Here is a 56,751-nt window from a genome sequence, read left to right as displayed (position 1 = left end):
ATTCTAAAACATCTCCTTTATAATTGGTTCATTTTCCAGTATATCGATTTTTGGGTTGGCTGTATAATCATTTGGCACATTATAGAGCTTTTAATGAACCGCCTTCTACGACAAGCGATTGGCCGGTCATGTAAGAGTTGGCTGCCGAAGCTAGAAAAACAATGATTTTCGCAAATTCTTCCGGTTCTCCGTAGCGGCCAGCGGGAATAGACGATTGACTTTTCTTAGAGATTTCTTCTGCAGATACGCCTTGTTTGTCTGCTGCGATCTGATCCAATTCCGCCACCCGGTCTGTTGCAAAGCGGCCAGGTCCAACTGTGTTGACGAGAATGTTGTCACCTGCGACTTCGCGCGCAAGGGTTTTCGCAAAACCGATCATTCCTGCACGAAGTGTGTTGGATAGGATCAAGCCATCAATCACTTCTTTCGTTGAAGAAGAAGAAATGTTGATGATGCGTCCAAACTGCTGTTCCTTCATATAAGGAAGAACGGCGCGGGAGGTGCGGATATAGCTCAATAAATTCTGGTCGAATGCCTTATACCAATCAGCATCTTCCACTGCGTCGAACCCGCCGGCTTTTGGCCCGCCTGTGTTATTGATCAACACATCAATCCGGCCGAATTGATCAGCTGCGAATTGGACCAGTTTCTGGATGTCTTCTTCTTTGGAGATATCGCAAACGTGCGGAAATACTTGCTGGTTTCCAGAAGCCTCTTTAATTTCAGCGGCTGTTTCGTCTAGGGATTGCTGATTGCGGCTTGAGATGATCACTGTCGCGCCTTCTTTTGCAAATTCCAGCGCTGTTGCTTTGCCGAGCCCTTTGCTTGAAGCCATCACGATTACAATTTTTTCTTTGATTCCTAAATCCACTGCACTCATCCTTTCTTATGTATCCATCCTTCAGTTTACGAATAAAATACAGATAATTCAAACTTTTATTTTTTGAATTTCCGTCATAAGTCCAATGGCGTGAATCTGGGGTAAATATGATAGGATATAGTTATTGAGTAGATTAGGAGTGTTATAAATGGAAGAACGCGAAGTTTTTGATATAACGATTATCGGCGGCGGGCCAACTGGCTTGTTTGCTTCCTTTTACGGCGGTATGCGCAAAATGAAAGTAAAAATCTTGGATAGTTTGCCGCAGCTTGGCGGACAGCTTACTGAATTGTACCCGGATAAATTCATTTACGATGTAGGTGGATTTTCAAAAGTGTTGGCAAAAGATTTGGTGGACAATCTAGTCCAGCAAGCAAAATACGGCGATCCGGAAATTTGTCTGGAAGAAACCGTAACAGCCGCAGAACGCCACGGAGATCATTTTGTCATTCAGACGGACAAAGGTCTGCATTACACAAAAGCTATTTTGTTGACTGCGGGAGTTGGGGCATTCCAGCCGCGTAAATTGGCAGTCGAAGGCTGTGAAGCTTTTGAAGGCAAAACGCTTCATTATGGAGTTAAGGACCTGACTGTTTTCAGCGATAAAAAAGTGGTCGTTTTAGGCGGCGGCGATTCAGCTGTCGACTGGTCGATGATGCTTGAAAATGTAGCATCCCATGTAACGTTGAGCCATCGCCGAGACAAAATGACAGCGCATGAGGCAAACATCGATGTCTTGATGGCATCGACAGTGGAAGTGAAAAAACCTTACGGCGTGAAAGAATTGGTTGGAGAAAATGGCCAAATCAGCGAGCTTGTGCTGGTCGATAAAGAAGGCAATGAAGAACGTCTTGACGTAGACCACGTTATTGTCAACTACGGCAACATCACCTCATTAGGTGCCATCAAGGAATGGGGACTCGAGATGGATAAAAACTCGGTCATCGTCAACTCTAAGATGGAAACCAGTATCCCAGGCATCTATGCTGCAGGCGACATTGCCACATACGAAGGCAAAGTCAAACTGATCGCTGTAGGTTTCGGCGAAGCACCGACAGCCATCAACAACGCGAAGTCTTATCTGGATCCAAAATCGAAAGTTCAACCATTACACAGTACAAGCGTTTTTAAATAAAACCCAAAAAGATCCGGCGCATTAAAATGCGCCGGATCTTTTTGTGTTTTTTTAATGTCTTCTATTCTTTTTCGCCAATGGATCTAATGAGGCGGCTTTAAGGAAAGAAACACCCATTAAAATGATAACCACCGAGAAGGGCAGGGCTGCAATGATCAATGAGTTTTGCAGGCCTTGTGTGCCGCCTGTATAAATAACGATGGCTGCTACGGCTGATTGAATAAGGCCCCATGTGATTTTCACCAAATTCGGCGGGTTCAGCATACCGCCCGTTGTCTGCATGCCCAGGACAAATGTCGCTGAATCGGCAGAAGTGATGAAAAAGATGGCAATAACGAATAAGGTGATGATCGACAGCAAAGTGCCAAGCGGATAGTACTGCAAAACACCGAAAGTAGCAGTCTCGAGACTGTAATCGGAAATTTTAGCGATGTTGTTCTGCTCCAGGTTTAATGCAGAAACACCGAACACCGCGAAAAAGATGAAGCATACCAGTGAGGGCACCAGCAGCACCCCAAGCATAAACTCTTTAACTGTGCGTCCCCGGGAAATACGGGCAATGAAGATGCCGACGAATGGTGCCCAAGAAATCCACCATGCCCAGTAAAAGACAGTCCAACCGTCAACCCAAGCACGGCGTTCTTCATTGATTGGCTCCAGATTAAAGCTCATGGAGAAGAAGTTGGACAGATAGCCGCCAATCGCATCTGCAAATGAATTGAAGATGTAGAGCGTCGGTCCGACGATCAATAAGAGCAAAAGAAGAATGAAGGCCAAAATCATGTTTATATTACTTAAATATTTGATGCCGCGCCCGATGCCTGATGAAGCAGAGGCGATAAAGAGAGCCGTTGCAATCGCAAGGATCAGCATTTGAAAGGCAAAATTATTGGGTGTGTCGAAAAGGAAGGAAATCCCTTCATTCATTTGGGCAGATCCGAATCCAAGCGTGGATGCGACGCCGATGACTGTAGCGAAGACAGCCAGCGTATCGATCAATTTCCCCAGTGGCCCAGCCATCAGCTTTTTCCCGAATAAGGGAATAAGAGTAGCGCTGATCAATCCTGGGGCATCGTTATGAAATTTAAAGTACGCCAGAACCAATGCAACGATTCCGTAAACGGCCCAAGCATGCAGACCCCAATGGAAAAAAGAAAATTGCATCGCTTCCTGGATTGCTTGATTGGACCCCAATTCAGAGCGTGGAGCGCTTATAAATGCGTGGGAGATCGGTTCAGCTGTTGTCCAGAAAACCAAGCCCATTCCCATGCCGGCACTGAACAGCATTGCAAACCAGGATGGCAGGGAGAATTCCGGTTTATCATCAGGCTTTCCCAACTTTAAATTGGAAAACCTGGAGAAAATCAAATACACACAGAAAATGAGTATCAGGAAAACGGTCAGAAGATAGTACCAACCGAATGTGCTGGAAATTGCGGCTGTCAATTCCCCTGTTTGTGATTTGAATCCTTCAGGCGAGGACAATCCCCAAACAACCAAGCCCATACATACTGATAATGCAATCCAAAAAACCGATGTTACATTCTTCAAACGAATTCCCCCTATAAACTGTTCTTTAATTAACATTTACATATTCCCTGATTTTCATATGCTAAACTGCTTTTTCGTGCTTGAACCCTGTATGCAGGATACGGCATTGGAATTATTAGTTTTATTACAAAATGTAACAAAGCGCAATTCCCTGTCATGAAATTGTTATGTTCCATCTGCCGTTCTGTCATGTTCCTGCAATGTGGAGGTGTTATGATCGTTCAAGTTAGTGAAAAGGAGGAATTTCAATTTATGAAAAAGCAAATCGTTACACTAACTGCTATCGCAGCTTTAAGTGTGGGAGCAGCAACGTCAGCAAGTGCATCATCTTATACAGTACAATCAGGTGACACTCTGTGGGGAATTTCACAAGACAAGAATGTATCAATAGAAAGCTTAAAAGGGTGGAATAACCTTTCATCTGATTTGATCTTGCCAAGCCAGGAACTAAAAGTCGATGGACAAGCAACATCAGAAAAGAAAGCCGACAGCTCAACATATACAGTTAAATCAGGAGATACTTTGGCGGAAATCGCCAGCGCTCATGGAATTCCATTGGACAGCTTAATGAGCTGGAATGGCATTTCTGGATACATGATCTATCCAGGCGAAAATTTGACAGTTAAAGGCGGCACAGCAGCAGCAGAAAAAGCACCTGCTAAAACTGCAGCAGCGCCAGCTAAAGAAAAAGCACCAGCACCAAAAACAGCAAGCGCTCCTGCACAAAAAGCACCAGCAGCAGCTTCAGCTCAATCCGGTAAAACGATGACTGTTTCTGCGACAGCTTACACAGCTTATTGCGCAGGATGTTCAGGTACGACAGCAACTGGAATTGATTTACGTTCAAATCCAAACCAAAAAGTAATCGCAGTAGATCCTTCAGTAATTCCGCTTGGCTCTAAAGTCTGGGTCGAAGGTTACGGAGAAGCAATCGCTGGAGACACTGGCGGAGCAATCAAAGGCAATAAAATCGATGTATTCATTCCAACACAAGGCGCAGCTTTAGAATTTGGCCGCAAAAATATTACAATTAAAGTTCTTAACTAATATTCGTATTGCTACACAGCCGAGGTGACCAATCCCTTGGCTTTTTTATGTTCAAAATCCTAAAAGAAACGATTCCTGAAATTACCCGGGAATCGTTTCTTTTTTTTGAAGTCCAATGCAACTGCTTCCTTATATTTGAAATAAATTTATTTTAAATTAATGAATAAGAAATTTTTGATAGGGTATAGTATTTAATATTCCGAATATTCTTTAAAAATAAAGGGGGACAGAAAAATGGCGAAAAAAGACAAGAATTTTTCACGGCGTGATTTTTTGAAGACCTCAGGAATCGCGACAGGAGCTTTAATCGGCGGCGGCATTATTGGAGGTCTGATAGGGGCCAACACCAACCAGCAGGACTCAGCATCCACTGCACCCGGAACTCCGCAAGGATCAACAGGATCCCCAGGTGGGGTCAGGGGGCTGACATTCTTCAAAAACAATGCGGAGTTTGAAATATTGAACCAAGCTACTGAACGAATTTTCCCGGAGGACGATTTAGGTCCCGGCGCAATTGGTTTAGGCGTAGCTTACTTTATTGACCAGCAGTTAGCGGGCAGCTATGGTGAAAATTCGAAGGAATACATGCAAGGTCCTTTTTATGAAGGGGAAACAACGCAAGGCTACCAAAGCCGGTTAAAGCGAAATGAAATGTTCCGACAAGGAATCCAGATTATGCAACAGGAAGCTCAAAGCCGTTTTAATGCCAACTTTGTAGACTTGGAAGGTGGGCAGATGGATGAAATTCTGACAGCTTTCCAGGAAGATGATGTACCGATGAGAGGCACAAGCTCGCTTTTCTTTTTCCGTTTATTGAGGCAGGCAACATTGGAAGGTGCTTATGCAGATCCGATATACGGCGGCAATCATAATATGGAAGGTTGGAAGATGAAAGGATTCCCAGGCCACCAAGCAGCTTATATCAATGAAATTGAAAATGAGGATTATGTGGAAATTGAACCTAAATCATTAGGGATGGAGCATTAATTGAAAAGGGGGAACTTGCATGGTAACGACTTTAGACAGCGTGGATGTAGTTACGGTAGGAGTGGGTTGGACAGGGGGAATCATTGCCGCTGAGTGTGCCAAAGAAGGACTCAAAGTAGTAGGGCTGGAACGTGGACGCGAACGGGGGACAGCGGATTTCAGCATTGTTCACGATGAATACCGCTACGCAGTTCGTTATGAATTGATGCAGGATTTATCACGGGAAACCGTCACTTTCCGCAATAATCGGCAGCAGCGTGCATTGCCGATGCGTCAGATGGGTTCTTTTTTATTGGGAGAAGGATTAGGTGGTTCAGGCACTCACTGGAACGGCCAAAATTGGCGTTTTCTTCCCTATGATTTTCAAATCAAAACGATGACCGATGAAAAGTATGGGGCTAATAAACTTCCAGCTGAATACACCCTGCAGGATTGGGGAATCACTTATGATGAATTGGAACCGTATTTTGACCGTTTTGAAAAGACCGCGGGCATTTCTGGCGAGGATAACAATCCGTTTTGGGGCAAACGGTCTAGCCCCTATCCGACACCACCGATGAAAAAAACGCCGATTCTGCAGCGTTTTGAAACAGCCACCACCAACTTGGGGCTGTCGCCTTTCATGATGCCATCAGCCAATCTGTCAGAAGCTTATGAAAATCCCGACGGACAGCAAATCAACGCATGCCAATACTGCGGATTCTGTGAACGTTTCGGTTGCGAGTACGGCGCCAAAACCTCTCCGGAAATTACCGTTGTGCCAGCTGCGAAAGAAACAGGCAACTACGAAATCAAGTTTAATGCCAATGTTGTCGAAATCATGAAGGAAGGCGACCGAGTTACAGGGGTACGCTATTTTGATACAGAGACTTTTGAGGAATTCATTCAACCGGCGAATGTGGTTGTTCTGACAAGTTATATGATGAATAATGCGAAGTTGCTGATGGTGTCTCAAATTGGCGAACAATACGATCCGGAAACAGGCCGGGGGACGCTGGGCAAAAACTATGCCTATCAGATCTTGCCGGGAGCATCTGGATTCTTTGATGAACAGATGAATACCTTTATGGGGGCAGGCGCTCTGGGAATGACTGTAGATGACTTTAATGGGGACTCTTTTGATCATTCTGACCTTGACTTCATACATGGTGCCAGCTTATCTATCACGCAAACCGGTTCCCGTCCGATTCTGCACAATCCAATCCCGCCGGATACGCCTTCTTGGGGTGCAGATTTCAAACGTGCATCGATTGAAAACTATACCAGGTCGTTGAGCGTCGGCGGCCAGGGGGCTTCCATGCCACATAAAGAAAACTATATGGCGCTGGACGGAACTTATAAAGATATCTACGGAGTGCCATTGCTGCAGCTCACCTATAATTTCACGGATCAGGATCGTGCGCTCCACAGCTATTTGACGGAAAGAGCGGGCGAAATCATGCAGGAAATGGGTGCGAAAACAGTAGTCGGCGGCAATCCAATATCAGATTATGACATTGTTCCTTATCAGACTACCCATAATACCGGAGGGACCATCATGGGTGCGGATCCAGGCACCAGTGTCGTCAATAATTTCCTGCAGCATTGGGATGCGGAAAATTTATTTGTCGTAGGAGCCGGGAATTTTGCACACAATGGAGGCTATAACCCCACCGGAACCGTTGGGGCATTGGCTTACCGCTGTGCAGAAGGCGTTATCCGCTATAGTCGTGAAGGTGGATCACTTGTTTAGTAATAGAAAAGAATTTCACTCAGTGGGGAGTTATTATCTTCCGTCGAGTGTTAGTTGAACCAATCGGACTTTTACGGACAGTGGTTTCCTGGTTCAGAGAAGCGGTAACCCTACTGTCCGTTAAAGCGGGATAAAGAGAAACTTCACTCAGTGGAGAGTTATTTTTCTCCGCTGATTGTTAGTTGAACCAATCGGACTTTTACGGACAGTGGTTTTCTGGTTCAGAGAAGCGGTAACCCTACTGTCCGTTAAAGCGGGATAAAGGAGGAAAAACAACATGGGTGGATTAGCATCAATTGGTGTACCAGGACTGATTATTATACTGGTCATTGTGTTAATTATATTTGGGCCTAAAAAGTTGCCTGAAATCGGTGGGGCAGTCGGCAAAACCTTTTCTGAGTTCAAGCGCTCGACCAAAGGGCTGATGGATGATGATGACGAGGAAATTGTGAGAAAAGAAACGGTTGAAGACAAGGAGTTAAAAAAATCTGACAAGCTATGAAGGTGGTTAAATGGATCCGTATGGAGACAGAAACTTAACGAGTCCGTTGCGTAAAAAAAAGGTGCAGCCGGAAAAGCCTGCAGAAAAGAATGAGAAAAAAATGCCGGAGCCTCCCATCAAAAAGCCGGAACCTCCAGTGGAAGAGCCGGAAATGCAAGTGGAAACCTTAGTCGACCATCTGGGAGAACTGAGGAAACAATTGATTAAAAGCGCGATTGTGTTCCTGTTTTTTTTACTGGTCGTTTTCTCCACGTTAAACTTCTGGTTTCCTTACATTGTGAAAGGTTATGATTTGGTCATTTTAGGGCCGCTGGAAGTTATTAAATTCTATACTTCTATTTCTGCAACATTGGCTCTCGGGCTGTCCTTGCCATTTCTGATTCATTTCATTTGGCAATTTGTAAAACCTGGCCTTGAAGAAAAAGAGGCGCGCTTTCTCGGCCTGTATTCTCCGGTCATGCTATTGCTTTTTGTGCTAGGAATTGCATTTGGCTATTTCATCGTCAACCCATTGAGTTTTCAATTTTTGATCGGTATGGGGATGGCCAATTTCGACGTCATGATTTCTGCAAACGAGTATATCCATTTTTTGATTATGACGACCGTTCCTTTAGGGCTGCTTTTTGAAATGCCGATTATTGCCTTGTTTCTATCTTCTATCGGCGTACTGACTTCGGGTTCAATGAAAAATGTCAGAAAATGGTCCTATCTTGTTCTAGCGATTGTTTCAGCATTGATTACACCACCGGATTTTTTAAGTCAGTTGTTGGTCTTGATTCCGATGGCCGGTTTATATGAAGCAAGTATCTTTATCATCAAGAAAACAGAAGACAAAAAAGCTGCAATTGAAGATACGGTTCTCTAAACAAAAAAGGCTGCAGCTATGTAGCCTTTTTTGTTATAATTAAAAGAAAATTCTGATATTTATTGGTAATCCTTTCTTAACTGCTATACACTGAAAGAGCAAGTGAATGTCAGAAAATCCGTAAGTGGAAAGTAGTTATCCATAATGAGGAGGATGAGACATGGCAGTGAAAATTACAGAAATTGAAGACTTAAAAAAAGTGGATGTTTCAAAGCTGGTAGAAGAAAGCGAAGCAGAAGGCTACCGTTTTCTGAGACGGCTTGTGGATCAGTATGAAGATGGCAGCAATACTTTCAATAAAACAGGCGAAGTGTTGTATGGGGTGTGGGACCATCATGACCAATTGGTCGCAATCGGAGGCTTGAACCGTGATCCTTACTCCGATAAAGAAGGGGTTGGCAGGCTTCGGAGGTTCTACATTTCCGCAAATGCCCGCCGACAAGGCATCGGGACAAAGTTACTGCAACAGATTTTAAAAGATGCGCAAGGCCATTTTAGGGAATTGGTTGTCCGCACAGATTCTTCTGCAGCGGATGCCTTCTACCGGGCAAACGGATTTTCAGGAGATCTGGGATTGCCGGAAGCCACCCACGGCATTGTTTTAGAACGGGAACATCGGAAAAAGGCAGAGTAACACCCCAAGTAAACGGCTTGCCTGCGCAAGCCGTTTTGTCTTGTCCTGAATTCTTGTGGAAAACGCCCAGCGCAGCACGATATATGGTAACGTAAATAGAAACGGCAGCCTATCTTTTGGGAGAATGCAAAAGGGCTGCCACAAACGAAAACAGGCTAGGAGAGATTGGATGGAAATGTCGAACTGGAAAGGCGCAGCAGGCGTCTGTGTCAATGAGAAGAACGAAGTCTTGCTGGTATTGCAAGGTGTGCCGGGAGAAGAAAAGAAATGGACGGTGCCGGCGGGAGGAGTGGAAGGGAATGAAACGCTGGAGCAATGCTGTGTGCGTGAATTTTTCGAAGAAACCGGTTTGACTGTTCAGGTTATCGAAAAGCTGAACGTGAGAGCAGGAGAATATGAAGATTCGGCTGTGTCTTTTGAAGTCACTTACTTCAAAGTGGAAGTGACAGGGGGCAAAATCATTTTACAAGAAGGCGACGAATGGATTGCCGATGTAGCTTGGAAACCGATTTCTGAATTGGAAGAGCTGGAATTGGCATACCCCGACGATGCCACGCTGATTGGGTCATTGGCGATTCAGTAAGCGGTTAGGTGTTTATTTGGATTATAAAAAAAGTAAAACGGGTAATTACGGTAATAACAACAATCCAAGGAGGGATTCTGGATGAAGAAAGACCGTGAAAACAAGGAAGGCGAAGAACTGCTTCCGGAAGTCGAACCGCGCCGCAATATGCCACCTGAAAAAGAGATGGATCCCATGCCGGATCGGGACTTGGAGTATGAAGAAAATTCGAATGAAAAGTACAGGGACAACACTCACCAAAAAGAGTAAGCAAGCCAGTCCTGGCTTGCTTTTTATATAGCAGAGCGGTCGAAAGGGGTCATGATAATGCCGCACCATACATTCAAACATGCGGTTTGGCATGAAGAGGAAAGTGCTGAAGAATACAACTTCCGTAAATTCCTTCCGAAAAATGAAAAGATGCAGAATTGGATTGATAAATCAAAAAATCCATCCGTTAATATTCTTCATACCCATACGGTTGAGCGGGGTAAAGAGTCTATATGGGGTTCGTTGATTTACAGGCAAAGTGCGAAATCTGAAGATTCCCGTGAAGTCTTCCATTTTTACTTGTCCCGGGATGTCTTTGTAACCAGCGCAATTGACTTTGAAAAAGATGCGGATTTGGAGAAAGAAGAAATTCTACGCCAAATGGAAGAGGCCAATTCTTCGGTAGAAGTGATGATGATCATTCTCGGTGAAATGGTAGCTTCCATCCTACATAAAATCGACAGTTTTGAAGAGCGTCTCCATGATCTTCTGTGGGCAATCAAAGAAAAGAACAATAAGAAGACTTTGGAAAAGATTGAGAACGTCCGCCATGAAATTCTTTTATGGAAGCATTTGATTATGGGCTTTCAGGAAATTGAAATGGCCATTGAAGAGACATTTGGAAAAAATGTCACAGAAGAAGTGGAATACCAGAGGACTGCCGTTCGTATCGGCCGCTGTGTCATGCTCGTCAATTCATACGAAGACGAAGTCAATAATATGGTCGATATTGAAAATGTAGTGGCCAATTACCGAGGGAATGAAATAATGAAAACCTTAACGGTCCTAACGACTTTGTTTACACCGATTATGGCGTGGGGAGCTCTTTGGGGCATGAATTTCGAAAACATGCCAGAACTGAAATGGCAGTTTGGTTATGTCGGCGCTTTGCTGGTAATTTTGGCGTCCACCTTCTTCCTCTACCTCTATTTAAAGCGAAAAGGATGGATGGGGGACATCTTGCAGTCCATAGGCAAAAATGTTTCTAGAAAAGACTAGAAAAAGCAGGAGCCTCATCTAAGGCTCCTGCTTTTGTTATTTCGCTTTGTCGCTTTCAAGTTCCTGTAGGAGTTCGGTGTAACGGTGGAGGTCCTGGTCTCCGTACTTTTCAACATAATTAGTGATCATTTCTTGTAAATCCTTCCGCTGTCGCTCTACAGTAACCAGCTTTTCCTTCATCGACTGGCGTCTCCACAGTTCCGCATCCTGGACATCCTCCATTTTTTCGAGCATATCGATTTCAGCAAGCAAACGCAAAGCTTCGTTTTTCTTGGCCTCGTATTTTTTCAAGGCCTTCTCTATCTTTCGGGTATCATTATCAAAAGCCAACTTGGAATACATGGACATTTTCTGATTCCCCTTTCTGCTAGAGTGCTGTTATTGTATTGTTTCCCCGATTTCAAGGAATTTATACCTACATTTTAAATGGCTGGCATACAAATAAGAATATTCCGTCAAAATATTGACTGGACTTACAAGCAGTTGTATGATGGAAGAAGTAAAACAAGGAGGTGGGTAAGATGAATCAAACTGGTAAGCGCATGACGGAGTGTCAGGAATATCTATACATTCTTCATGGCGTTACTTTCACTGGGGTAGCTGGACGGGAGAAGTCTGTCCTTTTTCAGCTAACTGAATGGAGTGGAATTTACCAGTAAGAGACATCTGCCTGCAAACGGATTTTAAGCAAAGGCATGCCTCTTGGCGTGCCTTTTTTGCTGTGCATGCGTCTCTTCATCAGAAAGGAAGAGAACGATGATTATTAGCCAATTTCAACAAATACTGTGCCACTTTGCGACACAGAAATTATTCAACCATATAAAAGGAGAAGTGATGGAAGGCCAACGGATTGGCCTTGTCGGCAGAAACGGGGAAGGTAAATCAACATTATTGAATATATTGGCGGGGACTTTGCAGCCGACAGAAGGAAGTGTCACGTGGAAAAAAGGCAGCCGGATTGGGTTGCTGGAGCAATCACCCGACGAACCGGATGAATTGACAGTGGAGCAGCTGATGCTGGCTGTTTTCTCAGAGCTGACCGCGATGCAAGAGCACTTGGCGAAAATGGAGAAGTTGATGGAGGATGCTTCTCCAGAAGAAATGGACCGTTTATTGGCGCGCTATGGCACGTTGCAGGATGAATTTATTCAGCGCGGCGGGTATGAGCTGGACATGAAAATCGATCAAGTCTTGAATGGATTGAAGATCAAACAGCTGAAATATGAACGCTGGGGCCATTTAAGCGGCGGTGAAAAAACCAAAATCGGCTTAGCGAAACTTTTGCTGCAACAACCAGACCTCTTGCTTTTGGATGAGCCGACGAATCATTTAGATTTGGATGCCATTGAATGGTTGGGTGCATTCATCAGCTATTATAAAGGCACGATTGTCCTCGTATCCCATGACCGTTATTTTCTGGATGAAACGGTGACGCATATATGGGAATTGGATCAAGGCGACTTGATTCAATACAGTGGAAATTATTCAGGCTATATCAAAGAGCGGGAAGCCCGGCTGTTAGTTGAGTTTCAGCAGTATCAGGATCAGCAAAAGAAAATTCAAAAGATGAAGGAAACCATCAAGCGTTTGAAAGAATGGGCGAACCGGGCCAATCCGCCGAACGCTGGCATGCACAGACAGGCTAAAAGTATGGAGAAAGCTTTAGCGCGCATTGAAATCCTAGATCTGCCTGTACTGGAGAAAAAACAGATGGCGCTGGACTTCCGTATGGACAAACGAAGCGGAAAAGATGTTGTCTTGTTGGAGGAAGTTTGGAAGGGATTTGGGGAACGGATTTTATTTCATGAAATTTCCATGCATGTGCGTTATGGAGAACGTGCGGCAATTGTTGGGGCTAATGGCAGTGGGAAAACGACCTTGCTTAACATGATTATGGGGAAAGAACCAGTCGATGCCGGGGAGGTCAAGCTGGGCAGCGGTTTGTCTATTGGCTATCTGTCACAGCATACGTTGGAAATGGACAATAACAGAACCATTATCGAAGAATTTCGCGATGCTGTTGCAGTTTCCGAATATGAAGCGCGTCCCCTACTGGCTAAGTTCCTGTTTTTCGGCAATATGGTGTTCCAACCGGTTCGGCAGCTCAGCGGCGGCGAACGGATGCGGCTACGTTTGGCCCAGTTGATGCATCAGCACCACAATCTGCTGATTTTAGATGAACCTACGAATCATTTGGATCTGGAAGCTAAAGAAGTGATGGAAGAAGCCTTAAGTGAATTTCCTGGGACACTCATTGCGGTATCTCATGACCGTTACTTTTTGGATAAAATGTTTCCAGTGACTTATTGGCTGAGAAATAACGCACTTGAGCGCTTTGATGGCAACTATTCAGCTGCCCGTGAAAAAGTCATGGTGCCGACAAAATAATTTTTTGAAGGACGGTCATTCTTTATGTTGCTGTGGCATACTAGGTAAATACGAATTAGTGGAAAACAGAGGATAAGGTGGAACCGCATGCCAGCCATAGGAAAGATTCCGGAAAATATATTTTTGCTGAGTGCCCTGGACGTCATTGGGGAAACGATAATGATTGCGGACAGTTCCTATACCATCAGGTGGATGAATACTGAAGCCTGCCGGTTGATGAGTGAAGTTGCTCCTTTATATGGCATGTCAGACTGTGAAGAAATGATCGGCATGAGTATGGATTCTTTCCATACACATCCACAGCATCAGAAACAGGTGATGCAGGAACTGACATGCACCCACAGAACACGCATAACCATTCGAAATCAGGTGATGGCCGATATTGTCATTACACCGATCATGAATTCCGGAAACCAGCCGGAAGGATATGTAGTCATGCTGATGGATGTTACCATGCAGGCTGAAGAACAGAAGCGCAGTGCACAATTGATCAAGGAACTGTCGATTCCCATCTTGAATATTTGGGATAGCACGATTGCCTTGCCGTTGATCGGAGAATTCGACAGAGCCCGGACGGATCAATTGGTTGCGACGGTTTTAACGGAATGTGCCGACAAAAAAATTGACTATGTCTTGATTGATTTAAGTGGCATCAAGGAATTTGAACACCAGATTCGGTATCAGATCCTAATGATGACGGAGACCTTGAACCTCATTGGAACTAAGTGCATTCTTGTAGGCATCAGCCCGAAGTTGGCCATGTCGATTGTCGAATTGGACCGCAAGACGCCGATATTCAGTTCCGCCCATGAAGGTTTGAAACATATCATTTATTTGCAGACAAAATAAAATAAGAGCTTATCCAATTAAAATGGATAAGCTCTTATTTTGTTGAATTAAGATGAAGTCATGCCGTATGGTTGCAGAGCACTTATACTTTTGTTGTTTCTGCTGGATCTATCCAGACTTGTGACCAATTCTGAATCTCATCCATAACCGGCTTTAAGGAAAATCCTTTTTCGGTCAATGCATATTCTATGCGTACAGGTGTTTCCGGATAAACGGTTCGTGAAACGAGTCCTTGGGCTTCCAGGTTTTTCAATCGTTCAGATAATAGCCGGCCACTGATGCCGATTACTTCTGTTAAATGGCTGAAGCGTTGAGGTCCTGATAGCAATTGATAAATAATTAATCCGGTCCAGCGTTGGCTGAGAAGGGAAATGGCAGTCTCGAAACGAGGGCAAATGACGGATGTATCCATACTTCTCACTCCTTTTCTTTTATAATAGCATAGATACTAGATACTTTAAAGGAATTAAGTTACTTGACATACAATGGTTTTATAAATATAATTGGTTACATAAAGTAACTAAAAGAAAAGAGGAATATAAATGAATTTTCATCAGAAGCCTGTCACTTATGTCGGTGAAGTAGGGTTAAAAGTAATGGATATTGAAAAGATGAAACGTTTCTATAAGGAAGTAATCGGTTTAGATGTTATTTCAGAAGATGGACAGAAAGTCGAGCTGGGAGCGGGCGGAAATATCTTGCTTAAGCTTGAAAAAATGGAAGGCGCAACACCGAAACAAGGCCGTTATGCAGGCCTTTACCATTTTGCGATTTTATTGCCGACAAGAGAAGATTTGGGGAAAATACTGATTCACCTTCATCAGCAGGGGATTCAGTTAGGGTCTTCAGATCACCTCGTCAGTGAAGCGTTGTATTTGTCAGATCCAGAGGGCAATGGCATTGAAATTTACCGTGATCGTGGACCGGAACAATGGAACTGGAGCAACGATGAAGTTTCTATGACAGTAGATCCAATTGATTCTCAAGGTCTGGTAGAAGAAGCTCAAAAAACACCGGAGCCCTGGAAAGGAATGCCGGATGCAACAGTGATGGGCCATATCCATCTGCATGTCTCCAACTTAATCGAAGCCAAAAACTTCTATGTCGAAGGGCTTGGTTTTGAAGTGGTGTCTCGACTGGGAGGACAGGCTTTATTCCTGGCAGATCGGAAATACCATCACCATATCGGCATGAATGTCTGGAATGGCGTGGGCATTCCGGCGTTGCCAGAGAAAGAAGCTGGGTTGCATTACTATACATTGATCATGGAAGAGGAAAAGCGCAGCCAAGTGGTTGATAACCTTCGGACGATGGGAATTGAAGTTGTGGACCACAAGGACTATTGGGAAGTCAAAGACCCATCAGGCAATGCTGTCCGTTTGTGTGTTTAATCATAAAGAAAAATCCGACTCGAGCTTCGAGTCGGATTTTGTCATTCCAGGGACGCTCTTTCGCAACTGTTGTCCATCGCCATAAACGCGGTAGTCGTAAAAGCTGCTTGAGCAGGAATTTCTGCAGTTACTTGATTTCTTTCCGGTACTTCCGGAAAGTCGTTTTGTCTCGTTTCAATATATGCGTACATTCTTTCTTGGCTGATCGCTTTTTCCAAAGGGTTGCCATAGAAAGATAAGAGGATTAATCCAAATGCCCCAACAATTAAAGTGATGCCTAAAAGTGAAAGGAATCCCTTCATAGTAAATCCCGCCTTCTCATGTTTACTTACTATACAGAACGAAGCATTCTGCAGAAAAGTTCCCTATTGCTGTATATTACCGTTTGCGGGATACTGAAGGCAATAGAAAAAGTCAGAGAGATCAAGGACAGGAGGACTATCCATGATTAACTTAGAAACAGAAATCTGCCGCTTACTGAATATCGATTATCCCATTATCCAGGCTGGAATGGCCGGAGGGCCAACGACGGTCGAGCTGGTTGTTGAAGTCAGCAATGCAGGCGGCCTTGGAACGTTGGGGGCTGCCTACATGGCGCCGGACGCATTGCGGCAAGCGATAGATGAAATCCAATCGAAAACCCAAAAGCCGTTTGGGGTCAATATTTTTGCCGCGGCGGTCAACGATGATTTCAGCCGTTTGGCAGAGGTGCAAAAGGCGTTAAGCCCTTTTCGTTCGGAGCTGGAGATCAAGGAAATGCAGTCTTCTTATCAATCGCCGGATTGGAGCGAGGAGCAGTTCGCGATCTGTTTGGAAAAAGGAGTGCCGATCATCAGTACAGCTTTCGGCTGTTTGTCTGCTGTTCAGATGGAAATGGCCAAAGAACAGCAAATTAAAATCATAGTCATGGTTACAACAGTAGAGGAAGCTTTGCAGGCAGAAGTTTCAGGAGCAGATGCTGTCGTAGCACAAGGAAGTGAAGCAGGAGGGCATCGCAGCACTTTTTCACTTGAAAATCATCCAGCAGGCGCGCAAATCGGCACTATGGCATTGGTTCCGCAGATACTAGATGCGATTAAAATTCCAGTCATTGCCGCAGGAGGCATCACCGATGGTCGGGGCCTGGTCGCTTCGTTGGTTCTCGGGGCACATGCAGTGCAAATCGGTACCCGTTTTGTCGGTTCCAAAGAATCTGGAGCACATGTTGCCTACAAGCAGGCTATATTTAATAGCAATGAGGAAAGCACCGTGGTGACCAAAAGTTTTTCCGGACGTCCAGCACGAGGCATTAAAAATCGATTTATTAAAGAATTCGAACAGAGCGAAATTGATCCACTGCCGTTCCCTTCACAAAATACCATCACCAAAGATATTCGGACGGCTGCCGCAAAAGCGCATAATCCTGAATTTATGTCTTTATGGGCAGGGCAATCGACGCGCAGTCTGATTGAAGAAATCGGTGCAGCCGAGATCGTAGAAGCAATTATAGAAGAAGCAAAAGCTATCGTAAGTTAATTTTGTCTTTTAAAAAATGATTTAAGTGAAGCTCGAGTTTCCATTTCCCTCATGATATACTGATAAAAGTGATTTTAAGATGAGGAGATTAGACGAATGGAATGGAAGAATATATACCGTGGTATTCTAATGGGAATCAGTGATTTGATCCCGGGAGTAAGCGGAGGAACGATTGCGTTTATTTTAGGGATTTATGATCGCCTATTGGAATCCATCAGTGGCTTTTTCAGCCGTGAATGGAAAAAGTATCTTGGGTTTTTAGTGCCTCTTGGCACAGGAATCGCCATCACCTTGCTTTTGTTCAGCCGTGTCATTGAATACTTGCTCGAGCAGCATTATGAAGCGACACAGTTTTTCTTCATGGGACTGATCATCGGCGTTATTCCTTATATCATGAAACAAGCGGAAGTCAAAAAGAACTTTACTGCACGCCACTTGGTTATTCTGGTAGTGATTGGAGCAGCATTGGCCGTTACTGCTTTTATTCCGACTGAGGAAAATTTAGCGCCAATTACATCCCTGACCTTGCCGGTTTTCTTTTTGCTGTTTTTCTCCGGCTGGTTGGCCAGTATGGCAATGTTGTTGCCGGGCATCAGCGGTTCGTTTATCCTGTTGCTGTTGGGTGTTTACTCGACAGCCATTAATGCACTATCCTCTTTGAACATCCCGATTGCCATGGCGATCGGAGCAGGCGTCATCGTTGGCTTTATCGTCAGCAGTAAGGCGATCCAGTATTTATTGGAACACTTTACTTACGTTACCTACGCAGCCATTATCGGATTGATCCTAGGTTCTCTGTTTGTGGTATTCCCTGGATTCTCGGCAGATTCAACTACGCTTATCACCAGCCTGATTACATTTGCGCTGGGCTTGGTATTCACTTTGCTTTTTAGTTCACCTAAAAAGACCGCCATTACAGAAGAAGTATAAATGGATGATTTGAAAAAGAGCGGCCATCATTTTGATGGCCGCTCTTTAGTATAGATGAAAATGGAGCGTGGAAGTCGCGCACTTAGGTTAGCTTCAGCAATCGGCTGCCTCTGCTTTCTTGTTGTCCAGCTCAAGCGCCCAGCTCCTCGGGTCATAAGCCAACCCAGCTGTGTGGCAAAGTGCGCCACTTCGCCGGTCTGTCTTATGCCCGTCAGAGCTACACGGACGCTCTCGCTTTTCTTGAACAAAGGCTTTTTGCTTTATGGATGGTGTGTTTGCGATTAAACTGTAGGATAAGAGGTGATGTGTGTGCGGAAGCTGTTTTGGTTGATGATTCTGTTGCTGGCCGTGTTTTTTGCGCGCCCGATTTGGGAAGAACCGGTGGGTGAATATGTCGATTTAAGTTTCTTGGATTCTGTTGATCGGACAATTGAGAACATCACCGAAGATCCGAAAGTTTCTGAAGCTCTTGATGAAGCCGGAAATTTCACTTCGCGTATCGGCGCCCAATTACAGTCTTTGATTGCTTCCAACTCACTTGAATTGCCGGAAGCTGTAGCGAAGCCTGAACTGGTGGAAACGGATTCTTTGATTGCCATTCACAATGTAACGCTCGGCACGGATAAGGAGGAAGCCCAGGGAAAGGTCGGCCTTCCGCTTCGGTTGATGCAAAATGAGTATGGCACTGACTGGCATAGCTATCACCAAAATTATCAAAACTATGTGCTGCTGTCCTATGACCAAGAAGGCAAAGTGAATGGGATGTTCACCAATCAGGATTTAATTTCTTCGACGGAAGGCATTTCGATGGATTCCACAAAAACGGAAGTCCGTTCTTTGCTTGGTGTCCCACTGAAGAGCCTTCAAAAAGGAAATGTTCAATATATACTCGATACACGTGAAGAATACGATGTTTTTAAAACTGATAATACGTATACTACGGTTTTTTATGATATCCACGAAGGCGATACGGTGACAGCGGTGCAGGTGATCCATGAAGATTTGGAGAAGGCACGCTCTGAGATATACGCTGAGCCGAATGAAGAGTTAAGGGAAGGTTATGAATTCCTGCTTTTCGAGTTAACCAACTCGGCACGGATTCAGCGTGATTTGCCCCTGTTGCAATGGGATGAACAAACAAAGGTGACGGCCCGAAAACACAGTGAGGACATGGCAGAGAACCAATACTTCAGTCACACCAACCTGAAGGGGCAGTCGCCGTTTGACCGGATGAATGAAGATGGAATTGCCTTTTATGTAGCGGGTGAGAATCTGGCATATGGCCAATACAGCAGCATCTTTGCTCATGAAGGACTCATGAATTCCATGGGCCATCGTGAAAATATTGTCAAACCGGAGTTCGGGTATTTAGGCATCGGAACTGCCTTCAATTCAGAGAACCAACCTTACTACACGGCAAATTTCTTTAACCGATAGAAAAACAGGCTGCCAATGGAAATTGGCAGCCTGTTTTTTAGCTTACATACGTACAGTTTTCAGTTTTTCTGCTTTTTTAATTCAATACAAGCCACGCTAAGACGACAAGCGGACCGATGATAAAGCAGTAAATGGCAAAATACTTCAATTGCCCTTTAGCCATGATGTTCATAAACCATTTTAATGAAAAATAAGAAGCGACCAGAGATCCAAGGAATGCCATGATGTATGGAACGGCCATAGACCCTAGGTTATCGTCACTGATGATATCTGTGATGCTGAGAACAGCACCTCCCAAGCTAATGGGGATAAACAGCAAGAAAGAGAAGCGCAATGCGGTTTCCTGGTTAATGCCCCGTGCCATCGCCGCCACAATCGTAGCGCCGCTTCGGCTGATGCCGGGGATTAGTGCAATTGCTTGTGCGCCGCCGATGATGATGGCGTCTTTCATTGTCAGGTTGCCATCTTTTCGCTGTCCGCGCATATTGCGGATCCACCAAAGGCCAAGACCGGTTACGATCAATGTCAGACCGACTGTCAAGATGGTCGACAAGTTATCATCGATTGCATCCTGAAACAAGAGGCCGATGACCCCGGCAGGAATGGTTGCGACTACAAGATAGACCACAAACATGAAATCCCGTTTTGTTTCGGCATTTTTTACAGTGAAGTATTTCAAACCGTTGACGACAAGGCGTTTGATGTCATCGCGGTAAATGATCAAAACCGCAATAAGGGATGCGCTGTTGACCAGTAAAGCAAAGGTTGAAACGCTTCCTTCAATTTGAACATCCAAAAAGTATTGGGCAATCAACAGATGCCCGCTGGATGAGATGGGAATCGGTTCAGTTAATCCTTGGAAAAGTCCGAGAAGCAAAAATTTAATTGTGAGCCATAATTGATCCATTAAATAAAATCCTCCATTGCTTGTGTCCTTATTTTATCTATCAGTGCCGCTTTTTTATCCAATAACTTCAAAACAACATAAAAAATATAATACCATATTTTCGTGGTAAACTGGGTATACTATTGAAAAGAAAGGAAGTGACGTGTTTGACGAACAAGCTTTGGTTTCAAGTAGGAGTAGGAATTATCCTAGCTTTAGTCATTATTCGTTTATTTATTGAAGTACAAGGAATTTTCGATCCTTTATTTATTATTGCAGGGACAATATTTGTTCCGTTGCTGTTAGGAGGTGTCTTATTCTACTTGACGAGACCGGTCCTGAATTTCTTAATGAAGAAGAAATTCCCGAAATGGGCAGGGGTTTTGACCGTCCTTCTAGCGATTGTCTTAGTATTCTACTTGTTCTACATCATGATTGGCCCGATTGTCACCGGCCAAATCAATACATTGGTGGACAATGCACCTGAAATAATTGACAGTGTGGAAGAATATGGCCAATACATATTCGATCAGCGTGACCGTCTTCCGGGTTCAATTGAAGAGCAGTTGAATGACATGACTGGCCAAATCGGTGACCGGATCGGGGATGTTGGCGGATGGGTACTTTCCTTCATTGGCAGCTTTATATCCGGTGTGGTTACATTGGTGTTGGTTCCGTTTTTCCTGGTTTACCTTTTGGTTGACCATAAGAAATTCGTTCCATTTGTTTCCGGTTTCTTTTCAGGAGAACGAAAAAAATGGATTCGGAAAACATTGCATGACATCGACGAAACCCTTCAGGCGTATATCCAGGGGCAACTATTCGTCAGTTTCCTTGTGGGGATCATGCTGCTGATCGGTTATTTGATCATTGGCCTGGATTACGCTTTATTATTGGCTTTAATTGGTATGGCGACTAACGTTATCCCGTTCTTGGGGCCCTATATTGCGGTAATTCCTGCCATCATCATTGCACTTGTACAAGACCCGATCATGGCGGTCTACGTCGCTATCATCATGCTGGTTGCACAGCAGATTGAAAGTAATTTCATCACCCCTAACGTCATGGGCAAGTCACTCGACGTCCACCCATTGACAGTCATTACCTTGATCTTGGCAGCAGGAAACATCGCTGGATTATGGGGAATCATTTTGGCGGTACCTGTATATGCTGTTATCAAGACGATTGCCAAGAACATCTATGCGAGACGCAGTGAAATTCGTGACACCGCTACACGCGAAATTGAATAAAAGAGAACCTGTGAATTCTATTCACAGGTTTTTTCTTTGGAAAAAACATCCTGCTTGACCTTGAAAGGTTTACCCCCTAAACTATAAATATTGGTTGAGGGGGTAAACTACTTTGGATGGACGAATAAAAGAAGCGGTGGATCTTTTTCAAGAAGTGATGATGTATGGAACCGAGCGGGTCATCAAATCGGTCGACCATCCTTTATGGAACGAATATTCACCTGAGCAGATTCAAATGCTGAAGTTGATCAGCAAGGAAAAGCGCGTTACTTCAGCGAGGTTAGCCGTACTGCAAGCCGTACATAAAAGTGCGATTTCCAGCCGTATCAAGAAATTGCTGCAAAAAGAAGTGATCCAAGTTGTCCAGACTGAGGACCGTCGGGAAAAAATGCTGGAGCTCACGGATAAAGGGCAGGCAATTTTGATGGAACTGGAGAAAGTGTTGACGGATTACATTGAGAAATTGATATCCGAAAATATCGCGGACGAAGAAATAGATCAATTTCTAACGATTTTCCGGAAGCTGAAAACAATTATGAAAATGGATGGAGTGTAATACATGAAGAGTGTATTGAAATTTAAATGGCCGATTGCAATCGGTTTGATTGTGTTGACGGTCGTCTTATTCCTGCTGGCGCCCAATTTAACGGAGCAGGCGGAACAAGCCGGGTCATTCCAGTTATCGGATGAAGCATCTTCGCAAATTGCTTCAAGAATTTTGACGGATGCGGATGCTGCAGATCAAACCATCTCGCTTGTCATGCCTTTGGAAAGTGAACTAACAGATTCGATGCGGGAAACGCTTGAGCAGATGGTTGCGGACATAGAAGCATTGGGAGATCCTGTAACCAGTGTATTGAATCCCGTAGAAAGCGAAGAATTGGAAGAGCAACTGATTTCGGAGGACCGCCAAACGGTATTGATGCCGGTTACGGTTGACGGTACGGACGAAGAAGTGAATGCCGTGGCTGACACAATCAGGGAAACGATTATTCCTGAAGACATGACAGCCTATCTGACTGGAGAAGCCATCATCAACAACGACGTCAACATCAGTGCTCAGGAAGGCTTGAAGCGTACGGAAATCATAACAGTCGTTTTGATTTTCGGGTTATTGCTGGCAGTGTTCCGCTCAATCGTAACGCCGTTCATTCCACTTGTGGCAGTCGGGATTTCGTATTTATTGAGCCAATCAATCGTAGCGTTTTTCATCGATTGGTTCGGATTCCCAGTGTCAAACTATACACAGATATTCTTGGTGGCGATTCTGTTCGGGATTGGAACAGACTATTGTATCCTGTTGTTGAGCCGTTATAAAGAAGAATTATCGGCTGGACATGGTGTCGAGCAATCGATCATCAATACGTATAAAACTGCAGGGCGAACTTTGCTGATCAGTGGTATAGCCGTGTTTATAGGATTCTTTGCCATCGGCTTTGCTGAATTCCCGATTTTCAAATCAGCAGTGGCTGTAGCGGTCGGTATCTTTGTCTTATTGCTGGTCCTTTACACGATTGTGCCGTTCTTTATGTCTCTTTTGAAGGAAAAATTATTCTGGCCTTCGAAGAAAACAGCGTCCCACAGCGACAGCAAATTGTGGATCAACATGAGCAAGCTGTCGATCAATCGTCCATTGTTGTCGATGCTGGTAGTGGCAGTGATTACTGTGCCGTTGTTGTTTACGTATGACAATGACTTATCTTTTAATACGGTAGATGAAATCGGTTCGGAATACGAATCGGTGAAAGGCCTTCGCGCAATTGAAGAAGGTTTTGGAAAAGGAGATTCTCTGCCGGTTCAAGTAATCGTCAAATCAGATGATGCCTTGACGGATCGGTCGACTGTCCCTTATTTCGAAATGTTAAGTAAAGAAATTGAAAAAATTGATGGCGTTGAAACGGTTCGATCGATTACACGTCCGACAGGCGACGTAATTGATGAACTGTACGTGGATGAACAACTTGGCCTTATGGCAGATGGCTTGGGCGAGGCACGTGATGGACTGGGCGAAGTGCAAGCGGGGCTTACAGAAGTCCAGACCAACCTAAGTGCTATTGCTGATCAAGCAGGCAATGCAGGGGGATTGAATGAAGCCGCTGCAGGGCTTGGCCAGATCAACCAACAAATAGGCCAAGTTTCACAAGGCTTGCAAGTAACTGGCAACATCCCTCAAACGGTTGGTGCATTAACACAAATCAGCGGCGGGTTGTCGGAAATTCAACAAGGCCTGGCTGGAGCAGCTGGCCAAACAGCAGAGCTTAGTGCCGGCTTAACTCAGCTGGCAGAAGGCGTAGGCGCATCGAACGACGGCCTTGCTGAAATACAAAACGGCTTAACAGAAGTTGTTGAAATGATGCAGGAAATGAGCGACAGTGAAGCTGTGCGTGACACCGGTTTATTCATTCCGGAAGGAACGCTGGAAAGCGAGGACTTTGAACAAGTTCTCGATCGTTATTCATTTGCGGACGGCACCGGAATGATGATGGAAGTGATTTTATCAGAGGATCCTTATTCTCATGAAGCGATCGGCATCACTTCTGAAATCAAAGAAACGGTTGAACGCACTGCAGCAGGAACGCCGCTTGAAGAAGCGGAAATTGCCTTCAGTGGAATTTCCAGCATCAACAGTGACTTAGAAGAAGTATCCTCCAATGACTTTACCAATACGGTGGTCATCATGCTGATCAGCTTGTTCGTTGTCCTGGCAATTCTTTTCCGTTCATTGATTATGCCATTGTATATGATCGGATCGCTTTTGCTGACGTATTATACTTCGATTTCCATTGCGGAATTGATCTTTGTAAATGGTCTTGGTTATGATGGCATCAGCTGGGCAGTGCCGTTCTTCGGCTTTGTTATGCTGGTGGCGTTGGGAGTCGATTATTCGATCTTCCTGCTTGACCGGTTCCGCGAAGAATCATTTAACGGAATCACAGTCCGCGATGCGATGCGTACATCGATGGCGAAGATGGGAACTGTCATCATTACGGCAGCGATTATTCTGGCGGGTACATTCGGTGCCATGATGCCATCTGGTGTCTTAAGCCTCGTACAGATTGCGACGATCGTTATAACAGGACTGCTGTTGTACGGACTGATTGTGCTGCCGCTATTGATACCGGCGATTTCAGTATCCTTTGACCGGGGCGTCTGGTGGCCGTTCGGCAAGAAAAAATAATAGGACTATAGTTGATAAGAGCTGCGTTCGCGCAGCTTTTTTCTATGGATGTGGGATTGCGCCGGTCGTGGTATACTAAATGGTAATTGAAAATGCGAAACGGGTGTAACCATATATTTCTGCGAGTTTCAGTATATAGCGAACAGATTTATGTCTTGGATCTTAACTAAGGTTTTTGATGAAATAAATGAAACTACGAAACGAGGTAATGAGATTGTTAACATTTGAGCAAAAACTGGAAATCATTGAATCTTTTCCGGAATTGACGAGAAAAGATGTATCGATGAAACGCGTGAACTTCCATTATGAAGAGAGTTTGTACGACAAGAAAATCGTCGTCTATCATTTGCATCCAACGGGCAATGGTTTTGTCTATGTAGGCAACTTGCCGCAGTATGAAGTGGATAAAAAAGGCTTCGTCAATATCCGTGATTTTTCCGAAAAAGAATTGCGCAGCGTTTTAGCCGATTCGCTGGATTATTTATCTTTAGAACCGGAACCGCCGTATGACAAGACGTGGGTCAGCCGCGATAACGTGAAATTGGATTTGGTCTACGAAGAACCGTTCTGGAATGTCTATACAGGAAAAAACCTCGAAGAAAGCTTCGGAACGTTTGATGATGCTGAAAATTACTTGCTTGATCAGGGCTTTAAAGAAAAGAAATGATGAAATTTCGTCAGCTGCAAGTTTCTGAACCGTTGCCGATGGATCTATTATTGGAAGCGGACCCTTCAGAACAATTGGTGCGTGCTTATTGTGCATCCGGCTGGTGCGTGGTCGCTGAAGAACGGAATGGTCCAACAATAGGCGTCTACGTGTTGCTTTCTTTGTCAGAAACCACAGTGGAAATTAAAAACATAGCGGTTGCGGAAAGCGTTCGAGGCATGGGCTATGGGCGGCAGCTTCTTCAGCATGCTTTGGCAGAATCGGCACGGCGAGGTTTTGAGTTCGTGGAAATTGGTACCGGCAATTCAAGTCTGGGCCAGCTGGCTCTTTATCAGAAATGCGGTTTTCGCCTCCATGCAATCGATCCTGACTTTTTCAGGAGAAATTATCGGGAACCGATTTTTGAAAACGGCATTGAATGCCGTGACATGGTCAGGCTTCGGTATGCCATCAGTAAGTAACGGTTATAGGACGCCAACAAAAAAAGAGGAGCTCTGCTCTTCTTTTTTTGTGGTTAAAAGAGGTAATAAATCCGATTTTTCGGTATGCTAAAGGCAAGGAGTGAGGACATGTTTAAAAAGGTGACCTTGTACACAAACCAGTTAGAAGACATGAAGGGGTTCTATGAATATCAATTAGGTTTTCGGATTGTGGAAGAAGATGAAACCAGTTTTACCCTGTCAATTGGAGAATCTCAATTGGTTTTCCGTGAATCTGAACGAGCGGCTGTCTATCACTTTGCGCTGAATATTCCGGGCAATCAGTTTACGCTCGCCAAATGGTGGGCCAGTGAGCGTGTAACTTTAAATCGCCAGGAAGGGATGGATGAAGTTTTTTATGCCAATTTCGATGCCGATGCGTTTTATTTTCAAGATCCTGCAGGGAATGTCGTGGAGTTTATCGCACGCCGCAGCGTCGACCGTATGGGCAATTTCACTGTCGATTCACTGCTCGATATCAGTGAAGTGAGCATCACCACACCCGATGTCGAGGAAGTCGGTGAAGCAATCGAAAGTATGGATATTCCGGTCCGCGGCAATAAAGGGATCGACCCGAAATCGTTGAACTTTCTTGGCAGTGGACATACGTATATCATCTTAGTGGCACCTAAACGTACGTGGTATTTTTCGAAACAGAAAAGCGAAACACATCCGCTTTCGATAGAGCTATCCGATGGACGCCAGATTGATATTACGGAAGAAGGGCGATTTGGGCAGCAGAAGCCGGTCAACCCGATTATGGATAAGATGGATGAAATCGATTTCTCGGGTGTCGCCTACCTCCAAAAAGGAGAGACTTGGACAGCTGCAAGAGGATTTGCTAATCGTGCAGACGAAAGGCCGAATGCCATAGACACACGCTTTGGCATTGCGTCAGGCAGTAAGCTTTTCACCGCTGTTGCGGTATGCCAATTGGTGGAGGAAGGGAAACTGAATTTCAGTGACCGGTTATCCGAGCTGCTGCCGCAAACGTTTCCGAATTTTAACGTCACGATCCATCAATTATTGACGCATACATCCGGCATACCGGATTATTTTGATGAACAGGTCATGGATGATTTCGAAGATCTATGGAGACGGCAGCCTATGTATTTGATGCAGACGGCTTCCGATTTTATTCCCTTGTTCAAAGAGCAGCCGATGATGTTCCAGCCTGGCGAGCGGTTCCATTACAACAATGCCGGTTTTATCGCACTTGGGCTCATTGTGGAGCAATTAACGGGAAGTGAGTTTACCGACGTGGTGCAGGAACGGATTTTTGGTCCTGCCAACATGCTGAATTCAGGCTATTTCCGTCTGGACCGTCTGCCAGGCCAAACGGCTTTCGGCTATATCGAAGAGGAAGGTGCATGGCGGACTAACCATTACGCTATTCCAATCCGTGGAGGAGCTGACGGAGGCGCTTATGTCACAGCAGGTGATATGGCGAATTTCTGGTATGCGTTAATGGAAGGCCATTTAGTGGGGAAAGATATGGTGAAGGCGATGCTCGAGATCCACGCTTCGGGAGAAGACGGCGATTACGGCTATGGCATGTGGATTCAAAGGAAAACAGAAGGCGTTCTAAAATATCATGTGATGGGCTATGACCCAGGGGCCAGTTTCCATTCGGCATTTTATCCGGCAGACGGCAGCATCCTGACGGTTTTATCGAATAAAAGCGCGGGAGCCTATGATATTGTGGAAACCATACAAGAGTTGAGAATTGAAAAGGAGTGAAAGTATGACCGGAAAGAAATTGGCGTTGGCGATCGTTTTCGGGACGCTGGCAACATGTATTTTGATTTTTGGTGTTTTCCAACTTTATTTTTGGTTGAATTAAGGGGAATGGAAAGCGGTAGTTGCTGTTTTGCGCAACTGCCGTTTTTTAATAGAGAAAGAATGAAGGGAACGGCATTGAAAAAAAGACAAAAAAATAAGCTCTTCCGAAGAAGAGCTCATTGATAAGTTGAAATTAAGCTTTTTGAACGTTAGTAGCTTGAAGACCGCGTTGGCCTTGCTCGATATCAAACGTTACTTCTTGACCTTCGTCAAGTGATTTAAAGCCTTCGCTTTGGATTGCAGAGAAATGTACGAATACATCGTCGCCGCCTTCGCGTTCGATGAAGCCGAATCCTTTTTCTGAGTTAAACCATTTCACTTTACCTTGTTCCATGTGTGTTTCCTCCTCGTATGCGTAAGCATACATTGTATTACTATCCTTGCTCAAATCTTGCAGATGGACATCTGACACTTTGTAAAAAGTTATCCGAACAAAAATAATTCTTCCTTAGAATAACATGGGTATACAGATATTGCAAGTGATTAACGAATATTCTTTTTGATACGGATAAATTCCATGTTGGATTATAATGAAAAAACCAAAAGAAACAGAAGCAGGAGGGGACGGTTTTGGAGAAAATTATGGTGCTTGGGGTATCGGCGGGTGTTGGCAAATCAAGCTTTGCGAGGAAGTTATCGGAAAAAAAGAACATTCCGGTCCATCATTTGGATTCTTACTTTTGGAAGGCGGGATGGATTGAAAGCAGTGAAAAAGAATTTAGTGAAAAACAGCAGCAGTTGGTGAAAGAGGACCGTTGGATCATCGAAGGGAACTACACCGGCACTTATGAAATACGAAGTAAAAAGGCGGACACCCTCATCTATTTAGAATTGCCTTTAGCCGTTTGCCTGTATCGGGTGGTCAAACGCCGAATTGCCAATCAAGGGAAAACGCGCCCTGATATGGCGCTTGGCTGTCCGGAAAAGCTGGATAAAGAGTTTTTGACGTTCATCATTTCTACATACAGTGCCCGCAAAGTCAAAATGAGAAAACGGATGGTGCAATTTATAGAAGAAAGTCCTCATCATAAAGTTGTTTTTCTCCGGAATCAGAAACAAATCAATGGCTATCTGGAGAAAATGGCGGACATGCCTGCCTCTCTTTACAAGGACAATGGTTTCAATTAATAAGGTAATTGAAAAAACTTAAAGACGTTCATAGTGGGAAGTGGTATTCTGAAGTTACATAACGATACGGAGGAGAATGGCTGATGAAGTTGCTGCATGAAGGCACAATTACGAACCAAGTGCTTCATAAAAAACTTCCTTTTTCTATGAAGCGGCTGTATTTGGAAGATTTGCCCGTAATAGAACAAGTTCAACAAAAAGTGATTGAATCGCTTCCTGAAAAAGCTACACTTCAAGCTTTAAGTACTGAAGAATTCCTGTTTATCCTAAATGAACGGGGACTGTTGGTAGGAGCTTTCGTCGAAGAAGAGCTGATCGGCTTTAGGGCTTTGCTGATTCCTGAAATCGATGAAGAACACCTGGGCTGGGATATCGGCCTCCCCCCGGAAGAATTGCACAAAGTGATTTACCAGGAAATATCAGTGGTTCTGCCGGAGTATCGAGGAAATCGCCTCCAGCAGAAATTAGCGGAAGTGATAATGAAGGAACTGCCGAACCTTGAAGAAGAATTCCGTTATGTATGCTGCACGGTGGCACCAATGAATATTCCAAGCCTGAAAGATAAGTTTACGCAAGCTATGCACATTGCTGCCTTGAAAGAGAAGTATGCCGGATTAAAACGCTACATTCTGGTCAAGGACCTCAAGGTTCCGGACGTCCATTACACTGACCATATGACAGTAAAAATGGATCATCTGGAAAAACAGCAGGAATTGCTTGATGAAGGCTACGTGGGCATCGGTTTTCAGCTCGTACATGGTTTTCATGAACTTCAATTCGCCAAACCCGTTCTGTAAAAGAACGGGTTTTTTATATTTCAGAACAAATTCAAAAGAATTCTGAAACTTCTTCCTATTATATTCGTATTAATTAAGTGAGATGGTAATACGTTTACTGGAATGGGAGGTTTTGGAATGTTGATTTTTGGCTTATCCATGGAGCAGCTGTATATGTATATCCTATTGGGAGCCGGCGCATTGACTGTATTGTATGTCTTTTTCGGAGACGTTGCAGACTTGGGAGACGCCCTGCCGGTGTTCAACCCGACAGTGATTCTGGCTTTTATCACATTTACTGCTGCGATTGGTTTTTTACTGGAGACGGCTACAACGTTTAATGAATGGGCAGTGTTGGGCATGGCGGCTATGGCTGCAGTAGTGTTGGACTTATTGCTTTATCTATTTATTTTATTGCCCTTGTCTTCTGCTGAATCTTCAATTGCCTATTCAGATGAGTCGCTTCTTGGACAAGTGGCCAATGTCATCATCCCTATCCCTGTCGATGGCTATGGAGAAGTGGTTTTGGAGACGTATGCAGGAATGATTTCAAAGCGTGCGGCGGGCTATGACAATGAAGCCATTGGCCAAGATCAAAAGGTGTTGATCATCGAAGTGAATGAAGGCACGTTGTATGTCCAGGCTTATGAGCCGTTGGACTTTACGAAAGAAATGAAAATGACAAGGGGGACTTAGGATGGAAATGGGCTGGATCGCATTAGGAATTGCTGCATTTATTATATTGGCGATTGTCGGAGTTTATATCACCAAATACAAGACGGTTGGACCGGATGAGGCATTGATTGTAACCGGAAGTTATTTGGGATCGAAGAATGTTCATACAGATGATTCAGGAAACCGCATTAAAATTATACGAGGCGGAGGGACCTTCTTGCTTCCGGTGTTCCAACAGGCGGCTCCTTTGAGCTTATTGTCGAGCAAACTGGAAGTGACGACACCCGAAGTGTATACCGAGCAAGGTGTGCCGGTTATGGCAGATGGAACAGCAATCATCAAAATCGGCGGATCCATATCAGAAATTGCCACGGCTGCCGAGCAATTTTTAGGGAAATCAAAGGAAGACCGGGAAAACGAAGCGAAAGAAGTACTTGAAGGCCATCTTCGTTCGATACTGGGTTCCATGACAGTTGAAGAGATTTACAAGAACCGCGATAAGTTTTCACAAGAAGTGCAGCGTGTCGCTTCACACGATTTGGCGAAAATGGGATTGATCATCGTTTCGTTCACCATCAAAGATGTTCGTGATAAAAACGGGTATTTGGATTCGTTGGGTAAAGCACGAATCGCTCAAGTGAAAAGAGATGCCGATATTTCAACCGCGGAATCCGAAATGCAGACACGCATCAAGCGGGCTGAAGCTGGAAAAGATGCGCAACGTGCTGAAATTGAACGCGCGACGGAAATTGCTGAAGCGGAAAAAGAGAACTTGTTGAAGGTTGCTGAATACCGACGCGAGCAGGATAGTGCGAAAGCTCGTGCCGATCAGGCTTATGAACTTGAAACTGCAAAAGCTAAGCAGGAAGTTATTGAGCAGGAGATGCAAATTCAAATCATCGAGCGCCAGAAACAGATCGAGCTGGAAGAAAAGGAAATTCAGCGCCGAGAACGCCAATACGATTCTGAAGTGAAGAAAAAAGCGGATGCGGACCGTTATTCGGTTGAACAGGCAGCCGAAGCAGAGAAATCGAAACAGTTGGCGGATGCGGATGCGCAGAAATACCGTGTTGAAGCGATGGCGAAAGCCGATGCAGAAAAAATTCGTTTGGACGGCCAGGCGCGTGCGGACTCACAACGTGCACAAGGGGAGTCCGAAGCGGACATTATCCGGCTGCGTGGTTTGGCAGAAGCGGAAGCGAAACGGAAAATTGCTGAAGCATTTGAAATGTATGGCCAGGCAGCCACACTTGATATGATCGTCAAAATGCTGCCGGAATATGCAAGAGAAATCGCCAGTCCACTTGCCAACATCGACAAGATCACCGTTGTGGATACAGGAAGCGGCGAAGGCGGAGGCGCCAATAAAGTCACTTCGTATGCAACCAATCTGATGTCGACTTTGCAAGAGACGTTGAAAGAGTCATCAGGCATCGACGTGCGGGAAATGCTGGAGAACTTAACTGGGAAGACGGATTATGCACAAACTATTGAGCAATTGCGGTATGAGTTGGCTGAAAAGGATCAACCGACAAAAGAACTTGAAGTAAAGTAAAGAAAAAGAAGCTTCCATTCAGAGAACATTTGAATGGAAGCTTCTTTTTATATTGCTGAAAAAATGGAAAATAACTTATTTTCAGAGAAAACAGCTTAAATATTTGCTGTGTCTTATGTAAATGATAGAATAATGATACATATTCCTGTGAAACTATAGGTATTTGACATACTTTACGTAAGGAGCTTTTTTATGGAGATACCACTTACCAGCATCCCATCTTTTCATATAATTGCGCAGTACGGTCCTGACAAGCCGGAAATCAGTTCCATTGCCTATAATTCAAGGCAAGTAGTCAAAGGCTGTGCTTTCTTTTGTGTGCCCGGGGAAAACACTGATGGGCATTTGTATATCGATGAAGCCATTTTAAATGGAGCTTCAATGATTATTGGCTCCAATCCTGTGTTGCTTGCCGATTATGCTGAAAAGCATCCTGATCTTTCTTTTGCGGTAGTTGAAAATGTCCGTTTAGCACTCGCTTGTCTAGCCGATTTCTTTTATCAGTCCCCTCAAACAAATTTGCTGAAGATAGGCGTCACAGGAACGAACGGAAAAACAACGACAGCCACGTATGTCTATAATCTGTTCAATCTTCTTGGGGTCTCTTGTGGATTTATTGGAACAACCGGAATTTTAGGGGCAGCAGGAAAGATGCCGTTCCAGAAGAGTACACCTACCACCCCGATATCATCCGACATCCATCAGATTTTCAGAAAGTTCGTAACCGACGGCATTCAAGCTGTTGCTATGGAAGTCTCTTCTATTGCACTGGATCAAAAACGGGTGGAAGGCATCCGTTTTGATGTGGCCATCCATACCAATATTTCGGAAGAGCATCTGGAATACCACAAAACCTTTGAGCATTATCTTCAATCGAAACTTTTATTATTTAAGCAGTCCAATGCCGCTGTGGTTAATATTGACGATGAAGGAATGTCTAAAGAAATTTTGGAAACCATCGATTATCCGCATTTAACTTACAGCAGCCAGCTGGATTCTGGTGCTGATTTGATTTGGACAGCATGCGAATCATCTGATTCCGGACTGGATTTTGAACTTCGCTACCAGGGCCAGGGATGGCCGGTCCATGTTCCGCTTTATGGTGAATACAATGCGGCCAATTTGACAGCCGCTGTTGGAACGGCTCTTTTATCGGGAATTGAGCTTGTGGATATTCTGGCAGTCCTGCCGAAAATGTCTCAAGTCGAAGGCCGTTTCCAAATGATCCATGGCCCCGGCAATCGGAAGATCGTCTTGGATTATGCCCATACGCCGGTTGCGTTGGCCGCGGTTCTTCAAGAAGTGAAAAAACTATCGCATAACCGGCTGATTGCGTTGATCGCAGGCATCGGCATACGGGATTTTTCAAAAATGCCGAAGATGGCGAAAGCTGCTGAAGGAAAAGCCGACATCCTTGTGGTGACAGTCGACCATCCTGGGCATAATGAACCCGCACTTGTAATTGATGCAGTACTTGAAGGATTGACGATTCCATATAAGCAACAAGTGCTGACAGCCAATTCGCGGCGGGAAGCGGTTCTGGCAGCTTTAAAGGAAAGTGGACCAGGTGATCTTATTTTGCTGTCGAGCGGCTCGATCAACGGCGCGCAGATTGTCAGAGGAGAATACATTCCGCATTCGGATGAAGCGATTATCGAAGAATTTTTCAGTAGCAAAAACAGTGAATTTTAACTGCAAAGGTCGCTTTTTGGCGGCTGAATGTGGTTATATAGAAGAGAAGGATACATAGATATCAGAATTGGAGTGAATGGAATGCAGTATCGTACAGAAAAAGATACCATCGGTGAAATTCAAGTTGAAGCGGACAAAATGTGGGGCGCTCAAACACAGCGCAGCGTACAGAACTTTGAAATCGGTACGGAACGCATGCCGCATGAAGTCGTTATGGCTTTTGCTCAATTGAAAAAAGCGACAGCTAAAGCAAACCATAAACTTGGAAAATTATCAGAAGCAAAAATGAAAGCGATTGAACTTGCAGCGAATGAAGTGATCGAAGGCAAATGGAATGATCATTTCCCATTGGTCGTTTGGCAAACAGGAAGCGGCACACAATCCAATATGAACATGAACGAAGTTCTGGCACGCCGAGGAAATGAAATTTTGGCAGAACAAAATTCTGAAGAAAAACTTCATCCAAACGACGACGTGAACATGTCCCAAAGTTCAAACGATACGTATCCGACTGCAATGCACGTTGCAGGCGTTTTGGCAGTGACTGAAAACCTTGTGCCGGCTGTTCAAAAGCTGAAAGCAACATTGGATGAAAAAGCACAACAATTCAATGACGTCATCAAAATCGGACGCACGCATTTACAAGATGCGACACCTCTAACATTAGGCCAGGAAATCAGTGGCTGGAGACACATGCTTGAAAAGAGTGAACGCATGATTCGCGAAAGCGTTGAACACATGCGTGAATTGGCAATCGGCGGTACAGCAGTTGGAACAGGCATCAATGCGGATCCAACGTTCGGCCCATCAGTTGCTGAGTTCATCAGTGAAGCTGTTGGAACTACTTTCACTTCAGCAGAAAACAAATTCCATGCACTGACAAGTCACGACGAAATGGTTTACACGCACGGAGCCATTAAAGCATTGGCAGCGGATGCAATGAAAATTGCCAACGATGTACGCTGGTTGGCAAGCGGTCCCCGCAGCGGAATCGGTGAAATCACCATTCCTGCGAATGAGCCAGGAAGTTCCATCATGCCAGGGAAAGTCAATCCGACACAAAGTGAAGCATTGACGATGGTAGCAGCTCAAGTAATGGGCAACGATGCAACAATCGGTTTTTCCGCAAGCCAAGGAAACTTCGAATTGAATGTCTTTAAACCAGTCATTGCTTACAACTTCCTGCAATCTGTCCGTTTGTTGACAGACAGCTTGATCAGTTTCAACGATCATTGTGCAGTGGGCATTGAAGCTAATCTGGACGTTATTCAAAATCACGTGAGCAATTCATTGATGCTGGTAACGGCGTTGAATCCGCATATTGGATACGAAAAAGCTGCGGCGATTGCTAAACAAGCCCATAAAGATGGCACAACATTAAAAGAATCTGCTGTGAACAGCGGCCATTTGACTGCGGATCAGTTTGACGAATGGGTAAAACCGGAGAACATGGTAGGAAAATGAAAAAACACAAAGCGGCTGGAATTTCTCCAGCCGCTTTTTAATCCGCTCTTTTTAACACCATAAAACACTCTTCTGAAACAAAAGAAGAGTGTTTTTACGTGTATTTACTGTCCGTTCTTATATTGCATGTAGACCACTTGCGTGACCAGGAAATCCTCCATGCCGTGTTTGCCATCGGCGCCGCCAAGTCCAGATTTGCGCATGCCGGCGTGATAGCCTTGAATCGCTTCAAAATTTTCTCGATTTACGTAGGTTTCGCCGAACTTCATTTCATTGACGACTTTCATGGCTTCGTTCAGGTCGTTTGTGTAGACTGCTGAAGATAAGCCGAATTCTGTATCATTGGCTTTTTCGATGGCTTCCTCCAATGTGCTGTAAGTGGTGACAGGCAATACAGGACCGAAAATTTCATCGCGGATAATCGCCGAATCGTGCTCCACATTTGTCAAAACTGTCGGTTTATAGAAAAAGCCGGGTTGGCTATCGTCGCGTTCACCGCCGGTAGCGACCGTTGCGCCTTCACTCACTGCCTGTTTGACCATATCATGCACGGTATCAAGCCGATCCTGGCTGACAAGCGGTCCCATGTCCGCTTCTTTGTTCTTCCGCGGGTCTGCCAAAGTCTTAGATTCGAAAGCGGCCGTTAGTTTTTTCGTGAATTCTTCCGCAATGCTTTCATGGACATAGACCCGTTCGGCGTTTGTGCAGGCTTGCCCATTATTCGCCAGTCGGGAGGTTGTGATAGCTTCAACTGCAAGATCGAGATCTGCATTTTGGGTAACGATAGCAGGAGCCTTGCCACCCAATTCCAAATTGACTTTGGTGATGTTCTTTGCGGCGGCCTCCATTACTTTGGTTCCTGCTGGGACGCTGCCGGTCATGGTGACGAGCTGTACTTTTTCATGTGAAGCCAGTGCATTGCCGATTTCAGATCCTGTTCCAGTCACGACATTGTAGACACCTGCCGGAATTTCATCCATTTCATGAATGATTTTTGTGAATTCCATGGCGGTGTTTGGCGTTTGCTGGCTTGGTTTTAAGACGATTGTACAACCGGTAACAAAAGCTGTTGCTACTTTTCTGGCCAATATGAAAACCGGGAAATTCCAAGGAACAATTCCTGCTACGACGCCGATGGGCTTTTTGTAGATGAAGATGTTTTCATTCGGCCGGTCGCTTGGCACGATTTCGCCTTCGATCCGTCGTGCCCATTCGGACATGTAATGGAAATAGTCAATGGCAAGATCGATTTCGCCGCTCGCCAATTCATAGCTTTTTCCTTGTTCTTCCTGCAGCAAATCAATGAATATATCGCGTTTTTCTGCGATTTTATCTCCCAATGCACGGACAATTTTACCGCGTTCGATATTGGGTAGGAGCTCCCAAGATTTTTGTGCCTCGAACGCGGCATTTACAGCGCGGTCGACATCCTCTTTTGTTCCATTAGGAATCTGCGAAATGGTTTCTTCTGTCGAAGGGTTGATGATGTCGATCCATTCTGTTCCGGTGGAGTCTGTATATGTTCCATTTATATATAATTGATGTTGTTGCATGAGTCTGCCTCCTTTGTGTTTAATAAGCTTTTCCCTGTGCTTTACTGTGTTAAACAGACAAGGTCTCAATAGAAGGGAAACCAGAATGCTAAAAAGAGTCAGCGGATGGAGACAAAAGGATTTCCTTCGTATGGGCAGATTAAAAAAGGGCTGTTTAAAAGGGTTTCAATCAAGCTGTGACGAATTAGTTACAGTAACAGCGAATCAGAAAAAAGAGGTGCATTATGCAAAAATCATTTGTTATGTCTTGGAGCGGCGGGAAAGATTCAGCGCTTGCCTATTACCGCGCCGTGTTGGAAGGGCATGTGCCGCTTGCCTTGTTTACCATGTTCGAAGAAGATGGCTCCAAATCACGGTCACATGGTTTGCCGATTGAAGTCATGGAGGCACAGGCAGAGCGGATGGGGTTGCCTTTAGTCATCGGAAAAGCCAGCTGGTCTGGTTATGAAAAGGAATTTATTAAGCAACTGAAGAAATTTAAAGCCCAAGGAATTGATATGGGAGTTTACGGCGATATCGATTTGGAAGACCATTTGAAGTGGGTGGAAAAAGTCAGTGCAGAAGCAGATATGAGTGTCGGACACCCTCTATGGCAAGAGCCGCGAAGAAAGATTGCAAAGGAATTGGTGGACGAAGGTTTTCGGGCAGTCATTACAGTAGTCGATACAAAGCGCTTGGATGAACGTTTTTTGGGACGTGAATTCACTGATGAATTGATAGATGAATTGGAAGCGGAAGGTGTGGATGTCTGCGGTGAAGAAGGGGAGTTCCATACGATGATTGTAGATGGCCCAATTTTCGTTGAACCGGTGCCAGTCATATTCGGTGAAAAAATCAAGGCAGGGAACTACGGAATATTGGAAGTGAAACTTCATTCAGAGGAGTGATCACGATTGATTCAAATCATGGGGATGGAAGAAAAACATATTCGGCAAATGGCGGTACTGTTGGCAAAGCGCCATGAAAGGGAGCGTAAGATCTTCAGCTTTCTGCCGACAACGTTCGAAGAAATCGATGATACCGAAGAGGTTCTGCGGCATATGCTCGAACGTCCATTCATCAATGGCATTGTGGCAGTCAGAGGGATTGATGTAATCGGTTATTTGCTTTATGAGTTTAAAGAAGATGCTAAACACGGGCGCTATGTATGGATGGACTATGAATCCATCGCTATAAGCGAACATGAAAATCCGCGTTTGTTGAGGTTGTTATATGCAGATGCTGGAGCTGAGTGGATCAAACATGGCTATTTTCATCATAGATTAATGGCGCCGCTGGGCAATGAAGCAGTTATTGACCAATGGCTGGACCAGTCTTTCAGTTTTGAACAGAAATATGGAATTTTGTCGCTTGATGATTTTGAACCGGAAAACGGCACACTTCCGAAGCTCGAGTTTCGAAAAGGAAAAAGGGAAGACGCATCATTACTGAAAAAAATGGGAATGTGGAATAGCATTCATCAGGCAGCCGCTCCTTCTTGGCAACCTATTACACGTGAAACTTTAGAGGATGTAAAGGAAAGCTACGAAGCTTTGAGTGAAGACCAGGATGCATATTTGTGGATGGCTGAGCAGGGGGACCAGATTGCCGGATTCCATGTCTATTTCCGCAAGGAAGACCCGCTGAGTCTGGTGACTCCCGAAAATTGTGCCGTGCTTCCTGCAGCATCGACTAATCCGGACCTCCGAGGAACAGGAGTAGGGCGGGCGTTAGCCAATTACTGTTTCGATGAGATGAAGAAACAGGGCTATGAGTATATTTTCGCAGATTGGCATACGCCCAATCAACTAGCTTCCTATTTTTGGCCGAGAATGGGATTTCAGCCCATCATGGTCCGTATGGTAAGGAAAGTGGATCCGCGAATTTCGTGGGCACATGGCGAATAGTTGGAAGCCGGCAACTGATGACTCTAGACGAATCGACATAATAAAATCCTCCTACTGATTCATCAAGCCACTTTACTAATTTTAAAAATTCGAATAAGCTAGAAGCATCAGGAAAACGATAGCGTTTCCACCTAAAATATCCGCTGTAACTACTTGGTTCGTAAAACGCAATTAAATAATTTGGTCAAGTGCTGTAGAGATTAGTGCTATCAGCAAAGCCGAAAAGTAACTTTCCATAAACACGGGAAGACTTTTCGGCTTTTTCTTTGTTCAAAAAAGAAGGGGAGAAACGTGTTGAAAGATCAAACAGATTTTCAAGAAGAAATAAGCTTTTATTTTTCAAGATCCAAAGGCACACACGAAGAAGCGGGAGAACAGTTCATCACCTTGTTTGCACGTTTAAGTGTCATCGTCCCTTCACATGAGAAAGAAGCGGAAACCAGTGGACATCAAACCTTATGGGTTGATATAGACCAAGTGAAAGAACAGCAGGCTACGCTTAAAACGAGAAAAATGCCAGATTTTATACAGCAATATGAAGTGCCGGAAGCATTGTTTTGGGAACTATATAAAATTTCTCAGCGTTGTCCTGATGAGCTGTATTATCTGACGCCATTGTCGCATCTGCACGATTACAGCAATCGCAGTTAATTGACTCCATTCCTAAGAATTAAAACAGCGCGGTCCAATAGGACACGTGCTGTTTTAATTTTCTGGAACGACTTTAAAGTCGATTTGTGTATGGATTTCATAAGGAGTGGCGGAACCAGCAGAGCTTGTGGCAGTGAAGTTCGCAAAACCATCGATTTTATAATAACCGGGCGGAAACTCTTTTTCCATAATACGCTGAACAAATTCAATATAAGCTTCATCTTCTTCGGCACTATAGCCGCCGCTGCCAGTATAGTCTTCATGCAAGGGCTCTCCTTTGGTTAATCGGGTAGTCAACAATGGTTCGTTCATGGCATATTCAACGACATATTTCCTTGTCTCTTCGGAAAGGGGGAAATGGAAAGGGGAAGCGGCATGGGAAATTTCAATGTTCTCCTGTGCACCGTTATATTCCAGTTCCGCATAAACTTTTATTTCTTCGCCTTCGGTGTATTGTTCTTTTTCGCTTATCAAGCGATAAATGAAGTCGCCTTGGACAGCGTCGGATTGAGCAGAATTCACAGTGAAATCACTTATATCATCTGCCGGTTGTTTTAGTGGTTCATCAACCCCGCAGGCTATCAGCACCAAAACAGGAATAAGAATACGGATGGCCCTGATCGTTTTCATCATTCGTATGCCTCCTTTGTCTATAAGACGAAGAAGCAGGAGCATCTGTTACAAACAATAGAAAAAACAGCGGTGTTTATTCTATTTTATCTTCTGGGCGCCATCCTTGTTGCAGTTCGCGGATCGACAAGCCGAAAGTCATTTCGAGATGTGGGTAATCCTTGAAACGCTGCCAGTCACCACCCCAGTCAAATCCAAGTTTCTTACCGATAGCCGCAACTTCGAACCAATCACTTTCTCCGTTGCCGTTGCCGTCTCTTGTAATGTCCCAAACAACCGATCCGTCATCAAAGCGCAGAGCGTAATCGATGGCCAACCCATAATTATGATAGGACTCCCCAGCTTCTGCATGCGTCACAATAGAGCCAGGCGTGCTTCGCCCTTGACTGTGGAGGTCTGCCTGTTCTTCAGGGGAGCGGTAACCATCGGTAATAATAATATCGATTCCAATTTCAGCAGCTTGAGCGACCAGCTGATCGCGTTTTTCTTCTACGAGGGGGTGCAATCCGGAAGGCAATGGGCGCTTCTCCAATTCTTCCCGAAACGCCATTTCCTTCTCCAGCCATATAAATAAAAAACCGCCGAGAATCACTAAGAAAAAGATCGTAAAAGCGGTCTTTGCGTGTTTCAATTTCATTCACCTCTGTAGCTTCTATTGTAGCAAAAATCATGAAAAGAGTATCGCAGCAAAGAATTTGGTACGATAGAAGAAATGAAGAGAGAGGGGATACAATCAATGGTTATCGAATTGATGAAAGCGCACGCTTCTATACGCGACTATAAAGAAAAGCAATTGTCACGGGAGGAAGTCAGCGAACTGGTTGCAGCGGCGCAACATGCAGCCACATCCCACTTTGTCCAAGCTTATTCAATCGTTTGGGTAACAGATCCTGAAAAACGCAAAAAACTGGGCGAACTGTCCCAAAATGCTAAACAAATGGAAGGCGCGGGAGCAGTCTTTCTGATGTGTGCCGATTACAACCGGCTGCAACATGCAGGCAAGATGCAGGGACAGGAAATTGTCTTCGATTACGCGGAAAATTTGATTGTGGCTGTAACCGATGTTGGTTTGCTGGCGCAGAATCTTGCTCTTGCAGCTGAATCGAAAGGCTATGGCATCTGCTATATCGGCGGCGTCCGCAATAATATGGAAGCTATCAGCGAACTGGTCGGATTGCCTGAAGGTGTCTTCCCGGTTTACGGCTTGACCGTCGGTGTTCCGAACGAAGCGAATGGCGTCAAGCCACGTTTGCCGGTCGAAGCGATTTTGCATGAAAATGAGTACGATGAGGCGAAGTATGAAACCATCTTGCCGGAATACGACAATACGATCCAAGCCTATTATGCAAGCCGCGGATCGAATCAGAAAACCGCTACTTGGACGCAACAAATGGCAAATTTCCTAAGAAAGCCGCGCCGTGAAGACATTAAAGAAGTATTGGCGAAAAAAGGCTACCATTTCAAGTAAGGCATACAAAGTTTTTTGACAGATAAAACCTAAGGAGGAAAAGCAATGAAGCTGGCACTATTCGGAGCTACAGGACGCGTGGGCGGCGAAATTCTTAAACGGGCTTTAGCAGACGGCCATCACGTAAAAGCTTTGGTCCGGTCCGAAAAATTAGAGGCGCACCCGAATTTGGAAATGATTATTGGGGACGTACGAAATGCAGAAGACGTTGAAAAAACGATTATTGGGACCTCAGCGATTTTCAGCGCTATTGGGACAGACCGGACAACGACCTTATCTGAAGCGGCGCCGCTGATTGTAAACGCGATGGAAAAAAACGGCATCGAACGAGTGATAACCATTGGGACGGCGGGAATTTTGGATAGTCGGTTGAGCCCAGGCCTGCTCCGTTACGAAGGTGGAGATTCCAAGCGCAAGCTGACGTTTGCTGCAGAAGAACATGAATCGGTTTATCGGTTGTTTGAAAAAACCTCTCTTCAATGGACCATTATTTGCCCTACATACTTGCCTGATGGCGAAGCCTGCGGCAAGTATCGTGCAGAAAAAGATCTGTTGCCTGAAGAAGGAAAAGAAATAACGGTTGGGGACACGGCGGAGTTTGCGTATCACCAGCTGGAATCACAGGAATTCATTCAGAGCCGTGCAGGCTTGGCTTACTAGAAAGTTTAGACAGAAGGTGCCCCATGAAAAAATGGTTAGTGCGTATAGGATTGGGCGTTTTTGCTTTATTGGCAATTGCAATCATCAGCTTTGTTATTTATGCTCAGTTTGATAATGGACCAAGTGCTGTCTTGACTGAGAATGTAGATCTATCTGCAATTGATCGGGATGAAGAGGGCTTGATTTTTCAGCCGGAATCACCTAACGGCAAAGGAATTATCTTGTATCAGGGAGCAAAAGTGAAAAAAGAAGCTTATGCATACCTCGGGCAATCCCTAAGCGAGAAAGGCTTTGTTGTTTCGATCCCCCAATTGCCATTGAACTTTGGGATTCTGGGTTCAAGAAAAGCGGATGCTGTGATTGAAGAATATCCTGAAGTGGAGGAGTGGTTTCTTGGCGGCCATTCTTTGGGCGGTGTAGCCGCTTCATTTTATGCGGAAGATTCTTCGTCAAAGCTGACAGGGCTTTATTTCCTTGGCGCATATCCAGCTGGCGACTTTTCGGCCAGCGACTTGCCTATGCTGTCGATTTATGGAGAGTTGGATGGCTTGTCTACAGTGGAAGACATTGAAGAGAGCCGGAAATTATTCCCGGATGACAGTGTCTTCGTTGAAATTGAAGGCGGCAACCATGCGCAATTCGGTTTATATGGTGAACAAAAAGGTGACGACGCAGCTGAAATAACGCCGATCGAGCAGCAAGATCAGGTAGTAGAGATATTAACCCAATGGATAAACGAAAACTGACCCATAGGTTCTGGGCCAGTTTTCGTTTTTTTATAGGTTTCGGAAGTACAGCTTTTAACCTTCGCCAGCGCGTCTTATGCCCGTCGAATCTACATGGGCGCTTCCGCTTTTCTTTTACGCAGTGATGTCTCTTCTGCCGAATGTCCAGTAGCTGATAGCCATGAATACCAAAAAGTAAACGGCCAGTACGACGATGGACATCTGGATAGTGATATCAGAAATCATGAAATTACCGGTGAAAAATTGTGTCAGGTCGGTATGGGTAAACAAATAATATTTGACGATTTCATAGTTCTGTAATAGGAAGACGGCTTGGATGCCTGTAAACATCAGGAAGATCGATAAGCCGATTGCTAAGGAACTGGAGCGGAAAACGGTGCTCAGCATGAATGCGAACGTGCTGATCATCCAGACACTTGAAAATTTAAGTGCTGCGAGCTTGAGGGCTTCCAGCCAGAACGAAGTTTCTGCCACTTCAGACCCGTTCCAAACGAGAAGGGTTCCGTCGCTAAATCCGAAAAAGAGCAATCCTGCAAGTGCTGTGGAAATCATTAAAATCGTGGTCAACGCCACGGCAAACAGCAGCACGGTTATGTATTTGGAAGTGAGGATTTTCCAACGCTTCACCGGCCGTGTGAGCAACATTTTAATGGTCCCTTGTGAAAATTCAGAAGCTACAATGCCGCCGGCTACAATGACTGCCAATAGCGTAACGAGTGACATCATCATATGGGTATCGATTACTTGTTGTTGCATACTGGTGTATTCAAATGAAGGAATGTCATTTTCCAGCCGGTGTTCAGCGATGGCAATCTGTCCTTCATAATAATCGACTTGTGGTTCGCTAAGATCGGGTTCTGCCAGCATGGTCATACTGTTGGCGATTTCTGCTTCAGCAATGTCCCGCCAGTTCTCGTTGGCGTTTTCAGTGGCTGTAGAATTCATCCATTTGGTGATGCCAACACCTGCAAATACGACCACGACCAGCAATGCGGCCATAATCCAAGTCATTTTTCGGCTCCATAGTTTCATCCATTCATTTTGTATGAGTTTGAGCAATTTCGCCGCCTCCTGTCATTTCAAGGAATTGGGATTCTAAGGTTTCACGATATGGCTGGACGGCAAAAATTCGCACGCCGGCTCCGACCAACAGATTGATGACTCCCGGAATATGTTCGGCGCCAGAATCGATCAGATAGCCTTTATCGTGCAATACTGCGGGAAATCCAATGCCCGTCAGCACTTCTTCAGCCAGTTCCAGAGGTTCTGCTTGAATGTAATAGCGAGATCTCTGGAGATCATTGACGTTTTTGATATCGATTAATTCGCCATTTTGAATAATGGCAATCCGGTCGCACAGCAATTCAATCTCAGACAAGAGATGACTGGAAACAAAAACAGCCACTCCGTTTTCCTTGGCTATTTTCTGCAGGTAAATCCGGAATTCGCGAATGCCCGCTGGGTCAAGGCCGTTTGTTGGTTCGTCGAGAATCAGGAATTTCGGATCGTGCAAAAGTGCTTGTGCCAGGCCAAGACGCTGCCGCATGCCGAGCGAGTAAGAAGCGACTTTTTCATTAATGCGATTTTGCATGCCGACCTGTTTGACGACTTCATCAATCCGCTCTTTGGATATTCCTTTATGCATCCGTGAAAAATGAAGAAGGTTCTTGTAACCGGACATGTATTTGTACATTTCGGGGTTTTCCACTATGACACCGACTTTTTGGATGCTGTCTTCGAAGTCTGTCTGCACGGATTGGCCATCGATCCATACTTCGCCTTCGGTCGGACGCATCAAACCAACCATCATCCGGATCGTCGTGGTTTTTCCGGCTCCATTGGGACCGAGAAACCCTGTGATTTCACCTTTGTGAAGCTCCAGACTCAAATTTTTGATGATTTTTTTATTGCCGATTGTTTTCGATAGATTCTTGATTTGGACAATCGCTTGTTCAGCCATACTCTGCCACCTGCTCTCTTATATGTCATTAGTAGTAACGAACCAAGAAGGCTAAAGTTTCACTTTTTTTAGAGGGAACTTCGGCAACGGGTGCATACTAGATTCAAAAAAGGGAATAACAGAACCAAGAGCAAAATGATGGAGGGGTTGGCGATGAAAGAGTTGGAGGACAAAGAACAGGTTCTGATCGCTTATTATACGCAATATTATATGGGTGGAGGCTATGATGACCTTAAGCAATTAGATCAGCATCTGGCACAGGAAATCGGTGAAGACCGATATGCTGCTGTGATGAAAGAATTGGAAAATGAAGGGCTGATTTTTGGCATGGAGCAAGTGAAAGCCCGCGAAAAAGCTGGAGAAGACAGCCCGATGGCAACAAATGAAGGAATGCTTTCTGTCCACTCTATATTGAATCTGCAATCGGAATCAATAGAGAACCATCAACTTGATTACCTAAAGAATCACCTTAAAACCAGTAACTTGAAATTCACCTTAGCGCCGGTAGAAAATTATATTTATAAAAAAATTGAGGAAAAGGCACAGCAAAAGCCTAATGAAAACTCCCCTTGAATAGAACAAAAGAAGCGACGGCCGAAAATTCAGCCGTCGCTTCTTTTGATGTATTTAGAGTTTGAATATAAAAAACACCAGAAAAATGAAAAGGATCACAAGCGTATTGACAGTTAATGAAGTCTGTTTGCTGACAGGTTCCTCGAGAGACGGAAAACGTTCAACAATGCGCATCGCCCCATAAATCAGAGCAGCTAAAATCAACAAGGTCACTACCAGGTTCATGTCATAAATCCGGACGTCAATAAAACGGATCAGCACGACAGAAAGGGCTAAAATCATGCCGTTCACTAAATTTTTGCGTTTCATAGATACTCCTTTAATTCGTTTTCGAGAAATGGCTCGGCTGACAGCAATGAAGTAAACTGTTTGTACTTCTTAAATTGTCCAGCAGCCGGTTTTCGGCCGGTTTTATAAGCGCGGATCAAGATGTTTTTGGGTGTGTGCTCCATATCGATAAATTCCATCAATTGCGTTTCGTAGCCAACGAGAGACAGCAATTCTGCACGGATCGAGTCCGTGGCTAAAGCGCTGAAACGCTCTTTGATCAACCCGTGCTGCAGCATGATGCCAAGTTCGGGTGCCGCTATTTGGCTGTTCAATTCGTGCTGGCAGCAAGGAACGCTCAAAATTACTTTTGCATCCCATTTAACGGCGCGCGATAAAGCCATATCGGTCGCTACGTCGCAGGCATGCAAAGTGACAACCATATCGACAGCGGATTCCTCATTGTAGTCATTGATGTCTCCCACCAGGAACTCCAGCTGTTCATAGCGGAGGTCTTCTGCAATCTGCTGGCATTCCTCAATCACTTCTTTTTTCAGATCAAGGCCGGTAACCCGCAGGTCCAAGCCTTTTTCAATGCGCAAGTAATGATACAGCGCAAAGGTCAAATACGATTTTCCTGAACCGAAGTCAAGGATGCGGACAGTGCGGTCCTGCGGCAAATAGGCAAGTGCATCATCAATAAATTCAATGAAACGATTGATTTGGCGGAATTTATCGTACTTCTGCTTTTTGACTTTTCCATCCGAGCTTTGAACGCCGAGGCGAACCAGGAATGGATAGGGGATGCCGTCTTCCAGTAAGTATTGCTTTTTGCGGTTATGAGAGAGCTCAGCTTTTTTCTCGCCGGTCTGTTCGGCTTTCCAGCTGACTTTGAATTTTTTGGAAAGCTGGATCTGTACTTTTTCATCCGTGAATTGAAACAGGGCTTGGCGAAAGTCATTGAAAAGAGATTCCAATTTACGGCATGCTTCTTCAAGGGGCAAGTTTTCGTGTTTCAGCACATGTTCATGCTGATATTCAAATTGGATTAAGTATTCGTTTTTAATTTCAACCGGCTTCAGTTTGATCCGCTTGATGTCATTGGATTTCAGTCGCGGCTGGCTGACGGTTGCTGACACCAATTGCTGCTGCAAAAGGCGTTCTGTCAATTGGTCCTGCATTGTTTGTAATTCCATGGTCGATCCTTTCCGTTGCATGTAATAGTTTTAGTTTATCATGCGGTGCATAAAAAGAGCGAGCTGTCCGGTTCGTTCCGATAAAAGCACGTCCCATTAATTTGGAATTTTGTGATAATATAGAGGGGTGAAAACGTTTTCAACTAGGGGGATGGAAAATGGTGACTTTGCAGAAAACAGTCGGGCAAGTCGTGAAAGAACAGGCTGCGCTGAATCCGAAGACAGAAGCTTACGTCTATCCGGAACATGGGATTCGAAAAACCTACAAGGAATTTGATGAAGAAACAGATCGCCTGGCAAAGGCATTTATTGGAATTGGGATTGAAAAAGGGGAACATGTGGCCATTTGGTCAGACAACAAGCGTGAATGGCTGCTCAGCCAATTCGCCACCGGGAAAATGGGTGGTATATTAGTGACGGTCAATACGAGCTACCAATCGAGCGAACTTGAATATTTATTGGAGCAGTCGGACGCGACAACTTTGATATTAGGGGAAGAGTTTAAAGGTACGAGTTATATAGAAATCGTCAACACGGTTTGCCCGGAGTTGGCAACGGCTGAAAAAGGCAAAATCGTCAGCAAGAAACTGCCGCATTTCAAACGGGTGATTGTCATGAGCAACTCGAGTTATCCAGGAATCTACACATGGAATGAATTCGAGGCTTTTGCTGAAAAGGTCAGCGACGCTGAGTACCAGGAACGTTTTCATTCGATGGATCCCGACGACGTCATCAACATTCAGTATACATCCGGCACAACCGGATTTCCGAAAGGCGTCATGCTGACGCACCTGAACGTTGTCAATAACGGCAAACTGATCGGTGATACGATGAACCTGACAGAAACCGACCGCTTGTGTATTCCTGTCCCGTTTTTCCATTGTTTTGGCTGCGTGCTTGGAACAATGGCTGCAGTGACGCATTCGACGACGATGGTCATTGCAGAACAGTTTGAACCGAAACGTGTACTGCAAATGGTGCAGGATGAAAAGTGCACAGGACTTCATGGAGTGCCGACGATGTTCATCGCCGAGTTGAACCATCCGGATTTTGCGTCTTTCGATACGTCGACGCTGCGTACAGGCATCATGGCGGGCTCTCCTTGTCCGATCGAAGTGATGAAGAAAGTCATCCATGATATGGGGGCTTCGGAAATTACTATCGCTTATGGCCAGACAGAATCATCACCGGTCATCACACAGACGCGGGCTGATGATGACATCGAAAAACGGGTGTCGACAGTCGGCAAACCGCATACGGGAGTGGAAGTGAAAATCATCGATCCGGTGACAGGACAACAGGTAGCGACCGGAGTGCCTGGAGAACTTTGTACAAGGGGCTACCATGTTATGAAAGGCTACTATAAAAATGTAGAAGCCACAAAAGCTGCGATCGATCCGGAAGGTTGGCTTCATACGGGCGACATCGCTGTTGAAGACGAAGATGGCTATATTGCCATCACCGGACGCATCAAAGATATGGTAATCCGTGGAGGCGAGAACATTTATCCGCGTGAAATCGAAGAATTTCTTTATCAGCATCCTTCTGTACAGGATGTTCAAGTAGTGGGTGTGCCTGATCCGAAATATGGGGAAGAGCTGATGGCATGGGTGATCTTGAAAGAAGGAGAAAAGCTCGATGCAGAAGAGCTGAAAGCTTATTGCACAGGAAAAATATCCCGGCACAAAATTCCGCGCTATATTGAGTTCACCAAGGAATATCCGATGACGGCTTCAGGGAAAATACAAAAGTTCAAGTTGCGCGAGCTATCAGTCGAACAAAGCCGAAAAGCTGAAGTGTGAGAAAAGAAATAACAGAAGTTGTAAGGCATCCTTTTGGGTGCCTTTTCTATTTTGCTTATAGATCAATCCTTGTCCTAGTTTACAATTCTTCATAAAGGGGAGATAAGTAAAAAGAAGTTTGTCTCGAATATAGGGTATTTGGTGTTTCGCAGAAATAGCCGCACCCTTCTTATCTGGCCATCTATCTGTCTAAAAGGAGGAGCTTGCGGATGATTTGGCTGAGCTTCATTTTTGCCATTGGGTTTGTTTTGATCCATCTGTTTTCAAAACGTTTAAAACTGTTGAAAGTGTTGCCGCGAAGCCGGTTCCTTTCCATCGCGGGTGGGATATCGGTCGCATATGTCTTTTTGCACTTGTTGCCGGAACTCGGAGTTTTCCAAGATGAATTGCAGGGTGAACTGGAGAATGGCAGTCTGAGATTTTTGGAAAATCATATATATTTGCTTGCGATGACCGGATTGGTCATCTTTTATGCACTGGAGCATTGGGTGAAGACCTCTAAAAAGAAAAACAGACATCTTGCAGAGCCTAAAGCAGCGACCGGAGTTTTTTGGGTTCACATTATCACTTTTGCTTTGTATAATGGCGTCATTGGCTATTTGCTCGTTAGGGAAGATTATCAGGATATGGGGAGTATGGTTTTGTTTTTTTCCGCGATGGCTGTTCATTTCATGGCCAACGATAAAGGGTTGCGCGCTACCCACCCAGAGGATTACGACCGGTACGGAAGATGGTTGTTGGCTGCGGCGATTCTGATCGGCTGGGGAATTGGTGCCGTTACGGAAGTGCATGATTGGATTATGTCAGTACTGACTGCGTTATTGGCAGGCGGCATTATTTTAAATGTTTTAAAGGAAGAATTGCCGGAAGAGCGGGAGAGCAGTTTATTGGCCTTTTGTACTGGGCTGATTTCTTATTCCGTCCTATTGTTACTTTTGTAAAATAAAAATTTATTTTTATAGCAAAAAAAGAAAGATAATGGTATAATAGTCATACTAAGATAGGTAATAAAGCATGGTATAAAAACGGCTTACCTAAGAGGGTGTTTACAGTGCTTACAGAAGAAGAATTGGCCATTTTCGAATATGAACTGATTAAGTTAATGGATGAATATCGAAAATGTGTTGATCAATCCTTAAAACTGAAAATACAGGAAGACATGACTTGGCTGAAAACGGCTATTTTTTCAACGGGCATGCATGGACAAACAATTGAAAATTAATCATTCGCACCCTGCTTGGCTGACCGCCAGCAGGTTTTTTTGTTTACATGCCAAGAGTGGAATTGTGAACAGGACTGTAACAAAAATCGCTATAAACGCAGCAGCTATGGGCGCCTGATGAGGGTTTCAACATCGGATGCCTTATAATAGAAGGAGGTAAAGTGAAGGAGAGAATGGCATGAACGATTTAAAGCAACTGGCATTTCAGCGGAAGAACAAGATGGCTTTCCTGGCAGTGGCGTCGGTTTTAAAAGGGGTTGCTACCATTGGGCAAGCCTTGTTTTTCGTGGCTATTGCAGATCGGGTCTTTCTTCAAAATGCTGCATTCGAAAGTTTGCTGCCGTTGTTTGTCGGCTTGTTGTCGGCGATCCTGCTGCGTGCAGGTGCCGGGTATGCAATTGGCCGGGCAGGCGTGAACTTGGCTGCTGATGTAAAAAGTGAATTTCGGAGTACTTTAATAAAATCGTTTGCTTCAAATCCGCTGCAATCAGCAGCTCAAGGCCAATCCGGCCAGAAAGTCAGCTTGTTGATGGATGCAGTAGACGAAGTAGATGGGTTCTTCAGCAAATACATTCCACAAATGATTCAAACTTATATTATTCCACTGTTATTATTGGCGGTTATTTTTACTCAAAACTGGACAACCGGAGTTATTATCCTGATTACGGCCCCATTTATTCCGGTTTTCATGGCTATGGTCGGAAAAGGGACGAAAAAAAAAGCGGACGAAAAAATGGAGCAACTCAGCCAGTTTTCGGGTACGTTTCTTGATGTGTTGCAAGGTTTAACGACACTCAAGTTATTCGGACAGGCTGAAAAACAACGGAACACCATCCGCAAGAGCAGTTTAAGTTTCCGAGACTCCACAATGGACGTATTGAAATCAGCGTTTCTTTCTTCTTTGATGCTGGAGTATATCTCAATGCTGAGCATCGGAATCATTGCACTTGAAATCGGTCTGCGCCTTGTCGTCTTCGACAGCATCAGTTTTTTTACGGCATTTTTCATTTTGATTTTAGTGCCGGATTTCTTTAATCTGCTGAAAGATTTCGGCAGCGCCTTTCATACAGCAAGAGGAAGCGTGTCGGCAGCAAATCAATTGTCAGCTGAACTAGAAAAAACTCATCCAAGTCTGGTTTGGGGCAGTGAGAAATTGGCGCCTGAACCACCGCATCTTTCGCTTGAGGGCTTGTCTTTTCAATATGGCGATGATGGTTTTACTTTAGCGCCAATGGATGGTGAGATTCCTCCTTATAGCCAAGTGGCGATCATCGGCAAAAGCGGATCAGGAAAAACGACGCTCATGCAGTTGTTGGCTGGGCTTTTGCCGCAAAGTGAAGGGCGTCTGATGATCAATGGAGTCCAACGGGAGAAAATGAGTGAACAATCCTGGTTTGACCAATTAAGTTATATTTCTCAAAACCCTTACCTTTTTGCAGGCACGATTCGGGAGAACATGGAGATCGGTGCCAATCGGCAAGTCAGTGATGCTGAAATTTTGGATGCAGCTGAAAAGGCAGGGATTGCTGAAATGGTCTTGGCACTTGAGCAGGGATTTGAAACGCCTATTGGTGAAGCAGGTCGTGGATTATCGGGTGGAGAAAAGCAACGGATTGCATTGGCGCGGGCTTTTCTGAAGAAGCCTTCTTTGATTTTATTCGATGAGCCAACAACCGGCCTGGATTTGCGGACCGAACAAATTCTGCAGGATTCACTAAGTGAACTGCAGAAAACATCGACGGTTATCACGGTGGCACACCGTTTGCATACCATCAGGAAAGCGGATCTGATTTTCTTCCTTGACGGCGGCAAGCTTGAAGCTGTTGGAAGCCATGATGAATTGCTGCAAACATATAGTCTATATAAAGAAATGCTATCGGCACAGCAAGGAGGCAGTGTGCGATGAATGAATTAAAGCATGTATTAAAATTGACGCTCATTGAAAAAAAGGATGTCTCGATTGCCATCTTCTTCGGGTTTTTAGCGGGGATCGCCAGTGTGGCATTGATGGGGTCGAGTGGTTATTTAATTTCGAAAGCTGCGTTAACTTCTCAAATGACGACATTGGTTGTGATGGCGGCTTGTCTGAAGTTATTCGGTTTTGCTTCGGCATTGAGCCGGTACGGTGAGCGTTTGTATTCACACCGCGCCACATTTACCATGCTCAGCCATTTAAGGGTCTCATTTTTTGAACGGCTCACGCCGCTTGCACCTGGGATTTTCGGCAAATATCGGAGCGGTGACTTGTTGTCTCGCATTGTAGGAGACGTCGAAAGCCTGCAGAATTTTCTATTGCGTGTTTTTTATCCGCCAGTTGTATTAAGTATCGTTTTTTTAAGCACCATTTTTTTCAGCTCGTTCTTTTCCATAGGCATTGCTTTGGTTATGCTGATCGGCATGCTGTTGACTGTAGTAATCGTGCCTGCTTTGTTCTCTATCCGAAAACGCAAAACAGATGGGCAGGTCAGAGCGATGCGTGGAAGCCTGGCTGTAGAAGCCACCGAATTTCTGTACGGTTTCCGTGATTTGAAAATCCACCAGCAGTTAGGCAAAAAAGAACAGCTGCTGAAAAAAGATGCTGACCAGTATAATGAAGGGCAGCGAAAAGAGGGCTTGGAAGAAAATTTGGCACAGTCAATCAATTCATTGGTCGCGTTGCTGGTTTCATTCTTTGTTCTGGGTGTCGGCGCATATTTTGTTGCCGCTGGTGAACTGGAAGGCTTATATTTGGCGATGCTCGTCATGATTTCCATTGCCGCTTTTGAAAACGTGGCACCTATGGCGGCATTTCCAGCTTACTTTGAAGAAAGCAGAAAAGCAGCTGTGCGATTGGAGGAAATTGTCGCAGTTCCTGGGGCCGCACAAGGAATAGAAAAACTTCCGGATAGACCGCTTGAAATCAACTTGAAAGAAGCGTCCTTCAGTTATCCAGGAGAAACAGCGCTTGCGGTTGATGGGGTATCGCTCCAGTTGAAGCCAGGAACAAAGACTGCGGTTGTCGGGCCCAGCGGTTCAGGCAAGTCGACTTTGATGCAATTATTGCTGAATGTTTTTCCTGTCGATCAAGGCCAATTGTCCATTGGTGGAAAGCCGGTGGAAACACTCGATCAAGAAGCCATTTGGCAGGAAATGAATATCGTCCTCCAGGAAAACCATTTCTTTTTTGGCACAATCCGCAGCAATTTATCGATCGCTAATCCAGCGGCAAGCGATGAGGAGATGGAACGGACATTGGCCCAAGTCCAGTTGGAGTTGTTTCCGCTTGAGATGAAGGTCGAAGAAAAAGGACAGAATTTGTCCGGAGGCCAAAAACAGCGTTTGGCGATTGCGCGTGCTCTTCTAAAAGGGAAGTCGCTCTGGTTTCTGGACGAGCCGGTTTCTTCCGTCGACAGTGTAACAGGAAGAGCCATTTACGAAGAATTGTTCCGACAAGGCCATAATGATACCTTTGTTGTTATCAGTCATGACTTGGTGGGTCTGGAGAAGATGGATCAAATTGCCGTCATGGAAAATGGCCGGATCGTAGAAATAGGTTCTTACAACGAATTAATGAAGAAGCACTCTTATTTCTACCAGTTGAAGCAAATCGAGAATAGTGTTTTTGCATAGAAAAGCGGAAGCAATCGTCTAAGGAAGGTAACCTAAGTACGCGACTTCCTGTCGCAACGGTTACCTGATCCACATCCTGTGGACCTCCGACAGGCATAAGGCACTTTGGCTGTATGGCATTTCTTCAGCCGTATGGCCAGAGGGACTTAAGACCCTGAGAAGCTGGGCACCACAGCTGGACATAGAAAAGCGGAAGCGATCAGCAGCTCTTCCGCACATTAGAGCAAGCAAGGAAAGCCCCTTCATGCGAATATGCATAAAGGGGCTTTTAGGTTCTTGGAGACTTTTTATTTCAACATCAAATAATCGTCTTTTTTGGCATCTTCCAGCTTCATTTGTTCCAGTTCAAGGCGCATCTTCTGTGTTTCGATGACATAGTTATCGTGCTTCAGTTTTTCAAGCTCCAGCTCAGTTTGGAGCATCTTGTGCTTCAGTTTTGTTTGGGCTTGAAAATGTGAAGTGATAATGCCTGCTAATGGAATTGAAAAGACCATGATGACGGCGACGAGACCGGTCATAAGCTCCACTCCGTTCTGATTTTTCTGATTATTTACAGTATACACATATTGCTTGTAATTTTAAAGAGCTTGATTTTCTGAAATACATGACAACTGTCATATAGAAATATAGACGTTTGTGTCTTATTGTCATGTTGCTTTCACTTTATGATTAGGTTAATAAGTTATTCGGATTGAAAAAGTCCGCATAAGGAGGAAGCCGAAAACATGAGCAGAGAAAAAACAGCACAATTACGCAAGTTTGTCGCACCTTTCGAAAAGGCTGACGTCAAAGCAAGTGTAAGACAATTAGCAAATACAATTCCACCTTTCATTTTGGCATGGTTCTTAGCCTATCAGGCGCTTGATGTCTCTATCTGGTTAACAATTGCATTATCAGCAGTGGCTGCGGCATTCGTCATCCGCACATTCATCATCTTCCATGACTGCACACACGGATCATTTTTCAAAAACAAAAAAGCTAACGCAGTTGTCGGGACGATTACTGGCATCATGACACTTTTCGCATATGAAAAGTGGAAACGTGAGCACTCGATTCACCATGCTTCAAGTGGTAATCTTGATAAGCGCGGAGTCGGCGATATCTGGGTTATGACAATTGAAGAATATGTGGAAGCATCGAAATGGGAACGTTTCAAATACCGCATGTACCGCAATCCACTGGTCATGTTTGGATTCGGACCGTTATTCCTGGTCTTGATCTCAAGCCGTTTCAACCGTAAAGATGCACGTAAAAAAGAACGCAATAACACGTACTTGATCAATATCTCGCTTGTTGTCATCTATTCGCTTTTAATCTGGGCAATTGGTTGGCAGGCATTCCTGATCGTTCAAGGTACAACCATGTTTATAGCTGGAGCGTTCGGCATTTGGTTGTTCTATGTTCAACACACATTCGAAGATTCGTATTTTGAAGACGAAAACGAATGGGATTATGTAAAAGCGGCTGTAGAAGGAAGCTCTTATTACCAGCTTCCGAAAGTATTGCAATGGGTAACGGGCAACATCGGTTTCCACCATGTGCATCACTTGAGCCCGCGTGTTCCAAACTACAACTTGGAAAAAGCGCACGAATCCACTCCGCCGCTTCAACAGGCAACAACAATAAACATTAAATCCAGCTTGAAATCATTGCGCTATAAATTGTATGATGCACCAAATAAAACATTCGTTACATTTGGCGACATCAAACACTTATTAGGCCATTCGAAAACTGTTCAACAGTAATAGTTGGCAGAAAAAACCATTCTTAGCAGAATGGTTTTTTCTTTTGCTTATTTTTTGCTATGATTGACTCATATAGAAACGAACAGGAGGCTCTTATGCAAAGCTGGTATCAAATATTTCCTAAAAATCCATGGTTGAGTCTTTACGCCTGGGTCATCTTTTGTATTTTGCCTTTTTTCTTTATTTTTCGTTCTTCCTCATTGCCTGAGATCGTCATCGGCATTTTGCTGCTGCTGCTGTTCTTTATTGCGTACCGTCTTTCATTCAATTCGAAAACCGGCTTTGTCTATGTCTGGGTAAGTATAGAAATGGCTATCAATATCGCGATGATTCTGTTGTTCGGTTATGTTTATCTCGCTATTTTTGTGGCGTTTTTCATCGGCAATCTGCGTAATAAAGTCGGCTTTTTCATCATCTATGGCCTCCATATTGGCACGACGATTGCTGCTGTGGTATTCGGCTTTTTTGAACACAGTGAATTGTATGTTTCGCAGTTGCCGTTTATCGTGCTCAGCATATTGGGAGTTATTCTGCTGCCTTTCAATACCTACAACCGCAACAAACGAGAGAAGTTGGAAGGCCAACTTGAAGATGCCAATAAGCGGATCTCCCAATTGGTTATTATTGAAGAACGCGAGCGGATTGCACGTGACCTGCATGACACTTTAGGACAGAAGTTGTCACTGATCGGTTTAAAAAGTGACTTGGCAGGCAAGTTGATCTACCGGAATCCGGAGTCGGCCTTGAATGAAATCAATGACGTGCGGCAGACAGCCCGTACAGCTCTAAAGGAAGTGCGGGAGCTGGTATCCAATATGCGGGGCACGAAACTGGACGAGGAACTTCTGCGGATTCAGCAAATTTTAAAAGCGGCTGAAATCGATTTTGTGTTTTATGGTTCGCCGCAATTGACCAATACACCGCTGCTTGTTGAAAACGTTTTGAGCATGTGTTTGAAAGAAGCTGTGACAAACGTCGTGAAACACAGTAATGCTACACGGTGCAGTGTCCTGATCAAACAAAATCCTGAAGAAATTCTTGTTCAAGTACAGGATGATGGAAAAGGATTTCCGGAAGGAAACACATCTTTGCAAGGGAATGGATTGGCAGGGATGCGCGAACGTCTGGAATTTGTCAACGGATCAGTGGATATCAAAGTCATGGAAGGCACTACATTGAATATTCGGGTGCCGAACGTGATTCTTTATAGTTCAAAGGAGGCGATTAAATGATCCGAATCGTATTGGCTGAAGATCAGCGGATGATGTTGGGGGCTTTAGGTTCCTTATTGGATTTGGAAGAAGATATGGAAGTAGTGGGCAAAGCATCGAATGGAGAAGAGGCCATTGAACTTGTCGAAAAGCTGCAGCCTGATATTTGTATCATGGACATCGAGATGCCGTTGAAAAGCGGGTTGGACGCAGCAGAAATCTTGAAAGAAAAGCCGTGTAAAATCATTATTTTAACGACCTTTGCGCGCTCAGGTTATTTTGAACGTGCTCGAAAGGCAGGAGTCA

General features: G+C 44.6%; 60 protein-coding genes (2 of these 60 running past the window's edge). 44 read left to right on the top strand and 16 right to left on the bottom strand.

Translation table 11 applies throughout. The features are described from left to right. Both QMA04_RS15820 and QMA04_RS15815 read right to left on the bottom strand, forming a co-directional pair. On the bottom strand, positions 1–2 hold a 2-nt sliver of the coding sequence (locus QMA04_RS15820) for a peptidylprolyl isomerase (protein ID WP_146558378.1). It extends 439 nt beyond the left edge of the window; a 2-nt sliver of its 441-nt coding sequence is all that appears in the window; only part of the start codon is in view: it crosses the left edge, with 2 bases visible at positions 1–2; its stop codon lies off the left edge, out of view. A 77-nt stretch (positions 3–79) separates the two neighbouring features. Further along, on the bottom strand, positions 80–871 hold the full coding sequence (locus QMA04_RS15815; RefSeq protein WP_290186919.1) for an SDR family oxidoreductase: 792 nt from the start codon (positions 869–871) through the stop codon (positions 80–82). 157 nt (positions 872–1,028) lie between these two features. On the opposite strand from QMA04_RS15815, the gene QMA04_RS15810 reads away from it, so the two are divergent. After that, entirely contained in the window at positions 1,029–2,015 is a 987-nt protein-coding gene (locus QMA04_RS15810; protein ID WP_191715428.1) for an NAD(P)/FAD-dependent oxidoreductase, read from the top strand. A 51-nt stretch (positions 2,016–2,066) separates the two neighbouring features. Here QMA04_RS15810 and QMA04_RS15805 read toward each other — a convergent pair whose 3' ends face one another. After that, positions 2,067–3,566 (bottom strand): BCCT family transporter, encoded by a 1,500-nt coding sequence (locus QMA04_RS15805; RefSeq protein ID WP_290186917.1) that lies wholly within the window; start codon positions 3,564–3,566, stop codon positions 2,067–2,069. A 252-nt stretch (positions 3,567–3,818) separates the two neighbouring features. Here QMA04_RS15805 and QMA04_RS15800 point away from each other — a divergent pair, with 252 nt between their 5' ends. From QMA04_RS15800 to QMA04_RS15760, 9 genes are all read left to right on the top strand, one after another. Continuing rightward, the gene (locus QMA04_RS15800) at positions 3,819–4,613 is read left to right on the top strand and encodes a LysM peptidoglycan-binding domain-containing protein (protein WP_290186916.1); all 795 of its coding nucleotides are present in this window, start codon (positions 3,819–3,821) and stop codon (positions 4,611–4,613) included. 234 nt (positions 4,614–4,847) lie between these two features. Then, positions 4,848–5,600 carry a gluconate 2-dehydrogenase subunit 3 family protein gene (locus QMA04_RS15795; protein WP_290186915.1) on the top strand — a complete coding sequence of 251 codons (753 nt, stop codon included), beginning with the start codon at positions 4,848–4,850 and terminating at the stop codon, positions 5,598–5,600. Positions 5,601–5,619: 19 nt separating this feature from the next. Then, on the top strand, positions 5,620–7,332 hold the full coding sequence (locus QMA04_RS15790) for a GMC family oxidoreductase (protein WP_290186914.1): 1,713 nt from the start codon (positions 5,620–5,622) through the stop codon (positions 7,330–7,332). Positions 7,333–7,609: 277 nt separating this feature from the next. Beyond that, complete coding sequence (gene tatA / locus QMA04_RS15785; RefSeq protein WP_290186913.1) at positions 7,610–7,834, top strand: twin-arginine translocase TatA/TatE family subunit; 225 nt, start codon at positions 7,610–7,612, stop codon at positions 7,832–7,834. Positions 7,835–7,844: 10 nt separating this feature from the next. Continuing rightward, a complete protein-coding gene (gene tatC, locus QMA04_RS15780) occupies positions 7,845–8,699 on the top strand; it encodes a twin-arginine translocase subunit TatC (RefSeq protein ID WP_191715434.1) in 855 nt (284 codons plus the stop codon). A gap of 160 nt (positions 8,700–8,859) precedes the next feature. Then, on the top strand, positions 8,860–9,333 hold the full coding sequence (locus QMA04_RS15775) for a GNAT family N-acetyltransferase (protein WP_203340517.1): 474 nt from the start codon (positions 8,860–8,862) through the stop codon (positions 9,331–9,333). A 175-nt stretch (positions 9,334–9,508) separates the two neighbouring features. Then, positions 9,509–9,916, top strand: a complete 408-nt coding sequence (locus QMA04_RS15770; RefSeq protein ID WP_191715602.1) for an NUDIX hydrolase — start codon at positions 9,509–9,511, stop codon at positions 9,914–9,916. A gap of 81 nt (positions 9,917–9,997) precedes the next feature. Next, complete coding sequence (locus QMA04_RS15765) at positions 9,998–10,165, top strand: hypothetical protein (RefSeq protein WP_191715436.1); 168 nt, start codon at positions 9,998–10,000, stop codon at positions 10,163–10,165. 57 nt (positions 10,166–10,222) lie between these two features. Continuing rightward, a complete protein-coding gene (locus QMA04_RS15760) occupies positions 10,223–11,164 on the top strand; it encodes a magnesium transporter CorA family protein (RefSeq protein ID WP_191715437.1) in 942 nt (313 codons plus the stop codon). Between the two features lie 36 nt (positions 11,165–11,200). Here QMA04_RS15760 and QMA04_RS15755 read toward each other — a convergent pair whose 3' ends face one another. Beyond that, positions 11,201–11,512, bottom strand: a complete 312-nt coding sequence (locus QMA04_RS15755; protein WP_191715438.1) for a hypothetical protein — start codon at positions 11,510–11,512, stop codon at positions 11,201–11,203. Positions 11,513–11,685: 173 nt separating this feature from the next. Here QMA04_RS15755 and QMA04_RS15750 point away from each other — a divergent pair, with 173 nt between their 5' ends. The 3 genes from QMA04_RS15750 to QMA04_RS15740 all read left to right on the top strand — a co-directional run bounded on the left by QMA04_RS15750 (position 11,686) and on the right by QMA04_RS15740 (position 14,401). Continuing rightward, positions 11,686–11,823: a hypothetical protein gene (locus QMA04_RS15750; protein WP_191715439.1), complete on the top strand. Its 138-nt coding sequence runs from the start codon at positions 11,686–11,688 to the stop codon at positions 11,821–11,823. A 97-nt stretch (positions 11,824–11,920) separates the two neighbouring features. Beyond that, positions 11,921–13,552: a ribosomal protection-like ABC-F family protein gene (gene abc-f, locus QMA04_RS15745; RefSeq protein ID WP_290186909.1), complete on the top strand. Its 1,632-nt coding sequence runs from the start codon at positions 11,921–11,923 to the stop codon at positions 13,550–13,552. 87 nt (positions 13,553–13,639) lie between these two features. Beyond that, complete coding sequence (locus QMA04_RS15740) at positions 13,640–14,401, top strand: STAS domain-containing protein (protein ID WP_290186907.1); 762 nt, start codon at positions 13,640–13,642, stop codon at positions 14,399–14,401. An 82-nt stretch (positions 14,402–14,483) separates the two neighbouring features. On the opposite strand, the gene QMA04_RS15735 is transcribed toward QMA04_RS15740, so the two are convergent. Continuing rightward, complete coding sequence (locus tag QMA04_RS15735) at positions 14,484–14,813, bottom strand: winged helix-turn-helix transcriptional regulator (RefSeq protein ID WP_191715441.1); 330 nt, start codon at positions 14,811–14,813, stop codon at positions 14,484–14,486. A gap of 130 nt (positions 14,814–14,943) precedes the next feature. Between QMA04_RS15735 and QMA04_RS15730 the strand changes: the two genes are divergently transcribed. After that, positions 14,944–15,792: a VOC family protein gene (locus QMA04_RS15730; protein WP_290186906.1), complete on the top strand. Its 849-nt coding sequence runs from the start codon at positions 14,944–14,946 to the stop codon at positions 15,790–15,792. A 41-nt stretch (positions 15,793–15,833) separates the two neighbouring features. Here the strand turns inward: QMA04_RS15730 and QMA04_RS15725 are convergent, their stop codons facing one another. Beyond that, positions 15,834–16,094 carry a hypothetical protein gene (locus QMA04_RS15725; RefSeq protein WP_191715443.1) on the bottom strand — a complete coding sequence of 87 codons (261 nt, stop codon included), beginning with the start codon at positions 16,092–16,094 and terminating at the stop codon, positions 15,834–15,836. A 142-nt stretch (positions 16,095–16,236) separates the two neighbouring features. On the opposite strand from QMA04_RS15725, the gene QMA04_RS15720 reads away from it, so the two are divergent. The 3 genes from QMA04_RS15720 (at position 16,237) to QMA04_RS15710 (ending at position 19,674) form a co-directional block, all read left to right on the top strand. Continuing rightward, positions 16,237–17,307, top strand: coding sequence for an NAD(P)H-dependent flavin oxidoreductase (locus QMA04_RS15720; RefSeq protein WP_290186904.1), 1,071 nt, complete (start codon positions 16,237–16,239; stop codon positions 17,305–17,307). Between the two features lie 96 nt (positions 17,308–17,403). Then, positions 17,404–18,237: a DUF368 domain-containing protein gene (locus QMA04_RS15715; protein WP_290186902.1), complete on the top strand. Its 834-nt coding sequence runs from the start codon at positions 17,404–17,406 to the stop codon at positions 18,235–18,237. A gap of 309 nt (positions 18,238–18,546) precedes the next feature. Continuing rightward, the gene (locus QMA04_RS15710) at positions 18,547–19,674 is read left to right on the top strand and encodes a CAP domain-containing protein (RefSeq protein ID WP_290186899.1); all 1,128 of its coding nucleotides are present in this window, start codon (positions 18,547–18,549) and stop codon (positions 19,672–19,674) included. A 76-nt stretch (positions 19,675–19,750) separates the two neighbouring features. Here QMA04_RS15710 and QMA04_RS15705 read toward each other — a convergent pair whose 3' ends face one another. After that, complete coding sequence (locus QMA04_RS15705; protein WP_290186897.1) at positions 19,751–20,581, bottom strand: undecaprenyl-diphosphate phosphatase; 831 nt, start codon at positions 20,579–20,581, stop codon at positions 19,751–19,753. Positions 20,582–20,727: 146 nt separating this feature from the next. Here QMA04_RS15705 and QMA04_RS15700 point away from each other — a divergent pair, with 146 nt between their 5' ends. The 6 genes from QMA04_RS15700 (at position 20,728) to QMA04_RS15675 (ending at position 27,874) form a co-directional block, all read left to right on the top strand. Next, entirely contained in the window at positions 20,728–21,810 is a 1,083-nt protein-coding gene (locus tag QMA04_RS15700; RefSeq protein WP_290186895.1) for an AI-2E family transporter, read from the top strand. 112 nt (positions 21,811–21,922) lie between these two features. Then, positions 21,923–22,366 carry a MarR family winged helix-turn-helix transcriptional regulator gene (locus QMA04_RS15695; RefSeq protein WP_290186893.1) on the top strand — a complete coding sequence of 148 codons (444 nt, stop codon included), beginning with the start codon at positions 21,923–21,925 and terminating at the stop codon, positions 22,364–22,366. A gap of 3 nt (positions 22,367–22,369) precedes the next feature. Continuing rightward, positions 22,370–24,988: an MMPL family transporter gene (locus QMA04_RS15690; RefSeq protein WP_191715450.1), complete on the top strand. Its 2,619-nt coding sequence runs from the start codon at positions 22,370–22,372 to the stop codon at positions 24,986–24,988. A 214-nt stretch (positions 24,989–25,202) separates the two neighbouring features. Beyond that, positions 25,203–25,655, top strand: a complete 453-nt coding sequence (locus QMA04_RS15685; RefSeq protein ID WP_191715451.1) for a hypothetical protein — start codon at positions 25,203–25,205, stop codon at positions 25,653–25,655. Continuing rightward, on the top strand, positions 25,652–26,116 hold the full coding sequence (locus QMA04_RS15680) for a GNAT family N-acetyltransferase (RefSeq protein WP_290186891.1): 465 nt from the start codon (positions 25,652–25,654) through the stop codon (positions 26,114–26,116). Before QMA04_RS15685 ends, QMA04_RS15680 begins: the two co-directional genes overlap by 4 nt. A gap of 108 nt (positions 26,117–26,224) precedes the next feature. Continuing rightward, positions 26,225–27,874 carry a serine hydrolase gene (locus tag QMA04_RS15675; RefSeq protein WP_290186890.1) on the top strand — a complete coding sequence of 550 codons (1,650 nt, stop codon included), beginning with the start codon at positions 26,225–26,227 and terminating at the stop codon, positions 27,872–27,874. 235 nt (positions 27,875–28,109) lie between these two features. Here the strand turns inward: QMA04_RS15675 and QMA04_RS15670 are convergent, their stop codons facing one another. Beyond that, positions 28,110–28,310, bottom strand: a complete 201-nt coding sequence (locus QMA04_RS15670) for a cold-shock protein (RefSeq protein WP_006830093.1) — start codon at positions 28,308–28,310, stop codon at positions 28,110–28,112. A 236-nt stretch (positions 28,311–28,546) separates the two neighbouring features. Between QMA04_RS15670 and QMA04_RS15665 the strand changes: the two genes are divergently transcribed. The 6 genes from QMA04_RS15665 (at position 28,547) to fumC (ending at position 35,266) form a co-directional block, all read left to right on the top strand. Then, positions 28,547–29,104: a P-loop NTPase family protein gene (locus QMA04_RS15665; RefSeq protein ID WP_290186885.1), complete on the top strand. Its 558-nt coding sequence runs from the start codon at positions 28,547–28,549 to the stop codon at positions 29,102–29,104. Between the two features lie 83 nt (positions 29,105–29,187). Beyond that, positions 29,188–29,901 carry a hypothetical protein gene (locus QMA04_RS15660; protein ID WP_290186883.1) on the top strand — a complete coding sequence of 238 codons (714 nt, stop codon included), beginning with the start codon at positions 29,188–29,190 and terminating at the stop codon, positions 29,899–29,901. Between the two features lie 117 nt (positions 29,902–30,018). Further along, positions 30,019–30,576, top strand: a complete 558-nt coding sequence (locus tag QMA04_RS15655) for an NfeD family membrane protein (RefSeq protein WP_191715455.1) — start codon at positions 30,019–30,021, stop codon at positions 30,574–30,576. A gap of 1 nt (position 30,577) precedes the next feature. Continuing rightward, on the top strand, positions 30,578–32,110 hold the full coding sequence (locus QMA04_RS15650) for a flotillin lipid rafts scaffold protein FloT (RefSeq protein WP_203340501.1): 1,533 nt from the start codon (positions 30,578–30,580) through the stop codon (positions 32,108–32,110). A gap of 192 nt (positions 32,111–32,302) precedes the next feature. Next, positions 32,303–33,802, top strand: a complete 1,500-nt coding sequence (locus QMA04_RS15645) for a UDP-N-acetylmuramoyl-L-alanyl-D-glutamate--2,6-diaminopimelate ligase (protein ID WP_290186879.1) — start codon at positions 32,303–32,305, stop codon at positions 33,800–33,802. A gap of 81 nt (positions 33,803–33,883) precedes the next feature. Beyond that, on the top strand, positions 33,884–35,266 hold the full coding sequence (gene fumC / locus QMA04_RS15640; RefSeq protein ID WP_191715458.1) for a class II fumarate hydratase: 1,383 nt from the start codon (positions 33,884–33,886) through the stop codon (positions 35,264–35,266). 104 nt (positions 35,267–35,370) lie between these two features. On the opposite strand, the gene aldA is transcribed toward fumC, so the two are convergent. Continuing rightward, positions 35,371–36,819 carry an aldehyde dehydrogenase gene (aldA, locus tag QMA04_RS15635; protein WP_290186877.1) on the bottom strand — a complete coding sequence of 483 codons (1,449 nt, stop codon included), beginning with the start codon at positions 36,817–36,819 and terminating at the stop codon, positions 35,371–35,373. 224 nt (positions 36,820–37,043) lie between these two features. On the opposite strand from aldA, the gene QMA04_RS15630 reads away from it, so the two are divergent. The 3 genes from QMA04_RS15630 to QMA04_RS15620 all read left to right on the top strand — a co-directional run bounded on the left by QMA04_RS15630 (position 37,044) and on the right by QMA04_RS15620 (position 39,356). After that, a complete protein-coding gene (locus QMA04_RS15630; protein ID WP_290186875.1) occupies positions 37,044–37,706 on the top strand; it encodes a Dph6-related ATP pyrophosphatase in 663 nt (220 codons plus the stop codon). 6 nt (positions 37,707–37,712) lie between these two features. Next, positions 37,713–38,705, top strand: a complete 993-nt coding sequence (locus tag QMA04_RS15625) for a GNAT family N-acetyltransferase (RefSeq protein ID WP_191715461.1) — start codon at positions 37,713–37,715, stop codon at positions 38,703–38,705. Positions 38,706–38,999: 294 nt separating this feature from the next. Then, complete coding sequence (locus tag QMA04_RS15620) at positions 39,000–39,356, top strand: hypothetical protein (protein ID WP_290186873.1); 357 nt, start codon at positions 39,000–39,002, stop codon at positions 39,354–39,356. Positions 39,357–39,410: 54 nt separating this feature from the next. Here QMA04_RS15620 and QMA04_RS15615 read toward each other — a convergent pair whose 3' ends face one another. Continuing rightward, on the bottom strand, positions 39,411–39,989 hold the full coding sequence (locus QMA04_RS15615) for a hypothetical protein (RefSeq protein ID WP_290186871.1): 579 nt from the start codon (positions 39,987–39,989) through the stop codon (positions 39,411–39,413). Positions 39,990–40,062: 73 nt separating this feature from the next. Further along, positions 40,063–40,617 carry a M15 family metallopeptidase gene (locus tag QMA04_RS15610; protein ID WP_483313723.1) on the bottom strand — a complete coding sequence of 185 codons (555 nt, stop codon included), beginning with the start codon at positions 40,615–40,617 and terminating at the stop codon, positions 40,063–40,065. A gap of 105 nt (positions 40,618–40,722) precedes the next feature. Here QMA04_RS15610 and nfsA point away from each other — a divergent pair, with 105 nt between their 5' ends. Genes nfsA through QMA04_RS15595 form a run of 3 tightly spaced genes read left to right on the top strand, consistent with a single transcriptional unit; the run spans position 40,723 to position 42,860 of the window. Continuing rightward, positions 40,723–41,454, top strand: a complete 732-nt coding sequence (gene nfsA, locus QMA04_RS15605) for an oxygen-insensitive NADPH nitroreductase (protein WP_290186867.1) — start codon at positions 40,723–40,725, stop codon at positions 41,452–41,454. A gap of 45 nt (positions 41,455–41,499) precedes the next feature. Further along, on the top strand, positions 41,500–42,114 hold the full coding sequence (locus QMA04_RS15600; protein WP_290186865.1) for an NAD(P)-dependent oxidoreductase: 615 nt from the start codon (positions 41,500–41,502) through the stop codon (positions 42,112–42,114). Between the two features lie 23 nt (positions 42,115–42,137). Beyond that, a complete protein-coding gene (locus QMA04_RS15595) occupies positions 42,138–42,860 on the top strand; it encodes an alpha/beta hydrolase (protein ID WP_290186863.1) in 723 nt (240 codons plus the stop codon). A gap of 114 nt (positions 42,861–42,974) precedes the next feature. Here QMA04_RS15595 and QMA04_RS15590 read toward each other — a convergent pair whose 3' ends face one another. Both QMA04_RS15590 and QMA04_RS15585 read right to left on the bottom strand, forming a co-directional pair. Beyond that, positions 42,975–43,919 carry an ABC transporter permease subunit gene (locus tag QMA04_RS15590; RefSeq protein ID WP_290186861.1) on the bottom strand — a complete coding sequence of 315 codons (945 nt, stop codon included), beginning with the start codon at positions 43,917–43,919 and terminating at the stop codon, positions 42,975–42,977. Then, positions 43,897–44,820 (bottom strand): ABC transporter ATP-binding protein, encoded by a 924-nt coding sequence (locus QMA04_RS15585; RefSeq protein WP_290186859.1) that lies wholly within the window; start codon positions 44,818–44,820, stop codon positions 43,897–43,899. Before QMA04_RS15585 ends, QMA04_RS15590 begins: the two co-directional genes overlap by 23 nt. Before the next feature lie 153 nt (positions 44,821–44,973). On the opposite strand from QMA04_RS15585, the gene QMA04_RS15580 reads away from it, so the two are divergent. After that, complete coding sequence (locus QMA04_RS15580; RefSeq protein ID WP_290186857.1) at positions 44,974–45,393, top strand: hypothetical protein; 420 nt, start codon at positions 44,974–44,976, stop codon at positions 45,391–45,393. 54 nt (positions 45,394–45,447) lie between these two features. Here the strand turns inward: QMA04_RS15580 and QMA04_RS15575 are convergent, their stop codons facing one another. Continuing rightward, a complete protein-coding gene (locus tag QMA04_RS15575) occupies positions 45,448–45,702 on the bottom strand; it encodes a hypothetical protein (protein WP_290186855.1) in 255 nt (84 codons plus the stop codon). Next, positions 45,699–46,856 carry a class I SAM-dependent methyltransferase gene (locus tag QMA04_RS15570; protein ID WP_290186853.1) on the bottom strand — a complete coding sequence of 386 codons (1,158 nt, stop codon included), beginning with the start codon at positions 46,854–46,856 and terminating at the stop codon, positions 45,699–45,701. Before QMA04_RS15570 ends, QMA04_RS15575 begins: the two co-directional genes overlap by 4 nt. A 158-nt stretch (positions 46,857–47,014) precedes the next feature. Between QMA04_RS15570 and QMA04_RS15565 the strand changes: the two genes are divergently transcribed. From QMA04_RS15565 to cydC, 5 genes are all read left to right on the top strand, one after another. Then, positions 47,015–48,658 (top strand): AMP-binding protein, encoded by a 1,644-nt coding sequence (locus QMA04_RS15565; protein ID WP_290186851.1) that lies wholly within the window; start codon positions 47,015–47,017, stop codon positions 48,656–48,658. A gap of 209 nt (positions 48,659–48,867) precedes the next feature. Beyond that, a complete protein-coding gene (locus tag QMA04_RS15560; protein WP_191715473.1) occupies positions 48,868–49,599 on the top strand; it encodes a hypothetical protein in 732 nt (243 codons plus the stop codon). 110 nt (positions 49,600–49,709) lie between these two features. Continuing rightward, a complete protein-coding gene (locus tag QMA04_RS15555; protein WP_191715474.1) occupies positions 49,710–49,880 on the top strand; it encodes a hypothetical protein in 171 nt (56 codons plus the stop codon). 178 nt (positions 49,881–50,058) lie between these two features. After that, positions 50,059–51,786, top strand: a complete 1,728-nt coding sequence (gene cydD, locus QMA04_RS15550; protein WP_290186847.1) for a thiol reductant ABC exporter subunit CydD — start codon at positions 50,059–50,061, stop codon at positions 51,784–51,786. Continuing rightward, positions 51,783–53,489: a thiol reductant ABC exporter subunit CydC gene (gene cydC, locus QMA04_RS15545; RefSeq protein ID WP_191715476.1), complete on the top strand. Its 1,707-nt coding sequence runs from the start codon at positions 51,783–51,785 to the stop codon at positions 53,487–53,489. Before cydD ends, cydC begins: the two co-directional genes overlap by 4 nt. Positions 53,490–53,776: 287 nt before the next feature. On the opposite strand, the gene QMA04_RS15540 is transcribed toward cydC, so the two are convergent. Next, a complete protein-coding gene (locus QMA04_RS15540; RefSeq protein WP_191715477.1) occupies positions 53,777–54,007 on the bottom strand; it encodes a hypothetical protein in 231 nt (76 codons plus the stop codon). Positions 54,008–54,214: 207 nt separating this feature from the next. Here QMA04_RS15540 and desA point away from each other — a divergent pair, with 207 nt between their 5' ends. The 3 genes from desA to QMA04_RS15525 all read left to right on the top strand — a co-directional run. After that, the gene (gene desA / locus QMA04_RS15535; protein WP_191715478.1) at positions 54,215–55,234 is read left to right on the top strand and encodes a Delta(5) desaturase DesA; all 1,020 of its coding nucleotides are present in this window, start codon (positions 54,215–54,217) and stop codon (positions 55,232–55,234) included. A gap of 95 nt (positions 55,235–55,329) precedes the next feature. Beyond that, complete coding sequence (locus QMA04_RS15530) at positions 55,330–56,466, top strand: sensor histidine kinase (RefSeq protein ID WP_191715479.1); 1,137 nt, start codon at positions 55,330–55,332, stop codon at positions 56,464–56,466. Beyond that, positions 56,463–56,751: the 5' portion of a response regulator transcription factor gene (locus tag QMA04_RS15525; protein ID WP_191715480.1), read on the top strand. The gene runs 311 nt beyond the window's last position; only the first 289 of its 600 coding nucleotides appear in the window; its start codon is at positions 56,463–56,465; the stop codon falls past the right edge of the window. Before QMA04_RS15530 ends, QMA04_RS15525 begins: the two co-directional genes overlap by 4 nt.

It is taken from the genome of Planococcus sp. APC 3900 (assembly GCF_030407735.1).
GTDB lineage: Bacteria > Bacillota > Bacilli > Bacillales_A > Planococcaceae > Planococcus > Planococcus notacanthi.
Note: the sequence above shows the minus strand (reverse complement) of the source record. Positions and strands in the feature narration are given on the sequence as shown.

What these genes read in the sequence shown, in the direction of transcription:
- cydC (WP_191715476.1), top strand. Translation starts at nt 51,783, where the DNA reads ATGAATGAATTAAAGCATGTATTAAAATTGACGCTCATTGAAAAAAAG.
- aldA (WP_290186877.1), bottom strand. Translation starts at nt 36,819, where the DNA reads ATGCAACAACATCAATTATATATAAATGGAACATATACAGACTCCACC.
- QMA04_RS15755 (WP_191715438.1), bottom strand. Translation starts at nt 11,512, where the DNA reads ATGTCCATGTATTCCAAGTTGGCTTTTGATAATGATACCCGAAAGATA.
- fumC (WP_191715458.1), top strand. Translation starts at nt 33,884, where the DNA reads ATGCAGTATCGTACAGAAAAAGATACCATCGGTGAAATTCAAGTTGAA.
- QMA04_RS15595 (WP_290186863.1), top strand. Translation starts at nt 42,138, where the DNA reads ATGAAAAAATGGTTAGTGCGTATAGGATTGGGCGTTTTTGCTTTATTG.
- QMA04_RS15565 (WP_290186851.1), top strand. Translation starts at nt 47,015, where the DNA reads ATGGTGACTTTGCAGAAAACAGTCGGGCAAGTCGTGAAAGAACAGGCT.
- QMA04_RS15765 (WP_191715436.1), top strand. Translation starts at nt 9,998, where the DNA reads ATGAAGAAAGACCGTGAAAACAAGGAAGGCGAAGAACTGCTTCCGGAA.
- QMA04_RS15750 (WP_191715439.1), top strand. Translation starts at nt 11,686, where the DNA reads ATGAATCAAACTGGTAAGCGCATGACGGAGTGTCAGGAATATCTATAC.
- abc-f (WP_290186909.1), top strand. Translation starts at nt 11,921, where the DNA reads ATGATTATTAGCCAATTTCAACAAATACTGTGCCACTTTGCGACACAG.
- QMA04_RS15725 (WP_191715443.1), bottom strand. Translation starts at nt 16,094, where the DNA reads ATGAAGGGATTCCTTTCACTTTTAGGCATCACTTTAATTGTTGGGGCA.
- QMA04_RS15775 (WP_203340517.1), top strand. Translation starts at nt 8,860, where the DNA reads ATGGCAGTGAAAATTACAGAAATTGAAGACTTAAAAAAAGTGGATGTT.
- QMA04_RS15795 (WP_290186915.1), top strand. Translation starts at nt 4,848, where the DNA reads ATGGCGAAAAAAGACAAGAATTTTTCACGGCGTGATTTTTTGAAGACC.
- QMA04_RS15575 (WP_290186855.1), bottom strand. Translation starts at nt 45,702, where the DNA reads ATGAAACGCAAAAATTTAGTGAACGGCATGATTTTAGCCCTTTCTGTC.
- QMA04_RS15540 (WP_191715477.1), bottom strand. Translation starts at nt 54,007, where the DNA reads ATGACCGGTCTCGTCGCCGTCATCATGGTCTTTTCAATTCCATTAGCA.
- QMA04_RS15760 (WP_191715437.1), top strand. Translation starts at nt 10,223, where the DNA reads ATGCCGCACCATACATTCAAACATGCGGTTTGGCATGAAGAGGAAAGT.
- QMA04_RS15790 (WP_290186914.1), top strand. Translation starts at nt 5,620, where the DNA reads ATGGTAACGACTTTAGACAGCGTGGATGTAGTTACGGTAGGAGTGGGT.
- QMA04_RS15650 (WP_203340501.1), top strand. Translation starts at nt 30,578, where the DNA reads ATGGAAATGGGCTGGATCGCATTAGGAATTGCTGCATTTATTATATTG.
- QMA04_RS15800 (WP_290186916.1), top strand. Translation starts at nt 3,819, where the DNA reads ATGAAAAAGCAAATCGTTACACTAACTGCTATCGCAGCTTTAAGTGTG.
- QMA04_RS15655 (WP_191715455.1), top strand. Translation starts at nt 30,019, where the DNA reads ATGTTGATTTTTGGCTTATCCATGGAGCAGCTGTATATGTATATCCTA.
- QMA04_RS15615 (WP_290186871.1), bottom strand. Translation starts at nt 39,989, where the DNA reads ATGATGAAAACGATCAGGGCCATCCGTATTCTTATTCCTGTTTTGGTG.
- QMA04_RS15720 (WP_290186904.1), top strand. Translation starts at nt 16,237, where the DNA reads ATGATTAACTTAGAAACAGAAATCTGCCGCTTACTGAATATCGATTAT.
- QMA04_RS15675 (WP_290186890.1), top strand. Translation starts at nt 26,225, where the DNA reads ATGTTTAAAAAGGTGACCTTGTACACAAACCAGTTAGAAGACATGAAG.
- QMA04_RS15560 (WP_191715473.1), top strand. Translation starts at nt 48,868, where the DNA reads ATGATTTGGCTGAGCTTCATTTTTGCCATTGGGTTTGTTTTGATCCAT.
- QMA04_RS15735 (WP_191715441.1), bottom strand. Translation starts at nt 14,813, where the DNA reads ATGGATACATCCGTCATTTGCCCTCGTTTCGAGACTGCCATTTCCCTT.
- QMA04_RS15645 (WP_290186879.1), top strand. Translation starts at nt 32,303, where the DNA reads ATGGAGATACCACTTACCAGCATCCCATCTTTTCATATAATTGCGCAG.
- QMA04_RS15530 (WP_191715479.1), top strand. Translation starts at nt 55,330, where the DNA reads ATGCAAAGCTGGTATCAAATATTTCCTAAAAATCCATGGTTGAGTCTT.
- QMA04_RS15600 (WP_290186865.1), top strand. Translation starts at nt 41,500, where the DNA reads ATGAAGCTGGCACTATTCGGAGCTACAGGACGCGTGGGCGGCGAAATT.
- QMA04_RS15630 (WP_290186875.1), top strand. Translation starts at nt 37,044, where the DNA reads ATGCAAAAATCATTTGTTATGTCTTGGAGCGGCGGGAAAGATTCAGCG.
- QMA04_RS15570 (WP_290186853.1), bottom strand. Translation starts at nt 46,856, where the DNA reads ATGGAATTACAAACAATGCAGGACCAATTGACAGAACGCCTTTTGCAG.
- QMA04_RS15660 (WP_290186883.1), top strand. Translation starts at nt 29,188, where the DNA reads ATGAAGTTGCTGCATGAAGGCACAATTACGAACCAAGTGCTTCATAAA.
- QMA04_RS15770 (WP_191715602.1), top strand. Translation starts at nt 9,509, where the DNA reads ATGTCGAACTGGAAAGGCGCAGCAGGCGTCTGTGTCAATGAGAAGAAC.
- desA (WP_191715478.1), top strand. Translation starts at nt 54,215, where the DNA reads ATGAGCAGAGAAAAAACAGCACAATTACGCAAGTTTGTCGCACCTTTC.
- QMA04_RS15740 (WP_290186907.1), top strand. Translation starts at nt 13,640, where the DNA reads ATGCCAGCCATAGGAAAGATTCCGGAAAATATATTTTTGCTGAGTGCC.
- QMA04_RS15580 (WP_290186857.1), top strand. Translation starts at nt 44,974, where the DNA reads ATGAAAGAGTTGGAGGACAAAGAACAGGTTCTGATCGCTTATTATACG.
- QMA04_RS15730 (WP_290186906.1), top strand. Translation starts at nt 14,944, where the DNA reads ATGAATTTTCATCAGAAGCCTGTCACTTATGTCGGTGAAGTAGGGTTA.
- cydD (WP_290186847.1), top strand. Translation starts at nt 50,059, where the DNA reads ATGAACGATTTAAAGCAACTGGCATTTCAGCGGAAGAACAAGATGGCT.
- QMA04_RS15810 (WP_191715428.1), top strand. Translation starts at nt 1,029, where the DNA reads ATGGAAGAACGCGAAGTTTTTGATATAACGATTATCGGCGGCGGGCCA.
- tatA (WP_290186913.1), top strand. Translation starts at nt 7,610, where the DNA reads ATGGGTGGATTAGCATCAATTGGTGTACCAGGACTGATTATTATACTG.
- QMA04_RS15585 (WP_290186859.1), bottom strand. Translation starts at nt 44,820, where the DNA reads ATGGCTGAACAAGCGATTGTCCAAATCAAGAATCTATCGAAAACAATC.
- QMA04_RS15670 (WP_006830093.1), bottom strand. Translation starts at nt 28,310, where the DNA reads ATGGAACAAGGTAAAGTGAAATGGTTTAACTCAGAAAAAGGATTCGGC.
- QMA04_RS15690 (WP_191715450.1), top strand. Translation starts at nt 22,370, where the DNA reads ATGAAGAGTGTATTGAAATTTAAATGGCCGATTGCAATCGGTTTGATT.
- QMA04_RS15715 (WP_290186902.1), top strand. Translation starts at nt 17,404, where the DNA reads ATGGAATGGAAGAATATATACCGTGGTATTCTAATGGGAATCAGTGAT.
- tatC (WP_191715434.1), top strand. Translation starts at nt 7,845, where the DNA reads ATGGATCCGTATGGAGACAGAAACTTAACGAGTCCGTTGCGTAAAAAA.
- QMA04_RS15705 (WP_290186897.1), bottom strand. Translation starts at nt 20,581, where the DNA reads ATGGATCAATTATGGCTCACAATTAAATTTTTGCTTCTCGGACTTTTC.
- nfsA (WP_290186867.1), top strand. Translation starts at nt 40,723, where the DNA reads ATGGTTATCGAATTGATGAAAGCGCACGCTTCTATACGCGACTATAAA.
- QMA04_RS15680 (WP_290186891.1), top strand. Translation starts at nt 25,652, where the DNA reads ATGATGAAATTTCGTCAGCTGCAAGTTTCTGAACCGTTGCCGATGGAT.